The 49,062-nt window shown below is 47.1% G+C and carries 39 protein-coding genes and 1 tRNA gene; 23 read left to right on the forward strand and 17 right to left on the reverse strand.

Annotated elements, in window-relative coordinates:
- Window positions 1–80: 80 nt before the first annotated feature.
- Window positions 81–3,155, reverse strand: coding sequence for a peptidase domain-containing ABC transporter (locus PJF56_RS04620; protein ID WP_283761472.1), 3,075 nt, complete (start codon window positions 3,153–3,155; stop codon window positions 81–83).
- Between the two features lie 43 nt (window positions 3,156–3,198).
- Window positions 3,199–3,951 (reverse strand): peptidylprolyl isomerase, encoded by a 753-nt coding sequence (locus tag PJF56_RS04625; protein WP_283761473.1) that lies wholly within the window; start codon window positions 3,949–3,951, stop codon window positions 3,199–3,201.
- Window positions 3,952–4,194: 243 nt separating this feature from the next.
- Here PJF56_RS04625 and PJF56_RS04630 point away from each other — a divergent pair, with 243 nt between their 5' ends.
- Window positions 4,195–5,505, forward strand: coding sequence for an ABC transporter substrate-binding protein (locus PJF56_RS04630; RefSeq protein ID WP_430540871.1), 1,311 nt, complete (start codon window positions 4,195–4,197; stop codon window positions 5,503–5,505).
- A gap of 239 nt (window positions 5,506–5,744) precedes the next feature.
- Here PJF56_RS04630 and PJF56_RS04635 read toward each other — a convergent pair whose 3' ends face one another.
- Window positions 5,745–6,188 carry a retroviral-like aspartic protease family protein gene (locus PJF56_RS04635; RefSeq protein ID WP_283761475.1) on the reverse strand — a complete coding sequence of 148 codons (444 nt, stop codon included), beginning with the start codon at window positions 6,186–6,188 and terminating at the stop codon, window positions 5,745–5,747.
- A gap of 133 nt (window positions 6,189–6,321) precedes the next feature.
- Here PJF56_RS04635 and PJF56_RS04640 point away from each other — a divergent pair, with 133 nt between their 5' ends.
- Both PJF56_RS04640 and PJF56_RS04645 read left to right on the forward strand, forming a co-directional pair.
- Window positions 6,322–7,227, forward strand: a complete 906-nt coding sequence (locus PJF56_RS04640) for a carbohydrate ABC transporter permease (RefSeq protein ID WP_430540872.1) — start codon at window positions 6,322–6,324, stop codon at window positions 7,225–7,227.
- 3 nt (window positions 7,228–7,230) lie between these two features.
- A complete protein-coding gene (locus PJF56_RS04645) occupies window positions 7,231–8,082 on the forward strand; it encodes a carbohydrate ABC transporter permease (RefSeq protein WP_283761477.1) in 852 nt (283 codons plus the stop codon).
- Between the two features lie 96 nt (window positions 8,083–8,178).
- Here the strand turns inward: PJF56_RS04645 and PJF56_RS04650 are convergent, their stop codons facing one another.
- A complete protein-coding gene (locus tag PJF56_RS04650; RefSeq protein ID WP_283761478.1) occupies window positions 8,179–8,556 on the reverse strand; it encodes a type II toxin-antitoxin system VapC family toxin in 378 nt (125 codons plus the stop codon).
- The gene (vapB, locus tag PJF56_RS04655) at window positions 8,556–8,774 is read right to left on the reverse strand and encodes a type II toxin-antitoxin system VapB family antitoxin (protein WP_283761479.1); all 219 of its coding nucleotides are present in this window, start codon (window positions 8,772–8,774) and stop codon (window positions 8,556–8,558) included. The genes PJF56_RS04650 and vapB overlap by 1 nt, the downstream gene beginning before the upstream one ends.
- 157 nt (window positions 8,775–8,931) lie before the next feature.
- Between vapB and PJF56_RS04660 the strand changes: the two genes are divergently transcribed.
- The 3 genes from PJF56_RS04660 (at window position 8,932) to cobJ (ending at window position 13,025) form a co-directional block, all read left to right on the forward strand.
- Complete coding sequence (locus PJF56_RS04660; RefSeq protein WP_283761480.1) at window positions 8,932–9,996, forward strand: ABC transporter ATP-binding protein; 1,065 nt, start codon at window positions 8,932–8,934, stop codon at window positions 9,994–9,996.
- A 124-nt stretch (window positions 9,997–10,120) separates the two neighbouring features.
- Window positions 10,121–11,032 (forward strand): hypothetical protein, encoded by a 912-nt coding sequence (locus tag PJF56_RS04665; protein ID WP_283761481.1) that lies wholly within the window; start codon window positions 10,121–10,123, stop codon window positions 11,030–11,032.
- A 139-nt stretch (window positions 11,033–11,171) separates the two neighbouring features.
- The gene (cobJ, locus tag PJF56_RS04670; protein WP_283761482.1) at window positions 11,172–13,025 is read left to right on the forward strand and encodes a precorrin-3B C(17)-methyltransferase; all 1,854 of its coding nucleotides are present in this window, start codon (window positions 11,172–11,174) and stop codon (window positions 13,023–13,025) included.
- 28 nt (window positions 13,026–13,053) lie between these two features.
- Here cobJ and PJF56_RS04675 read toward each other — a convergent pair whose 3' ends face one another.
- Window positions 13,054–13,803, reverse strand: a complete 750-nt coding sequence (locus PJF56_RS04675) for a regulator of G-protein signaling domain-containing protein (RefSeq protein WP_283761483.1) — start codon at window positions 13,801–13,803, stop codon at window positions 13,054–13,056.
- Window positions 13,804–14,058: 255 nt separating this feature from the next.
- Entirely contained in the window at window positions 14,059–15,222 is a 1,164-nt protein-coding gene (locus PJF56_RS04680; protein WP_283761484.1) for a type III secretion system chaperone family protein, read from the reverse strand.
- A gap of 265 nt (window positions 15,223–15,487) precedes the next feature.
- Between PJF56_RS04680 and PJF56_RS04685 the strand changes: the two genes are divergently transcribed.
- Window positions 15,488–16,030 carry an REP-associated tyrosine transposase gene (locus PJF56_RS04685; RefSeq protein ID WP_283761485.1) on the forward strand — a complete coding sequence of 181 codons (543 nt, stop codon included), beginning with the start codon at window positions 15,488–15,490 and terminating at the stop codon, window positions 16,028–16,030.
- 102 nt (window positions 16,031–16,132) lie between these two features.
- Here PJF56_RS04685 and PJF56_RS04690 read toward each other — a convergent pair whose 3' ends face one another.
- Window positions 16,133–18,274 carry an eCIS core domain-containing protein gene (locus tag PJF56_RS04690; protein ID WP_283761486.1) on the reverse strand — a complete coding sequence of 714 codons (2,142 nt, stop codon included), beginning with the start codon at window positions 18,272–18,274 and terminating at the stop codon, window positions 16,133–16,135.
- A 121-nt stretch (window positions 18,275–18,395) separates the two neighbouring features.
- Window positions 18,396–20,681, reverse strand: coding sequence for a hypothetical protein (locus tag PJF56_RS04695; RefSeq protein ID WP_283761487.1), 2,286 nt, complete (start codon window positions 20,679–20,681; stop codon window positions 18,396–18,398).
- 68 nt (window positions 20,682–20,749) lie between these two features.
- Here PJF56_RS04695 and PJF56_RS04700 point away from each other — a divergent pair, with 68 nt between their 5' ends.
- The 3 genes from PJF56_RS04700 to PJF56_RS04710 all read left to right on the forward strand — a co-directional run bounded on the left by PJF56_RS04700 (window position 20,750) and on the right by PJF56_RS04710 (window position 24,274).
- Entirely contained in the window at window positions 20,750–22,765 is a 2,016-nt protein-coding gene (locus tag PJF56_RS04700; protein WP_283761488.1) for an ATP-binding protein, read from the forward strand.
- 85 nt (window positions 22,766–22,850) lie between these two features.
- Window positions 22,851–23,939 carry an AAA family ATPase gene (locus tag PJF56_RS04705; RefSeq protein WP_283761489.1) on the forward strand — a complete coding sequence of 363 codons (1,089 nt, stop codon included), beginning with the start codon at window positions 22,851–22,853 and terminating at the stop codon, window positions 23,937–23,939.
- Window positions 23,939–24,274, forward strand: coding sequence for a DUF3226 domain-containing protein (locus tag PJF56_RS04710; RefSeq protein ID WP_283761490.1), 336 nt, complete (start codon window positions 23,939–23,941; stop codon window positions 24,272–24,274). The genes PJF56_RS04705 and PJF56_RS04710 overlap by 1 nt, the downstream gene beginning before the upstream one ends.
- 54 nt (window positions 24,275–24,328) lie before the next feature.
- On the opposite strand, the gene PJF56_RS04715 is transcribed toward PJF56_RS04710, so the two are convergent.
- Window positions 24,329–25,156: a SirB1 family protein gene (locus tag PJF56_RS04715; protein ID WP_283761491.1), complete on the reverse strand. Its 828-nt coding sequence runs from the start codon at window positions 25,154–25,156 to the stop codon at window positions 24,329–24,331.
- Window positions 25,157–25,354: 198 nt separating this feature from the next.
- Between PJF56_RS04715 and thrC the strand changes: the two genes are divergently transcribed.
- From thrC to moeB, 6 genes are all read left to right on the forward strand, one after another.
- Window positions 25,355–26,659, forward strand: a complete 1,305-nt coding sequence (gene thrC / locus PJF56_RS04720) for a threonine synthase (protein ID WP_283761492.1) — start codon at window positions 25,355–25,357, stop codon at window positions 26,657–26,659.
- A gap of 31 nt (window positions 26,660–26,690) precedes the next feature.
- Entirely contained in the window at window positions 26,691–27,017 is a 327-nt protein-coding gene (locus PJF56_RS04725; RefSeq protein WP_347179439.1) for a MoaD/ThiS family protein, read from the forward strand.
- 104 nt (window positions 27,018–27,121) lie between these two features.
- Window positions 27,122–28,285: a DNA double-strand break repair nuclease NurA gene (locus PJF56_RS04730; RefSeq protein ID WP_283761494.1), complete on the forward strand. Its 1,164-nt coding sequence runs from the start codon at window positions 27,122–27,124 to the stop codon at window positions 28,283–28,285.
- 138 nt (window positions 28,286–28,423) lie between these two features.
- Window positions 28,424–30,619 carry a calcium-binding protein gene (locus tag PJF56_RS04735; RefSeq protein WP_283761495.1) on the forward strand — a complete coding sequence of 732 codons (2,196 nt, stop codon included), beginning with the start codon at window positions 28,424–28,426 and terminating at the stop codon, window positions 30,617–30,619.
- A 62-nt stretch (window positions 30,620–30,681) separates the two neighbouring features.
- Entirely contained in the window at window positions 30,682–31,158 is a 477-nt protein-coding gene (locus tag PJF56_RS04740; protein ID WP_347179440.1) for a M67 family metallopeptidase, read from the forward strand.
- A 63-nt stretch (window positions 31,159–31,221) separates the two neighbouring features.
- On the forward strand, window positions 31,222–32,394 hold the full coding sequence (moeB, locus tag PJF56_RS04745) for a molybdopterin-synthase adenylyltransferase MoeB (protein ID WP_283761497.1): 1,173 nt from the start codon (window positions 31,222–31,224) through the stop codon (window positions 32,392–32,394).
- Between the two features lie 114 nt (window positions 32,395–32,508).
- Here moeB and PJF56_RS04750 read toward each other — a convergent pair whose 3' ends face one another.
- The 5 genes from PJF56_RS04750 to PJF56_RS04770 form a co-directional block, all read right to left on the reverse strand.
- Complete coding sequence (locus PJF56_RS04750) at window positions 32,509–34,977, reverse strand: ATP-dependent Clp protease ATP-binding subunit (RefSeq protein ID WP_283761498.1); 2,469 nt, start codon at window positions 34,975–34,977, stop codon at window positions 32,509–32,511.
- A 208-nt stretch (window positions 34,978–35,185) separates the two neighbouring features.
- Window positions 35,186–36,004, reverse strand: coding sequence for a Uma2 family endonuclease (locus PJF56_RS04755; protein WP_283761499.1), 819 nt, complete (start codon window positions 36,002–36,004; stop codon window positions 35,186–35,188).
- 279 nt (window positions 36,005–36,283) lie between these two features.
- Window positions 36,284–37,423 (reverse strand): 7,8-didemethyl-8-hydroxy-5-deazariboflavin synthase subunit CofH, encoded by a 1,140-nt coding sequence (gene cofH, locus PJF56_RS04760; protein ID WP_283761500.1) that lies wholly within the window; start codon window positions 37,421–37,423, stop codon window positions 36,284–36,286.
- A 26-nt stretch (window positions 37,424–37,449) separates the two neighbouring features.
- Window positions 37,450–38,859: an AtzE family amidohydrolase gene (locus PJF56_RS04765; RefSeq protein ID WP_283761501.1), complete on the reverse strand. Its 1,410-nt coding sequence runs from the start codon at window positions 38,857–38,859 to the stop codon at window positions 37,450–37,452.
- Window positions 38,856–39,044, reverse strand: a complete 189-nt coding sequence (locus PJF56_RS04770) for a DUF4089 domain-containing protein (RefSeq protein WP_283761502.1) — start codon at window positions 39,042–39,044, stop codon at window positions 38,856–38,858. The genes PJF56_RS04765 and PJF56_RS04770 overlap by 4 nt, the downstream gene beginning before the upstream one ends.
- A gap of 225 nt (window positions 39,045–39,269) precedes the next feature.
- Here PJF56_RS04770 and PJF56_RS04775 point away from each other — a divergent pair, with 225 nt between their 5' ends.
- Window positions 39,270–40,877 carry a ShlB/FhaC/HecB family hemolysin secretion/activation protein gene (locus PJF56_RS04775; protein ID WP_283761503.1) on the forward strand — a complete coding sequence of 536 codons (1,608 nt, stop codon included), beginning with the start codon at window positions 39,270–39,272 and terminating at the stop codon, window positions 40,875–40,877.
- Window positions 40,878–41,012: 135 nt separating this feature from the next.
- On the opposite strand, the gene PJF56_RS04780 is transcribed toward PJF56_RS04775, so the two are convergent.
- Window positions 41,013–41,207 carry a hypothetical protein gene (locus PJF56_RS04780; protein WP_283761504.1) on the reverse strand — a complete coding sequence of 65 codons (195 nt, stop codon included), beginning with the start codon at window positions 41,205–41,207 and terminating at the stop codon, window positions 41,013–41,015.
- Window positions 41,208–41,877: 670 nt separating this feature from the next.
- On the opposite strand from PJF56_RS04780, the gene PJF56_RS04785 reads away from it, so the two are divergent.
- The 5 genes from PJF56_RS04785 (at window position 41,878) to prmC (ending at window position 46,860) form a co-directional block, all read left to right on the forward strand.
- Window positions 41,878–42,015, forward strand: coding sequence for a hypothetical protein (locus tag PJF56_RS04785; protein WP_283761505.1), 138 nt, complete (start codon window positions 41,878–41,880; stop codon window positions 42,013–42,015).
- A gap of 30 nt (window positions 42,016–42,045) precedes the next feature.
- Window positions 42,046–43,884 (forward strand): hypothetical protein, encoded by a 1,839-nt coding sequence (locus PJF56_RS04790; RefSeq protein ID WP_283761506.1) that lies wholly within the window; start codon window positions 42,046–42,048, stop codon window positions 43,882–43,884.
- Between the two features lie 227 nt (window positions 43,885–44,111).
- The gene (gene hetR, locus PJF56_RS04795) at window positions 44,112–45,029 is read left to right on the forward strand and encodes a heterocyst differentiation master regulator HetR (protein ID WP_283761507.1); all 918 of its coding nucleotides are present in this window, start codon (window positions 44,112–44,114) and stop codon (window positions 45,027–45,029) included.
- 190 nt (window positions 45,030–45,219) lie between these two features.
- Window positions 45,220–45,969, forward strand: coding sequence for a Tic22 family protein (locus tag PJF56_RS04800; RefSeq protein ID WP_283761508.1), 750 nt, complete (start codon window positions 45,220–45,222; stop codon window positions 45,967–45,969).
- 15 nt (window positions 45,970–45,984) lie between these two features.
- Window positions 45,985–46,860, forward strand: a complete 876-nt coding sequence (prmC, locus tag PJF56_RS04805; protein WP_283761509.1) for a peptide chain release factor N(5)-glutamine methyltransferase — start codon at window positions 45,985–45,987, stop codon at window positions 46,858–46,860.
- Window positions 46,861–46,954: 94 nt separating this feature from the next.
- Here the strand turns inward: prmC and PJF56_RS04810 are convergent.
- Window positions 46,955–47,035 (reverse strand) — tRNA-Leu (locus PJF56_RS04810).
- 152 nt (window positions 47,036–47,187) lie between these two features.
- Between PJF56_RS04810 and accC the strand changes: the two genes are divergently transcribed.
- A complete protein-coding gene (gene accC / locus PJF56_RS04815; RefSeq protein ID WP_283761510.1) occupies window positions 47,188–48,531 on the forward strand; it encodes an acetyl-CoA carboxylase biotin carboxylase subunit in 1,344 nt (447 codons plus the stop codon).
- The last annotated feature ends 531 nt before the right edge of the window (window positions 48,532–49,062 follow it).

Raw genomic sequence — 49,062 nt, forward strand, 5'->3', positions numbered from 1 at the left:
TGGGGTACTGAGCGAAGTTTTAAGGGTTTCGGCTTCTCGCCGACCTCAAAATTGTTAATTGTTAATTGTTCATTGTTGTTCTACAATTGAGAGTCCTGTTGCTCAAACAGACAGTAATACCGTCCTTGGAGCGCCATCAGTTCAGCATGGGTTCCCTGTTCCACAACGGAACCTTGATCCATCATAATAATTACATCCGCATTCCGCACCGTGGTTAACCGGTGGGTAATAAAGAAAACGGTTTCGCCTTTGAACGTTTGGGCTAGATTTTGGCACACTTGCCGTTCACTATCATAGTCTAGAGCAGAAGTGGCTTCATCAAGGATCAGTAAGCGAGGTCTCTGGAGGACAGTACGGGCGATCGCGATCCGTTGCCGTTGTCCCCCTGATAAATTCGCCCCCCGTTCGCCCACAACCGTGTTATAGCCCTGGGGCAGAGACATAATAAACTCGTGAGCAACCGCCACCTTAGCCGCTTCGATAATTTCCTGCTCCGTAGCATCGGGGTTCGCCAGAGCAATATTCTCTTGTACCGAACCATTAAATAACAGCGTATCTTGCAAAACCACCCCAATTTGCCGACGCAGGGAGTACAGTTCCACTTTACCAATTTCTAACTGGTCTACCAGGATACGCCCAGAACCGGGTTCATACAATCGTTGCAGGAGCTTCATCAACGTGGACTTACCGGAACCACTTTGGCCCACAATCCCCACAAATGTACCTTGGGGAAACTCTAGATTCACATTCAAGAGTTGCCAGGTATTGGCTGTGGCAAACCGGAAAGAAACATCCTCATATTTCACATGGCCATGAATCGGAGGCATGGAAATATTGGAGCGGTTGGCTTCATCGGCTTCTGGTGAGGCATCCAAGACATCGGAGAGTCGTTCAATGGATAGCCCAGTTTCCTGGAAGCTCTGCCACAGTTGAATCAGGCGCAACAGGGGCGAGGTGGTATAACCGGCAATAATCCGAAAGGCGATTAACTGCCCCAGGGTAAAGGGGTTATCGGTGGAGGCCGTGGTGAGTACCATTTGCGCTCCAAACCAGAGAATTAACAGCCCGGAGAGCTTGTTTAAAAAGCCACTAATGGAACCGGCGGTGCTAAAGGTGAGAACGGAGCGAAACCCAGATTTAATGTATTTGGCGTAGCGCTCTTGCCATTGCCAACGGGATTTTAGCTCAATATTTTGGGCTTTTACGGTTTGAATCCCCGATAGCACTTCCACCAGGTAGGATTGCACGTCGGCGTAGCGTTCGGCTTTATGGCGCAGTTGGCGGCGGACAATGGGGGAAGCGACAATGGTTACCAGGGCAAACAGGGGAACCGTAGCTAGGGCAACCAGGGAGAGCTGCCAGCTATAGATGAACATCACGGCGATGTAGACGACGGAGAAGACGGCATCTAGGACAACGGTGAGGGCTGTTCCGGTGAGAAATTGGCGGATGTTTTCCAATTCGTTGATCCGGCCGGCTAGTTCCCCAACCCGGCGGCGATCGAAGTATTCTAGGGGTAGCCTGAGCAGGTGGGCAATGACTTCTGAGCCGAGTCCCAGGTCAATACGGTTGGTGGTATCGACAAACAGATAGGTTCTGAGCAGGGTGAGGATGGCTTCAAAGATGGCCACTCCGAGCAGGAACAGCCCTAAGATATCTAGGGTATCGATGCTCCGTTGCACCAGCACTTTATCGATAATTACCTGGGTGATCAGGGGGTTGGCTAGACCAAAGAGTTGCACGAAGAAGGAGGCGATGAAGACTTGGATCAGGATGCCGCGATATTTGATCAGGGCAGGGACGAACCAACTGAGACCAAATTTTTCCCGTTGTCTCTCTGGGGGGGACTGGAGCAGCAGCACCGATCCTTGAACAACTCCCCATTCTTCGGCAAAGTCGGCCACTCGCCTGCGGGTAATGCCTTTTTCGGGCACTGCCATTACCACTTCTCGTTCGCTGATGCGATAGAGGATGGCAAAGCTTTGCCCCCAGGGAATCATGGCGGGGCCTTTGATGCGGTTAATGGAGGCGGCGGGCAGTTGTACGAGTTGGGCTTGGAGTCCCATCATTTCGGCGATCGCCCCACAAACCGTTAAGGAGATTTGACCGGTACTTCGCAGTTGATTTTCCAGAACTTTACGAATCACATCCCGACGGAAGGAGACTCTCATGAACTGGCTCAACATCTTAAAACAGGCCATGGGGGCATCAATTTCTCCTTTGCCGCGCACAAAAGGATAGGTGATGCGAGAGTCACTGGCTTCTTCCAGCTCTGGGATATTTTCCGGGGCGCGGCTGATATCAAGTTCACTCTCTTCCTTCTCTAGGCGATCTCTTCGACTCCGTTCGGGGAGCGCTCTGGGGGATGGGGAGATGGGGAGTTTGGGCGGAGTCGATGCGGGTTCTAGGGCCTCTTGAGTTTCTTGAGTCTCCTGAAACGCGGAAACGCCCAATAACCTGGCTCCCCATCTGCCTTTAATGGGCAGTCTTTGATTGGGGGTTTCCGCCAGGCTATCTAAGGGAATTTTTGATGCGGGGGTAAAGTCGCCTACAGTTCCACTACTGACGAGCCACAGCCGGGAGGGGTTAAGGGTATTAATCAAATCCCTTACTTGTAGGTTGCCAGAGGGGAGGTTTACGGCGGTGGCATTGGCGATCGCCTTAAACGTCAGTTCTTTTAAGTCTGCTGTGCCATCGGCTCGCCGCCCCAGTTCTACACTCAGCAGTTCAAATACCTCGCTGATGGAGACCTGTTGAGCCAGGCTCTCTCTAAATTTCGGTTCGCGATCGATTAAGCGCAGAAATTCTTCCGCCCCTAATGTAATACAAATTACTTCCGTAGAAGCCAGGGCCGTTTCACATCCGCTTTGGCGCAGCAAACTGGCCCATCCCATCACCTCTCCGGGTTCGGCTCGTTTTAAGCTCACGGTGGTTTGTCGCCGTTGGTCGTAGCCTAAAATCCGCACTTGACCTTGATAGAGGATGGAAATTTGAGCCGGAACTTTTTCCCGAATCAGGATCGGTTGCCCGATCGCATAACGCAGCAGTTTACACCCAGAGGTCAACTGCTCTAGGGTGTTGGGATTAAGCTGATCGAAGGGCGGTATTTTCGCTAAAAACCCTTGGATTTGAGAAGGCGAGACAGCTTGAGTCATATCAATTAAAAATTAAAAATTAGAAATTAAAAATTGGGTTGCATCAGGTTTCTTGTTTGTCGGATGACCAAAGCGAGCGGATTGGCCCTAGTTTTTGGACTTCTTCTCGCATCCAGAGTTCAAATAATTCATCAATTAACTGTCGTCTCATGGCATCATCAAATTTGGCAGGAATGAATTTTTCCAATCGGACAATAACATACCATTCTCCTAAATTCCGAGGCGGCCAGAGTTGGCCCGGTTGGGAAATCGAGAGCAGTTTGGCCAGGATGGGGTGGGGCGTGGAAACGGAAACCGGCCCTAACACTCCTCCCGTATGGGATTCCGGCCCTTGGGAGTATTCGCGGGAGAGATCGGCAAAGCTGGCTTCTTCTTCTTGGATGCGAAAGTAGATTTCTTGGGCTAATCCGAGATCTTTGGTGCGAATCAGGGAATAGACTACTTGATCGAGGTGGGTTTTGCGACTGAGAAAGTAGGATTCTACTTTATTGCCCCATTTGGCCTGTTTAAATTTTTCGATCAGTAGGGGACGGATAGACACTTCTTGGAATTGTTCGGCGCTCATGCCTTGGTTTTCTAGCCAAGCGGCTTTGTCCTCTGGGGTGGTAAACTTGAGTTGACTGTGGACGGATTTGAGGGCCGCTTCGATTTCTTCGGGTGTGCAAGAGTAATCGGCGATCGCCCGATCGATTACTAATCCGCGCACCACATGGGGCATTAATTGATAACGGGTGAGCAGTTCTAAAATTTCATCTGTTTGAATGACTCGGTTGCCGACTTGTAGAATTTCTACCATTGGTTCTCATCGATAAGCGATCGCAGTTACTTGAATTTGAACGGTTTCCTTACACTCCCCTCCTGTCACTAGGGACAGTTTCCGCAAGCGGACATGAACAGGTTAATGGAAGGGCATACCCTTTAGTTTTTTTTAATGATACAGACTTCCAAAATAGGATAGCATCCCGATCGCGATTCAGTGCGAATTGGCGATGGGAATGGGATGGGGGAATGGGGAGGAGACATTCGATCGGGGTTGATTATGGTTTACATGAGTCACATTAGATTTAGAATCGAGGGTTGGTTGAGCCATTCCAGATTATGGACATATGGGGTGGCGATCGCCTTTCTCTGCGGTATTCTGATTTTCCTGGGTTTTCCTGTCTTTCCTCAACCTCCCGTAACCGTTCGTGTTCTCATTCAAGCCATTGATGCAACCCACTGGCAACCCCTGGTTACCCAGTTCAATCAAACCCACTCAGATATTCAGTTAGAGGTGGTTAAGGGGCCCAATAATACCAATTTAGTCGAAGATTTGTATACTTCGGCCTTTTTATTGGGGGATTCTCCCTACGATCTGGTCTATATGGATATTGTCTGGGTGCAAAAGTTTGCGGCTGCTCGGTGGTTGACGGATTTATCCGATCGAGTGACTCCAGAACAGTTAAATGTTTATCTCAAAGGGGATATTGAGGGAGGACGCTATCAAGGAAAGCTCTACCGCATCCCGTTTCAAACGGATGGGGGAATGCTCTACTATCGTCAGGATTTATTGGCCCAAATTGGCGCAACTCCTCCAGAGACGTTTGCGCAGTTAATGGCACTCTCCAAAATTCTACAAGAGCAAAATTTAGTGGCATGGGGCTATGTTTGGCAGGGGAAACAGTATGAAGGGTTGTCGGCCATGTTTACGGAAATTTTAGCCGGCCATGGGGGATTTTGGATCGATCCAGATACCCAAGCGGTAGGATTAGACCAACCCCAGGCGATCGCCGCCGTGGAATTTCTGCGCGATACTCTAGCAGAAGGGATTTCGCCCCCAGGGGTAACTACCTATTCTGAGGAAGAAACCCGTCGCTTATTTCAGAACGGCAAAGCTGCTTTTTTACGCAATTGGCCTTATGTCTATTCCCTGGCTTCGGATTCCGAATTGGTGGGGAAATTTGCTATTAAACCGATGATGCATACCCCAGGCAATAAGGGTGGTGCTTGTCTGGGGGGTTGGGGTTTGGGCATTTCTAAATCCTCTCCCCATCCGGATGCAGCTTGGCAGGTGATTGAGTATTTTAATCAGCCAGAGGTGCAGCGCCAATATTTTCAGCAAACTGGATATGTTCCTGCGCGGCGATCGCTCTTTTATGATAGTCAATTAATTACCCAATCCAATCATCTCCCCCGCTTGCTCCCGGTTCTCGATAGCTCGGTGCTACGTCCTCCCATTCCCCAATATGCCCAAGCCTCAGACATTCTGCAACGCTATCTGAGCGCCGCTCTAACTGGTCGAGAAACCCCCCAGAGAGCCATGGAATTAGCCGCAAAAGAAACTCGCGCCCTCTTGCTCCGGGGTGGATAGGGAGATGGGGAGATGGAGAGATGGGGAATGGGGAATGCGAGCGTCTCGCTCGCTGGATTTCTGTAGCGAGCAACTGGGTTTTGGTAGCGAGCAACTGGGTTTTGGTAGCGAGCAAGATGCTCGCACTACATCTCTCGCACTACATCTCTCGCACTACATCTCTCGCACTACATCTATTGCACTACATCTATTGCACTACATCTATTGCCTGATTTTAGAGGTGTCACGGCACTACAGCCTTACAAAATTGTTAAATAAGTATCCATGGAATCGTCGGGCAACAACTTCAATTGCTGATTCCTTAAATCTAACTCTATCCCCAACGTCTCCAAAGGAACCACCCCAATTAACGGCTCCCTTCCTCCTGGCAACTCCAGACATTCAAACGTTCCCTCACGTCCCATAATACAAATAGACGCATCACGAAAGATTCGCGCTTTACTCAATCCTGTGGCTGTGGCTACATTCACTTCCTTGAGCAATTCCAATCCTAAAGTGGCAATCACATCTGAAGGTAAACACAATAACGTAGCTCCCGTATCCACGAGAACCTCCGTCAGTGTCATCGATCGCACTTCTTCTGGAGTAATGTACCCTCGCGTTGCCGCAGACTCATCGGCGCGATTGGCTACTTTTAAGGTCGTTTCAATTTTTCCCATGGGGGTTTGAGTGGATGGATTCATAACGTTTTCCCTCTTACACTACCTGAATTATGACTACTGGATAAGGTGGGCAGGAAAACCAGTAATATTAATTCAACTTTAACAAAAATAGCCTGCCCACCCTACGATAAAATCGATGACAGTAACCAGAGAAATGATGACTCCAACGCCTAGACGAGACCAAAAGACCGGTTTAATCTTAATTGCGCCTGCCCTAATCATCCTGGGGTTAGTATTTATTTATCCCATTGTTCGCGCCTTTTGGTTAAGTCTGTATACCGAAAATTTAGGCACTCAGCTCGAAGCGGTTTTTTCCGGTTTCGCTAACTATCAGAGGCTTTGGGGGGATGGTCGGTTTTGGCAGAGTCTGGGCAATACGACGATTTTTACCACTGTATCCATTATACTCGAAGTTGCTTTGGGAATGGCGATCGCCTTAATCCTCAATCAAGCCTTTTTTGGTCGGGGATTTGTGCGTACCCTCACCCTCATTCCCTGGTCTCTTCCCACCGCAGTCATGGGGTTAGCTTGGGCATGGATTTTTAACGATCAATATGGCGTTGTTAATGATTTACTCACCCGTTTAGGCCTAATCGAAACCTCCATTACTTGGCTTGGCGATCCTACCCGCGCTATGATCGCCATGATTATCGCCGATGTTTGGAAAACCACCCCCTTTATCGCCATTATTTTATTGGCAGGCTTGCAATCGATTTCCGCCGATTTATATGAAGCCCATGCCATGGATGGGGCAACCCCTTGGCAGAGTTTTTGGCAAATTACCCTTCCCCTGATTACCCCCCAACTGATTATCGCTCTGCTCTTTCGATTTGCCCAAGCTTTTGGTATCTTTGATTTAGTGCAAGTCATGACCGGAGGAGGGCCAGCCGGAGCCACAGAAACTGTCTCCATTTACATCTATGCCACCGTGCGCCGCTATCTGGATTTTGGCTATGGTGCGGCCTTAGTTGTGGTCACCTTTTTACTCTTGATTTTAGCCGTGGCAGTTGCCGCTTTGTTACTCTCTAAGTTTCGCACTCCAGTTAGCGGAGAAAAGTAATCTATGACTTCTGAAATACAGCCTAAATTTAACCGGCTTAAATTACTTCTATGGTTAAGTGTTTTTGCCACAGTTCTGTTTTTTCTTACTCCCATTTTATGGCAAATCCTGACCTCCGTCAAGACCAATGAAGCCATTTCTGCCATACCCAACATTTATCTGCCCAGCCCCGATCAACTTACCTTAAAACACTATCAAAGTTTAGGCTTAGGCTTCCTCCGCTATGGCTTCAATAGTGGCCTAGTTTCCATCCTCTCCACCCTGCTCTGCTTAGGGATAGGAGCGCCGGCCGCCTATAGTCTCACTCGCTTAAACATACCGGGAGAAAAAATCATCCTAGGGTTGATTTTAGTCATTAGCCTATTTCCCTATGTGTTGCTGTTTCTGGGACTGCTGGAAATGGTGAAAGCCTTGGGATTAGGCAATAATTATTTGGCGTTAATTGTTCCCTATACGGCAATTAATTTACCCCTAACTATTCTCGTCCTCAGAAGCTTCTTTCAGCAATTGCCCAAAGACTTGGAAGATTCAGCTAAAATTGATGGGTACAGCACCTTGGGCATGTTGCTGAATATCATTCTACCCATGACCGTACCCGCTTTAGTCACCACGGGAATTTTAACGTTTATTTTTGCTTGGAATGAGTTCATTTTTGCCCTGACCTTTATCACCAATGAAAGGCTATATACTATCCCGGTTGCGGTTGCCCAATTGGGGGGAACTTCTGTGTTTGAAGTGCCCTATGGCCCCATGGCTGCGGCAACCATTGCGGGAACGATTCCCCTAGTGATTTTGGTGCTAATTTTCCAGCGCCGCATTGTGCAAGGCATTACCGCAGGTGCAGTGAAAGGGTAATATCAAATCCTTAAATGTTTGCATCAATTGATCCTAGAGAGGCAAGTTGCTCTTAGCCCCTTGTGAGCGTGCGTGTTCATAAGGAAATGATATTACTCATGCCCACATCCTCTGAATTGGATAGGCATCAAAAGCAGTGTCAGCACTGACAATCGGTAAAGAATTGTTCATTGCTTGAGCAATTAAAATGCGATCGAATGGATCGCGATGATGAAGGGGTAGAGTTCTATAATACTCAAGATCGGCAAAGGAAATATCTAAAGTTTCAATTCCAGTCTGTGCAAGAAAATCAGCTAATTCCATAAACTCAAAACCTAATTTCAACTTTTTAATTGAAATTTTGATAGCAATTTCCCAGACCGTCGCCATACTGACCCTAACCCGATCGGCATTTTCTATGCTACTTTTGACCCTTGATGGCAACTTAGGGTCATCAGCTAGAAACCACAACAACGTATGAGTATCGAGTAGCATTACATATAATCCTTCATCTCTTCCAGAGGGGCATCAAAATCTGCTGCCATCCAAATTTTTCCCTTTAACAATCCAGCTTGTCGTTTTTTTTGCTGCACTTCTGGTTCGATGCTTTTCTCTATATACCGTTCTGCTAAGAATTCAATATAGTGCAATACCTCGATTTGTAGAGACTCTGGTAATGTCTCTAATTTCTCTAAAATTACCGGTTGAATCATTATTATTGCTCCAAAATTACGCTAAAACCATTTTAATCATCGATCGTGTATATACGGAAATGATATAACATCAGTGTGAACAGGTATTAGGGTTAAATTTTAGGTTAAAATAGTTCTAGTATTATAGCTTGTCATTCTTCAATGGTCAATCTCTAAAATGGCTAAACTAATCTTAAAAAATTTACGCAAGCAATTTACGAGTAAGAGTATTCCGGTTAAAGATGTGAGTGTGAAGGTTGAAGAGGGGGAATTTTTGACCCTGTTGGGGCCTTCGGGTTGCGGAAAATCGACCCTTTTACGGATGATTGCGGGACTGGATCAACCGACGGAAGGGCGGGTTATTTTAGGGGGAGAAGATATTACTGGATTACCTCCGGGTGAACGGAATATGGCGATGGTGTTTCAGAGTTATGCGCTCTATCCCCATATGACGGTTTTTGAGAATATTTCTACGGCTTTGCGGTTGCGAAAAGTGGATCAAAAGGAGATTAAAACTAGGGTGCAAAGTGTATCGAAGCGTTTAGGATTGGAGTATCTGCTCGATCGCAAACCGGGGCAACTTTCTGGAGGGCAGCGTCAACGGGTGGCGTTGGCGCGATCGCTGGTACGGAACCCTGATGTATTCTTGTTGGATGAACCGTTGAGTAATTTAGATGCGCTGTTGCGGGAGCAGGTACGGGCAGATTTGAAGCAGCTCTTTGCAGCGCAACAGAAACCGGTGGTTTATGTCACTCATGACCAAACGGAGGCGATGACGCTTTCGAGTAAAATTGCTGTACTCTATGATGGGTATCTGCAACAGTTGGGGACTCCGGAGCAAATTTATCGTCAACCGGCGAATCAGTTTGTGGCGGGGTTTGTGGGCAGTCCGCAAATGAATTTATTAACGTTGACTTGCGAGCAAAATCAAGCTATTTTGGGGAATTTTGCTCTGCCGTTGCCTTCTTTGTCTAGAGTTCCTAGGGCGATCGCTTTCGGTATTCGTCCGGAAGATATTCGGATCGCTCCAGAGGATAGCAAGGAAGCGGTAGAAGGAACGGTTTATTTGGTGGAAGATTTGGGTAAGGAGAGGTTGCTGAGTGTGCGGATTGCGGGATCGGAGAAAACACTGCGATCGCTCATTCCAGCCGATCAACCCTTTTCTATGGAGCGGGTTAGGCTCAGATTACCCCAAAAGGCCATGCACTGGTTTGATGTGGATGCGGGCGATCGTGTATCATAAAGTGATTTAAGCCATTAAAAATGCAGGAAAGACTGACAATCAATTCTTGATGAATGGGAAGGGTTAACCGCTAAGTCACGAAGAAATACAAAGCCAAAAAATTCGTTAGGTAACGTAAATATTTATGAATACCAAGCCCTTGTTATCTATTATTACACCAACGCTGGGAAAGTTTTCGCCCTATTGGTTGGAACAGCTTTTAAGGATTGAAGGTGATATTGAATTTATCCTGATTTATCCACCAGGAGTTATACCCAGTGAGGTTAATGATCCTAGGGTGAGAACGTTGATCAGTCCCTATAAAGGAGAAATGATGCAGCGTTTTGTGGGTTTGCTTAATGCTCGTGGGACTTATTTATTGGCTCTAGATTATGATGATTATGCTCATCCCCAGATCATCAATATGGTTTCTACTTACTTCTCTAGATTCCCAGAAAGTGTTATTTTACGGTTGAAAAAAGCAGTTATTGATTCCCAAGAAACAGAACGGATAAAATCAGATTGGGAACCGATTCCCGATCTCGAACATATGCCAGTTTGTCAAAGCTATGATAAAGGAAAGTTTGAAGGATTATTAGAAGTCCCGATCGCACCTCTGACCGCTTCATTTAAGCTTTCTTATTTGATCTTCCCGTTTCAAAAAACAGGAATTCATTTTGAAAACTTTAATAATATTATTTGGAAAACTGAGGCGATCCAGAATGGGATGCCTGAACTCTCAAAAGCTACAGAGTTATTAGGTATTGTGACATGGATACCGAGATCGGGATTTGATCGTTTATCAGGTTTATTTGTCCAGGCGACTCTATTTGCACCGGATAAAATCATTGGACATTGGCTTTCTGGCCACGAGCAAATTCGTTTTATTTCTTCAGACCCTGCACTTAAAGCGGCCCGTTTTCATGTTGTCTCGGATTTTTTGCTGATCAAGTATTTTCCTCAATATCCTTATTTCTGGAGTCTATTTCTGAGTAAGGCTTATGCTTTGCCCAGAACAATTGCTAAGTATCTGAAGATGAAATTGTCCCCTAAATAAGATTACCCCAAAAGGCCATGCATTGGTTTGATGTGGATGCTGGCGATCGCTTACATCAATAGCAATAGCTGCCTAGATTACGGGTATGATTATTTTACAGTCCCTACAGGGTGCGGGGAAAAGGAGAGAAGAGAAAACTATGGTTCAATCCGGAAATTTGCAGGTAGGGTTAGTGGCGATCGCCACGACAGTGCGATCGGCCTATCGTCTGTTTCCCCTCACGGAGTCCCTGGGAGCAAAGCTGCTCGTTTCTCCCTCTTGCGCTCAAGCCTTATCGGGGGATAACTCCCTCGTCTATGAAGTCTATCCAGACAGCTTATCGGAAACCTTACCCACCTTGTGGTCGAACCATCAAGGGTTCATCTTTGGGTTAGCCCTGGGTGCGGTGGTGCGCTTAATTGCTCCCCTATTGAACCATAAAAGCACCGATCCGGCGGTGGTGGTGGTGGATGAAAACGGAAATCATGCCATCAGTGTCTGTGGAGGACATCAGGGAGGAGCCGATCGCCTGACGCGGTTAGTGGCGACTCAATTGGGCGCAGTGCCAATCGTTACCGGTGCTTGTGATAGTCTCAACTTACCGGCGATCGATACCTTGGGGTTGCCCTTCGGATGGAAACGGGGAAGCGGAAACTGGACGGGAGTGAGCGCGGCGATCGCCCAACAGCATTCCGTACAAGTGATTCAAGATGCCGGATCGACTCTGTGGCAACAGCATCTCCCCCCAGATCATCCCTTTGAATTTGAACTCGACTCTAGCACGGCACAAGCCAGGGTTTGGATCAGCGCCACCCAACGCCAGTTTACCGCCAAGGGAACCTTTCCCAAGGTGCAATGGCATCCCAGAGTGTTGTGGGTGGGGATGGGGTGCGAACGGGGAACCGATGAGCAGGTAATTTCCCAAGCGTTGGAGCAGGTTCTGGCGGCTGCACATCTGGCAGAAGGGGCGATCGCCGGTATTGCTACCCTGGATCGCAAAGCCGATGAGCCGGGCTTGTTGGCTCTGTGCCAAGCCAAAGGCTGGCCCCTAATCCCCTTCCCATCCCAGGCGTTAAAGGGGGTTTCTGTGCCCAATCCCTCGGTGGTGGTTGCCGAAACCGTGGGCACTCCCAGCGTCGCCGAAGCCGCCGCCCTAACAGCGGCCGGGGTATTGGAATTGCTGGTGACAAAACAAATCTATCGCTCTCCAGACTTAGCCGGAGCGGTTACTGTGGCGATCGCCCAATCTCCCCAAGAATACACCGCCAGAACCGGTCAACTCTCGTTAGTAGGCATGGGGCCCGGAGAGCTACAACAGATGACCCCAGCCGCTCAAACTGCTGTCACTCAAGCGGATGCAGTGCTGGGGTACGGGCTATATTTAGATCTGATCGCTCCCCTGCGTCGTCCCGGTCAAATCATTGAGAGTTTCCCCATCACCCAAGAGCGGCAACGGGCCGAACGGGCCATAGAATTAGCCCAATGGGGGTTAACCGTAGCCATGGTCTCTTCCGGAGATTGTGGCATTTATGGCATGGCGGGATTAGTCTTAGAAGAGTTGCAAAACCAGGGTTGGGATGGCCAAATTCCCGGCGTACAAGTGTTTCCCGGAATTACCGCCCTACAAGCGGCGGCTGCACGGGTGGGAGCGCCCTTAATGCATGACTTTTGCGCCATTAGTTTAAGCGACCTGTTAACCCCTTGGCCGGTGATTGAAAAGCGCTTGGTGGCTGCTGCTCAGGGAGATTTTGTCACCGCTATCTATAACCCAAAATCCCAGAAGCGAACCGAGGGAATTCGGCGATCGCAAGAAATTTTCCTTCAATATCGTCATCCCCAAACCCCCGTCGCCCTCGTGCGCTGTGCCTATCGACAAAACGAGGAGATTACCCTAACCACTCTAGAAGACTTTGCCCAACTCGAAATTGATATGTTAACCACCGTCCTCATCGGTAATCCCACCACCCGAACCCAAGGTCAATGGATGATTACCCCTAGGGGTTATTTTCCCTAATTTATCCCAACCTACAAGAGCGATCGCCCTAACCCACCTTAGTATCTTCTTGTTGCCTGTTATAACGGGGGACAACATCATGCACTAACAGACGAGTGACTTCTGTCTCAGCAGCGTCGAATATAGTCACATCGGGCACGCCTGAATTCACACTGTCTTGCTGACGAGTTGCTAAATCTTGACGTATGGGCATATCAGGAATATTGATGCAACCGTAACTCACTACATATTTGTTGTATATTTGGGTCTGAGCCGCAACATTAGCACCGCGCCCTAATCCCCGCCAAACTCGGCACGCTCGCAGAAATCCAATATTCTCTGGACTAAATTCTACAGTTCTGCAAAAGGCTTCGAGTCCGCCCAGGGTTTTATCTGGGCCAAGGGTGGCCTCAACATGGTCTAATGTCCGTTGCACGATCGCATCTCCCCCACTCGACTCTCCCCCACTCGATCCGGTGGAAGATGGGGTAAGTGATTCTACACCATCCATAGTTTTACCAGAGTCAAGGCTGGACTCCACTTCTTCTAACGTCCGTTGGACGATCGCCTGACCCCCATTTGGCTCTGGTTTGGCTTGTAAAGTCCCTGAGTGCGTCAGTCGCTCTAGAGGACTAGATTGGCGACTACTCTCTGGTTTCCACTCTGGCAGATCGCTTTCCGTCTTTCTCTGTAGCTTCGGTTGCACCACTGGGGGAGCAGCAAAGTGGGGGGCTTTTTTTTCTAACAGAGACTTGCGAGCAGAAATTCGGGTTTTGGTTTGACGGCGACGAGGAGACATGATTGAGATGAGGATAGAGGGTCTACCCTTTAGTATAAGGGGTGGTTTAGGCATTCTCCAAGATGTAGCACTTACCCATTGTGTGTCGATCCATGAAATAAATTCAACAGATATGATGGTCACCAGAGAAAACGGCAATCTGGACTATGAAAATTGAGCCAATGAGCGATCGCCACCCAACCGTTACAGACGCTCAAAACCTGGAAATTCCTGGCATGAAACCCCCAGAGATCGCCTACAGGTGTAGCGATCGCACTACAATAACGTCAGTGCTTCTTCTAGAGACAACTTTTTCTCAAGCATCGTCATAATAATTGGTAAGTAGCGATCCATCGTCATCACATTCGTATAAACCATGTTCTTGATTAACCCGCTATAATTATTACAACCCTCCACATCAATTGAAGTCTTAAACCGAAGGATCTGCTCCTCAAAATTCAGATCGAAACTGCCAACATTTAAATGATAATTGATCTTCATCAAAAACTTACAGAGCTTCGATTCTTGTGCTTTCGGAACCTTGAGGGCAATAATTGAATAAAAAATCAGTTGTTCTAAATCTTCTTTCGCTTCCGCTAGACACACCCATTTACCATATTCACCCTGAAATAGCATTTTTAAGATCGGTTGCTCTGGAAGTTTTTGTACCATCCAATCTTCCGCCTCAAAGAAAGCTAACGTCTGTTCTAAAATAGAAAGCTTCTTGAATTCTTCTCCCTCATCTGATGCCGAAAAACCAGCCAAAATTGCTTCTTTTAATTCTGATTGGAGATTATCCCGTAATAGATTAGCAAACGCTTCGGCAATAGGCTCGCTTGCCCTTGGATCTTCTGCCATCAGCGCAGGAGTTTGTTCTACCAGAGTAGCAATTAACTGATGGGAACTTGCATCAGAAAAGGGCGAGGGGATACTATCTTGGAGAAAACGAGTCACCGTTTCCAGAGCTAAATCTTCTAGAACCTCCTCATTTTCCACGTCCAATTGAGACCAATCTAAATAATCCCATAACGTTCGATAGCCCACCACCCCACTTTCCTGTTGCTGTTGCACCGATAAAGTTATCCAACTTTCCGTTTGCACCAGTCGGGCATTTTTCTGACGTTCTCCCAATTCCTGGAGGTAAGCAAGAGCAGTTTGAGCATTAGCTGCTTCTTGCAAGCGGGGAAGATATTCTGGGTTGAGAGTAACAGTGATTTCAATGGGAAGATGGGGCTGAAAATTGCAGTTTTCTTGGGTGTTCGTCAGTTCTGGTAAAATTTGAAAAAGGTTATGTTTTTCTAGAATTTGATAAGTTTCCAAGCTGACAGCAAACGTGAGATCGCATTTTTCTAACAACAGATGCGGTTGCCACCACTCCAAGTTGACAGCTTGTAGGGAGATGGGTGATGCCTGTGTATTGTAGAAACTTAAGGGAATCATTAGTTGTACAATCTATAGCCCCGATATAGATAGCCTTGGATTTCAACTGGTGTTTAAGATTGTCACCCATGTTTCATAATACCATAGCGAAGACTACTTAGCTTACAGCTATAGTAGGTTGGGTTGAACGAAGTGAAACCCAACAGACTCCCCAATATTGAATCAAGTTGGGTTTCGGTTCCTCAACCCAACCTACGAAAGTGGCGATCGCCCTGACCAGAACTGCTATAATTGAGCTTAACCTCATGGCGATCGCCAATATTTTATGCAATATCGGAGAGCTAAAACACCAGGAGCCACTTATTTCTTTACCTTAGTTACCCATCATCGCCATCCAATTTTCTGGAAATCTGAAAATATTGATGTACTCAGAGAAGCTTTTCGATATGTAATCAAACGCCATCCCTTCAAGATTGATGGGATTGTGATTTTACCCGATCATCTCCATACGCTTTGGACGTTACCCGAAAATGATGCTAACTTTTCCACTCGTTGGCGCTTAATTAAAAGTTATTTTAGCCGTAACTGTCCTCTGTCCAATCCAGATAAAATCACTGCATCTAGGAAACAGAAGGGAGAGAGAGCCATATGGCAACGTCGCTTTTGGGAGCATCAAGTACGTGATAATGAAGATTTTGTCAATCACCTGGAATATATTCATTATAATCCAGTACATCATCAATTAGTAAGTGCCCCAAAGGATTGGCAATATTCCAGTTTTCACCGGTATGTTGAAGCAGAAGTTTACGATCGGATGTGGGGCGCTTCGGACGAGTTAGTATTTGGCGATCGTATTGGCAATGAATAACCCAAATGAACCACCCGTAGGTTGGGTTGAACGAAGTGAAACCCAACAGACTCCCCAATATTGTAATTAAGTTGGGTTTCGTTCCTCAACCCAACCTACAACTTAGCTTACAGACTTGAACTTCTCAGACAATTTTTTTTGGTAGTCTAGTGGACTAAGAGGGCCACTAAAACTAGGAATTTTACTATTTATTTTTATTTGGTAATTAAATAGTTTAGAAACAAAAATATGCATTTGTTCTTTAGAAGTTGGCTCAGTTATATCCTTTTTCTCAACAATATCATACATCTTATCTGTTTTACTATTAATACTTGGTTTAATTTCTATCATTAAGTCAAGAGCTTCCGGATCTCCTGCGTAAGCAGCAAGCATTAGATTTCTAGCACTTTCATGTCGATGTTTTCCTCTGGTTCCCATAAACCATTTATACAAACCTTTCGCTTTTCTTATTACAATCCCGATAAAAGAAAGAACGGTCTTACCCAGCGCTATCGCACCTCCTACAATAGGGAGACCTGTTGCTGTCAAGATTAAAGCTAATACACTAACGGCCGATCCAACAACATCAGCTAATGCTGACCAGACTCGACGCTCGTTTTTGTCATAACCATACTTTAATACATCTAACAATTCTGGGTTATCATTTTTTTCGAGTTTTGCTTGATATGCTTTCCAAAACTCACCATACTGAAGTCCTGCACTTACAAACTTAGCAATATTCTTTATTAATGAAAGCAGACTGAAAAGAGAGTCTCCAAAATTTTCTTTTACAAATTCACAAACTGTTTTAGCGATGGAAACCATTTTATTCAGCCATGACATACCTTCGCTCTGTCCAGCATTATTGGAATCATTAGTTTGACTTTCTTTTTGAGCTTCTTCTGGTTTTTTCGCTTCGTTAAAAAAGCCTTTCATTTGTTCTGATAGTGATTTATTTTTTGCTTCCTCACCGAAAACCCCTTCTGCCGCTACCTTATCCCCTGACCAAGCTATTTTTATAAAGTTCGTTCCCAATTCTTTGGCAATTTCACTTTTGGTTTGTCCTTTACAGTTATACATATCTACTTGTAATTGATAACCATGAGTCATAAGCTCTGTTTTAAAAGACTCAAGCTCTGATTCAGATGCATTATATATATGTGCTATATTCATTCCCCTTTGTTCCATAGTAGGTTCTTGAGAAGTTTTAGGAACGTTATTTTGTTTGTCTTTTAGAGCAGTTATTTTTTGCAGGTCTTTTTCATCTAATTGTAAATCTTCTATATCGTCCTGAGAATCCTGGAAGTCATCATGGATACTCAAGAAAGATAATCCTTTATCATTAAACTGTTTTTGTAGCCATTGTTCTGCAATCGTCCAAATTGTAACTAACAAAATGATCCGTTCTTGAATTTTATTTTTATCCCCAGAGCGTGCCAGATCTTCATTACTTTGTGTTTTAATATCTTGATTGTATTTCTTAACGGCTTCGTTAATAGCTTCTGTTTTTGTTGTGGTAATATTCCACTGAACTTTTATCACATCAGGAATCGGATCGCGTTGCAAATATGTACCTTCACTACTCTGCTGCACGACGTGGGTTAACTCGTGGGCAATCAACTCCTGTCCGCCTCTGTTTTGGGGCTGATATTCCCCTTGTTTGAAAAAGATATTTTGTCCGGTGGTAAAGGCTTTGGCTTGGATGGACTCGCTTAACTGATTCGCTTGAGCATCGGTGTGTATTTTCACTCCCGAAAAATCGACTCCCATGGCTGTTCCCATTGACCGCTGTAAACTCGGATCTAAAGATTTGCCGCTACTTTTGGCATGGTTAATGGAGGATTCTAATTGAGTTGGAGCTTTTCCTCCTCCTAGGCTGGCTTGCCGTCCTGTGGGTTTTAAGCGCAAGGGGAGGTTGGATTCTTGGGTTTGCCGTTGTACTGTGGGATGTTGCTGGGCATCATTGGAGACAGGGCTATTGATCTGTTTGACGACATTATGAGCGACGGTGTTGGCTTGTTGCTCGTAGGGATCGTTGGGTTGTCCAATTTCTAATTTGGCTTGTAGGGCGGCTGAGGGTTGTAGTCGTTGTAGAGGGCTTGACTTGCTATTACCTCCGGGTTTCCACTCCGGTAGCTCCCGTTCGATTTTTCTCTGTATTTTGGGTTGAATTACGGGGGGTGCGGCAAACTGAGGAGAGGCGTTTTCCGAGGTTTCCTGCCGACGGGAAATGCGGGTTTTGGTTTGGCGGCGGCGAGGAGACATGGGTAGAGAGGAGGAGAATTAGGTTTATTTTCTTAGTATACATGGCTTTGCGCCCTCTGTCGGGGAATGGGGGAGTGAACAACAGACTCAATCTAGCTTTGAGCAAGCGGACATGAATGAGCTATTCAGTTTCTGGTTTATGCCCAATAGTGTTTGATCGATCCCTATTTTCACCAAATAGCTTGTCTTTTAACTCTGGAGTCGTTTTACCCACTAACTCCGCCGCCGTAATTTGACCTTCATATATATTTTGTTCAGCCTCCTTAAGTTGCTGCAACCAATTGGGATCTTTAACGGTAAGGCCTTTACCATCCTCAGTTAGCTGAGTGTAGTCAATTACTCGACCTCCAAATTCGCCACCAATTCTTCCTCCTTTGCTCGTACCTGTGGAAGAAAACTCCGCAGGAGCGCCCCTACTATCGTGATACATTCCAAACACATCGGTTTTCGCCATTCTTGAAGTTTCTGTCCCAATGAGGACACTCCCAGGAAGTTGAATTGTTGGAGGACGATAGTATATATACATATGCCCATGTCTGCCATCTGGTAAAATAACGTCACCTGACAGATCTTCATTACCTAGTCCTCCCAGGGGTATATCCATGCCATAATGCTTGAGGGTACTGGACATATGGAACTTACCTTTCACATCTGCTGTATTTCCTTTTTCTTCTGTCAATGAGTTTTCCGTGACTTTAACATTGTGGCTAGAAAACATTCTCGTGTCTACCTGAGCTTTATAATGATCGCTTTTACTCTCTTCTGACCCCTCTGTGATATCCTGGTAAGCTCTAGGTTTATGAGTGTTGCCCGAAGCACCTAAAAGCCAATGAATAAATTCATTGACTCTTTCCGGGTTATCCGTCTCCACAGGGGGTAAGTTGATCATCACTCGACCTCCATGGGAAAGAGCGACGGCAACGTTTTCTTCCCATTGTTTGAAATCAGTTACATCTTGATTTTCTCTATACTTTAATCCGTGATGAAGGAGGAGAAAAACTCGTTGCAGGATTTTAATGGCTGATTCATTTTGTTGTTGGTATTTTTGCCTTACAGATTCAGATGCATTTTCTGTATTATTACTTAAAGTGTTCTCCCACATCTGAGTATCTTTGTTGTAAATATCATTTTTGAATTTTTCATATACTTCTCGTTTGGCTTTCGTCTCTGGTTTTTCTTCTTGTGGATCATCTTTCAGTGCTTGTTCATACTCTGATTTAGCTTGCTTCATGGCATTTGCTTCATAGCGCAAATATCCTGGAGTTTGCAGAAACTGTTCATCGTTATCGTTAACTACTTTATCGCGTTGATAGGTGGCAATTTGCAGGCGATGAACTGGACTTAAGACTGCTTCTCCCCTGACAACAGGAATAGGAATAGGGCTAATACTATTAACAACCTTCAAGTAGTCATGTTCTTGGACTCTTTCCCAATCTCCAACGACTCTTTTTTCTGTTGCGACTTGTTCAACTTCTTGTTGGGTGAGGAGGCCATTTTGAGATAAGTAAGTTTTCCCTTCTGGAATATTACTCAGTTCTTGTATGGCGTTCACCATATCATTTGGCAAAAAACCTTTGCCTAAATCAATTTGTTTGGCTAAACTCATCTGTTCATGCTGTTCTTTCCCCTTCTTGTCTTTGTAAGAGCGTTTAGCCACTGCAATCAGTGCTTGGATTTTGGCAATATTTTCTTGCTGCGATTGTAAGGCTTTATTATTTTCTCTGACTCGCTGACTATTAGAAACATACGTTCCATATAACTGTAATCGAGTGGCTCGAATGTATCGAGGATGGTTGTCAGGGCTACCTTTAATGCGATACCATCTATTGTTACCCGCAGGATCGGTTATATGGTGTTCTGGATTATCGCTAATTTCTACGACTTCACCTGGTTGATAATCTGTCTTCTGTGTCAAACTGTGGATGTTTTCAAAGTTCCTATTTTTGACATGAGCTTGCTCCTTAACGGTGTAAGGTTTCATTTGCAGTACGGGTGTACCCAATACATTGGGCAATCCTTGAATAACCTGTCTTTTGGGTTTTAAGCGCAAGGGGAGGTTGGATTCTTTAGTTTGCCGTTGTACTGTGGGATGTTGCTGGGCATCATTGGAGACAGGGCTGTTGATCTGTTTGACGACATTATGAGCGACGGTGTTGGCTTGTTGCTCGTAGGGATCGTTGGGTTGTCCAATTTCTAATTTGGCTTGTAGGGCGGCTGAGGGCTGTAGTCGTTGTAGAGGGCTTGACTTGCTATTACTTCTGGGTTTCCACTCCGGTAGCTCCCATTCGATTTTTCTCTGTATCTTGGGTTGAATTACGGGGGGTGCGGCAAACTGAGGAGAGGCGTTTTCCGAGGTTTCCCGCCGACGGGAAATGCGGGTTTTGGTTTGGCGGCGGCGAGGAGACATGGGTAGGGAGGAGGAGAATTAGGTTTATTTTCTTAGTATACTATATTAAGATCTGGAGGCTAAAAAGGATGAAAATAGAACAGAGACGCGATCGCCCGACTCTGCAAGATCTCCCACTCATTCCAGCCGATCGCCAAGCTGCCATAGATGAGCTAATTGAGGCAATTAGCATCATTGGCTCCTTCCTGGATCTCCACATTGCTCGCAACACAGAGGAAGATGTCACTGATATATCCGATCGCGTCCAGGATATTGTCTTCATTCGTCGGACTCTGGAAAAACCAGTCACCCTCAAAACTTTAAGTCAAACCTTTGGTCTATCCCCATTTGAAATCAGCATTTTACTCTGTTGCGTAGGACAAGCCATTAATCCAGAATTTCCCGATCTATTGGCGATCGCCCATAATAAACCTGACTGCAATTATCCCACCTTTCAACTCTGCCTAGACTGTTTTCCCCAACCCCATTGGGATGCCTTCACCGAAACCCGTCCCTTGCGAAAATGGCAACTGATACATGCTGCTGCTAGTCCAGAAATTACCCGCGCTTGTTTGCAAATTGATGAAGCCATTTTGCACTATTTAATGGGAGAAGTTTACCACGATCCGGTCATTGGAACAGTCCTTACCCCTGTGCAAACCTTTACCCCACCCGTTTTGCAACCCTCCTATCAGATGATTATTGATCAAGTTGTGTCTGTCTTTCAGGGAGCTTCCAGGACTCAACCTATGATTCAACTGTGCGGCCCACTGAGGGAATCTCAGGCAGAAATTGCTACTCAAATTAGTCAGTTTTTACGCTTACCCCTCTATCGTCTGCCCAGTGATGCCATCCCCAAAGATCGACCCGATCTGCAACGGTTGGTGATGCGTTGGCAGCGTTGGTATGCCTTGGCTCCAAGCTTGTTATTGGTCGAAGTGAATCAATCGGAAACCGCAGAAAACCAAGCCTCTTTACTCTCTCCCTTTTTACACTCTCTTCACGTCCCGGTCATAGTTGCTACCGATGAACGGTTGCCCCTCTCCCCTGGGCTTTCCTTTGATGTAGAAGCGCTGCAATATGGGGAACAATTGCAACTGTGGCAAAAAGCATGGCAGGATTACCCGGAAGATGTGGATCGATATCTGTCATCCTTAGCGGCTCAATTTCACTTATCCGCAGCCACCATTGAGACTGCGAGTGCAGCCGTGCGATCGCAACTTGATTTAACCCCTAAAGTAATTGGGGAGAGACTTTGGCAGTTTTGCCGCTTGCAAGCCAGACCGGAATTAGAAAGGTTAGCGCAACGCATTGAAGTGAAAACCACCTGGGATAATTTTGTCCTTCCAGAGCGAGAAAAAGGGATTTTACAGCAAATTCTCATTCATGTCCGCCAACAGGCAACCGTCTATCAAAATTGGGGGTTTGCGGCGAAAAATCAGCGCGGGTTGGGGTTAACTGCTTTATTTGCGGGAACCAGTGGCACGGGGAAAACCACGGCGGCGGAAGTGTTAGCCCATGAGCTAAAATTAGATTTATTTCGCATCGATTTAAGTGCAGTCATGAGCAAGTATATCGGCGAAACGGAGAAGAATTTACGCCGTATTTTTGATGCTGCGGAAAAAGGGGGCGGAATTTTATTGTTTGATGAAGCGGATGCTCTGTTTGGTTCGCGCACAGAAGTGAAAGATAGCCACGATCGCCACGCTAATATTGAAGTGAGTTATTTGTTACAGAGAATGGAAGCCTATCAAGGATTAGCGATTTTAACCACCAACTTCAGGGATAATTTAGATCGGGCCTTTTTGCGTCGTCTGCGGTTTATCGTCAATTTCCCCTATCCCAGAGCGCCAGAACGCAGTCAAATTTGGCAGCGTATTTTTCCGAAACAAACTCCGACAGAGGGGTTGGACTTTAAGCGGTTGGGGCAACTCGATGTTACCGGGGGTAATATTAAATCTATTGCCCTGAATGCAGCATTTTTGGCCGCTGATGCCCAGGAACCGGTGAAAATGAAGCATATTCTGGAAGCGACGAAAATGGAGTATATGAAATCGGGGCGATCGCTCACGCGCACAGAAACCCAAGGCTGGGATCTCTCTTAGTTACAGGGCTTTGGGCTATGTATATCACTGTGGTGCGATCGCTCCGATATAATCAAACCAGAACGGTTTAATCCAGTAGATTTCTATGTTTAAGGACATTACAGTTAGTAACTTTCGATGCTTTAAGGATCTCACCATTCCTAACCTAGAGCGAGTGAATTTAATTGGGGGGGTTAATAATGTGGGCAAAACCACCCTGCTAGAAGCGATCGCCCTATCAACGAGCTTAAATTCCCTAGAAACCCCCCTAAGATTGAATTTTGACCGGGGGATTGTCCGTCACCCCAACTTTAATATAGAAGAGATTTGTGAGTGGTTATTTTATGACAAGAGATCGGATCGTAGCATTAAAATTAAGATAGCCGATCATCAAAATGTAGAGTTTCAAGTTAAGCTGTATTTAGAAAAGGCATCAGCACCCAGGATACTCCCTTTCAGCTTAAGATCCAACACTCGCAAGTTTTTCAAAGACTTAAAGCTAGAGTTCCAGAAAAACGAGCAGCACCTAAGTTTCACGATTTTTCTCACAGTAGATAGAGAGGATATTGACGAAATAAAACTCGGAATTGAACAGGAGAGTATACCCGAAGAAACCCAAATTAATTTTTTTGATTTTAGTTATTTTATCAGCAGCCACTCCAATCGATCTCCCAGTGAGGATGCACGAAAATTTAGTGATTTAGAAGCCATCAATAGGCAGCATGAAATCGTCGATATTTTGAAAATTTTAGAACCAAGGTTAGAGCGTTTAGCTGTCCTAGTCCATGGAGAAACACCCATGATCTATGGAGATTTGGGCATGGAGTCTTTAATTCCTATTCCCGTCATGGGTGAGGGGATGGGACGACTACTTTCAATTATTCTGTCGATCATGAGTGTTAGTGATGGTATCTTATTGATTGATGAAATTGATAATGGTCTTCATTATTCCGTCTTAGAAAAAGTTTGGCGATCGATTTCTTTAGCCACTAAAAAGTATAATACCCAAATTTTTGCCACTACTCATAGTCGTGAATGTATTCTCGCTGCCCACCAAGCTTTTTCTCATTCTGAATCCTATGATTTTCGTTATATCAGGTTAGAGCGGGAAAAAAATTCTCCGTTGATTAAATCTTTAGTTTATGACCAAGAAAATCTAGACACTTCTGTAGATCTAAATCTGGAGATGCGCTAATGAGTCAGGCAAACTCAACCGTAACCTTTCACAAGCCAAGAGTTATCCTTGGTGAAGGAATGGATGAAAAGTTGTTTTTCTCTGGGTTGATTAAGTTTTTAGAGATTCAGGATATTCAGATCGAGGTTTATGGAGGCAAAGATAATTTAAAGCGGTTCTTAAAAACGGCTCCTTTAATGCCTGGATTTTCTGGTGTTGTGGCTTTAGGGATAACAGGGGATGCGGATGATTCATTTACCTCCAAATCTCAAAGTATCAAAGGAAAAATCGCTGAATTTCGAGGTTATGTGAATGTCAGCAGTGATTTAAGAATTAACTTTTGCAGAATTGATTGAATTTGTGCAAAATCTTTGAAATAGCTCTAAAGCTCTGTAATCTATTTCACTCAATCATCCCCGATCGCTTTCCATGTTGGCTAAAATTTTCCGAATCATTGATCCATCTTGGGCTTGGGGCAAATAGCGCAAGTAGTCCTCTAAATCTTGGGTGGCTAAACTCCAGTTGCCGAGTTCATAGGAGATCAAACCGCGATCGCGCAATTCCATCGGCGCTTGGGGAAACAAGAGTAAAATGCGCTCAATGGCGGCTAAGGCTTGCTCAATTTGATGATTGTAGAGATAAATCATTTTCAGGTTTGTCAGCATTCGCGCTAAAAATTGGCGAGGACTAACCGGAGCTAGAAATTCCGGCTGCAAATCAACCGGTTGCCCGTAAATCTGCGATAACCGTTTAGCACAGTCTTCCGGAAATAGCACTTCTCCTTGATGAAAGGCATCGACGAAAATCCCCGCATCTTCAAAATCAGGACGAATCAAAAAATGACCGGGCATTCCGATCCCCACCATGGGAAACTCCAGCCGTTGGGCAAGTTCTAAATAGACGAGGGCAAGGGTGATGGGGATGCCGGTGCGTCGGTTGAGGACTTCGTTTAAGAAGCTATTGCGCGGATCGTAATAGTCTTCTGTATTGCCCCGAAAGCCGAGCTGCTCGTAGAGATAGGTATTGATGGTTTGGATGACGCGCAGGGGATAGCGCTCCTTCGGTAGCTGGGTTTGGATCTCCTCTGTTATGCGATCGAGTTGTTGCAAGTATTCAACCGGATCGAGTTCAGGATAGGCTTCAGCCGCAATGTAAAGCGCTGCTTTCGCTAGGGAGAGGGAGGCTTCGGGTTGCTGTATTTCTTGATAAAACTGTTGTCTGGCTCTGGGAAAGTCCATAATCAAAAATTTATTTTTTCTATGTCCTTCTAGTTTGGCATACTTGCATCCGTCTGTTGCCTGAAAGACTTGTCAAGTCTAGCTTTTTTCTAATCCCGACTAAAAAAGTCGGGATTGTTTGACGACCCTTGACCCCCGTGATACGATGCAAATCGAGGATCAGAAATCGCACGTTAAACAAAGAGGAAGACAAAAGTTATGACCCTGGCCACCGAAACCCTAAACCGAAGTTCCCAGGCTGCTTGTGAAAAGTTAGTCTGTAAAGAGTGCGGCACAACCTACGAACTCGAAGCCAAGCATGTGTGTGATGAGTGCTTTGGCCCCTTAGAAGTCAGTTATAACTATGACCGTTTGCGCCAGCAAGTAAGCCGTGAAACCATTGAAGCCGGCCCCAACTCCATTTGGCGTTATCGTCAGTTTCTTCCTCTACTGAGCGATAACGTGATCGATGTGGGTACGGGGATGACTCCTCTCCTGAAAGCGAATCGGTTGGCGCGGCAGTTGGGTCTAAAAAATCTTTATATTAAAAATGATGCGGTAAATATGCCCACCCTGAGCTTTAAAGACCGGGTGGTATCTGTTGCCCTATCGAGAGCCAGAGAATTAGGATTTTCTACAGTATCTTGTGCGAGTACCGGTAACTTAGCCAATTCTACTGCGGCGATCGCCGCCCATGCCGGTTTAGACTGTTGCGTATTCATCCCCGCAGACCTCGAAGCCGGTAAAGTATTGGGAACCCTAATCTACAATCCCACCCTCATGGCCGTCAAAGGCAACTACGATCAAGTCAATCGCCTCTGTAGCGAAGTTGCCAACACCTACGGCTGGGGATTCGTCAACATTAACCTGCGTCCCTACTACTCCGAAGGCTCCAAAACCCTAGGCTATGAAGTCGCCGAACAACTCGGTTGGCAACTGCCCGATCACGTAGTTGCTCCTCTAGCCTCCGGTTCACTCTATACCAAAATTTACAAAGGATTCCAAGAATTCATCAAAGTCGGCTTAGTCGAAGATAAAGCCGTGCGCTTCAGTGGCGCTCAAGCCGAAGGTTGCTCCCCCATCGCCTCCGCCTTCCGGGAAGGACGAGACTTTATCGCCCCCGTCAAACCCAACACCATCGCCAAATCCATCGCCATTGGTAACCCCGCCGATGGAGTCTATGCCCTCGATTTAGCCCGCAAAACCAACGGTAACATCGAATCCGTCACCGATGCTGAAGTGATTGAAGGCATTAAACTGCTGGCAGAAACCGAAGGCATCTTCACCGAAACCGCAGGGGGAACCACGATCGCCGTCCTCAAAAAACTGGTGGAAGCCGGTAAAATTGACCCAGATGAAACCACCGTCACCTACATCACCGGCAACGGCTTGAAAACTCAAGAAGCCGTCCAAGAATATGTGGGTGAACCCCTCACCATTGACGCAAACCTAGATAGCTTTGAGCGAGCAATGGAGCGGGCACGCACCCTCGATCGCCTAGAATGGCAACAAGTCTTGGTCTAAGATTTTAGCCCAATTATTCCAGAAACCCGGAATGGGGAACCCTTTCCCCATCTTCCCCCATCTAAAAGAGAGAAACACTGCAATCATGGTTAAAGTTTTAATTCCTACCCCCCTACAAAAATACACCGGCGATCGGGCAACAGTAGAAGTAGAAGCCGCCACTGTTGCCGAACTGATTGACGCTTTAGAAACAAGCTGCCCAGGGATTAAAAACCGCATCTGCGATGACTCTGGCAAAGTTCGCCGCTTCTTGAATATTTATGTGAAAGAAGAAGATATCCGCTTCTTAAACAATACCGAAACCCCACTCAGCGATGGGGATGAAGTGAGTATTGTCCCCGCAGTCGCTGGCGGTTAGTCTTCTTCTTATCATCATTTGCATGAACTCAACTCCATTTTGCCACAGCCTTAAAAGCTGTGGTTTTTTATCGCTTATCCCCAGCGCAAAGCGCTATAAGATCTATGCCTCTCAATCCGTCCTTAATTTGGTCTTTGCTACAAGTAAAACGCTCGGAATTTAAGGGATTAGAGTACCAAGTTTCCGAGAAACTTCGCCCCTATCGTCAAGCACTGTTACATCGTTATCGGGACGTAGCAGAGCGATTAAAAACCATTGAATTAAGGGATGAAAACGACTCGATTTATGCAGAACCGCTTGAAAGCAGCGATCGCGGTTGGATCGTAAAATCCAATCTGGTTTGGCAAAATCGAGAACAGAGTTTACAATGGGTGCGCGATCGCCTCACCGGAATTCCCACCTTTGCCGTTGATGGCTCCCAAATCTATCCCACCAAAGACTTTTCCCTTCCCATTGCCCTGATTCAAATTGGCTGGTTTGAAAACTTCCATCGCCCAGATGGGGACTATGAAAAAGACATCGCCGTAGATTTAATTACCCCCAATCAATTCGCCGCTTTAGGAAAAGGAGAATCCCTCGATCGCCTCGTCAACCGTCGCCGCTTAGAACTCGAAGTGCGCCGCATCATCGATTACATGCAAACCCACAGCCATCAATCCTCCCGCCTCGTGTTTTATGATGGTTCCCTGATTGCCAGTTTTGCCGAAACCTTCGATCGCCCAACCTATCAGTCTTATCTCAACACCTTGCGTCAACTGTTGAGCGCCAGTCAACAGCATCAAATTCCCCTCGTTGCCTATATTGACACCAGTGCATCCGAAGATCTAACGCAAATGCTGCAACGGGTATTAGGATTACCCCCCATTTCCGGAGTCAGCGATCCGCAACTGCTCAACCCCCTCATGGAATGGGGCGATCGCACCCTTCTGTGCCGCTCTCATCGTCCCGGTATCCTCAGCGACTACCAGGAACAAGCCAATCAAGTCACCTTTACTTACCTCAAAACCCATGCCGGATACCCCGTGCGCCTAGAATTGCCCCTTTGGATCTTTGAAGCCGGGTTACTCGAGCAAGTCATTGACTGGATACGCGCAGAAACCATTATCGGACACGGCTATCCCTATGCGATCGAAACCGCCGATCAAGTCACCGTCCTTCGCAGCGAAGACCGTAAACTATTTTACCGCCTTCTCCAAGATTGGGCAGAGCAAGAAGAAATCCCCTTTCGACTCTCCCGGAAAATGGTCAGCAAAGCCCATCGACGTTAATCATTAACTTATATCAGTAAATTAAAACAACCCGGTCTCAAACCCAGAATGGGTGAAGTACAGACTTGAGAGCATAAATTGGCTGCTTGGCAAGATTCAGCTAAAATAAGCTAGTGTTTAGGGTGAGGACATGAACCCATGGCAGTCATCAACGGTATGCCCGGCAATAACTTCATTGTCGGAACCCCAGCAAGCGACCAAATCTTTCTACTCGCTGGCAATGATACGGTATTTTCCCAACAAGGCGGCGACCTGATTTTCGGGAATTTCGGTAATGACCTGTTATCCGGAAATGAAAACAATGACAGTATTTTCGGAGAACAGGGAAACGATATCCTGATTGGCAACCAGGATGAGGATTTGATGAATGGGAATCAGGGGAACGATACCCTCTATGGCGGTCAAGGCAACGACATCCTCTATGGCGGTCAAGATAGTGACCTCGTATTCGGCGACAGAGGCAATGATGTCCTCCATGGCGATTTAGGCGCGGATGGGCTAATTGGTGGTGACGGTCAAGATATTTTTGTCATGGGTCGGCGCAACGTCTTTGGACAACCTCCCACCACAGGCGGCCCCTTAATCTCCGATGCCGATATTGCCGATGATTTTGTAGATGGCCAAGATTTACTCGGTTTAGAACCCGGTTTAGCCTTTGAACACCTATCCATTACCGCCGGAACCGGGCCATATACCGGCACAACCGTGATTCAAGACCTGGTAACCAGTAACTACTTAATGATCTTACCAGGGGTGAATCCCAATCAGATTACCGAAGCTGACTTTACCACCAACTTAAATCCCATCCCTGTACCGACTCCGCCACCAACCCCAACCCCAACCCCAACTCCAACCCCTATCCCCCCTCCCCAACCTTCAACGGTTTCCGTCGAAGCGACCACCAATATTGCCGTAGAAGGAGACCCAGCCACCAATGGAATTTTTACCCTCACCCGTACAGGAGGGTCTACAGAAGCAGCACTGACGGTTAACTATACGGTTCAGGGAACGGCAGAAAATGGGACGCGCTACCAACTACTCAACAACAGTGTAACCATTCCCGCCGGAGCAGCGACAGTGGAATTACCGGTTGTGCCGATTAATAACGATATTCCGGATGGGGTTCAAGATGTGAGCATTACCCTCTCCAATAGTGGGTTTTATATTGTGGGTACTCCCAATACCGCCCAGGTGAAGATTCTGGAAGATGATTGGGTGTATGTAGATGATAATTGGGCAACTCTGGCCGATGGTACAGCCGTTGACCCCGATGGAGATGGGCCGCTGACCGAGGGAGATGGAATTATTGGCATTAATGCCTTTGCTCAGATTCAGGGCGGAATTAATCGCGTCTCTGTTACACCGACAGGGAGCTTGGTGCAAGTGCTACCGGGTATGTATATTCCCGGCCAGGTGATTAATATTAACAAACCGGTACAACTGTTGGGGCCGAATGCCAATCAGGGTTTGGGGGCTGCTCGTAACCCAGAAGCCACCATTGGCGGTGCAGGAGGGTTTGTGGAATTTGACCGCGCGGGTTCTCCTGCTGGGCCGATTATTATTAATGGATTCGAGTTTACCAGTGATGGAGTTGCTGAAACTCCGGTGATGAATTTGAGAGACCCCGGTAGTGAGGTGATTATCCGCAGTAATACGTTTACGAATCTGATCGAAGATGGTATTTTCCGCACCTTGAATTCGCCGAATCCCCAAGGGTTTGGTACATTGACGGTTCAAGATAATCAGTTTGATGGTATTACGGGCAATGGAAAGCGGGCCATGTTTATCTATGAAGTGGATACGGTGAATATTGTCAATAATGCGGTGAATAATATTGGTAATCCTGGGGAAGATGCTCCAGGAATCTTGTTAGATACGATTGGTTCGGCCAATATCAGTGGAAATCGTCTGAATACGGTGCGCCAGCAGGGAATTCAAGTGGCTGGTGTCAGAGCGGGTGGGGGTACGGTGACGATTGAGAATAACCAGTTGGAAAATATTAATACGAATAATGGGGCAACTGATGGGGCGATTCGTCTGCGAGAGTCTCCGTTTGGGGCAACGCTGAGTAATGCCGGTAGTATTGTGGTTCAAAATAACCAGGTGACGGGTAGTAATAATGGTTTGGCGATTCGTCCAGGTGCGAATTTGGGAACGGGAGGCTTTTTGACGGTGACGAATAATGGGTTTGCGGTGAATGGGGGTACGTTCTCGATTCTCCATAATGGTACGGGGACATTGAATGCTGGGGGTAATTTCAGTGACACGATTGGCGGGACGGCTCTGACAGCAGCAAATGTGGGTGGAACAAGCGCGGGTAGTGTGGTGCTTTAGGGTTGCCCTCTCCCTATATCCCTCTCCCACTCTGAGAGGGACACGGTTTAATCGGACTTGATATGCAGGTGAAATCTGAACATCTAGAGATGATTCGCGCTCATGCCCAGGAGTGCTATCCCCAGGAGTGCTGCGGGGTGCTGTTGGGTAGGGTTGAGGGGGATGAGGTGTTTTTGGTGGAGGTGGTGCGGACGGAGAATGGTTGGAATGAGGAGATGGTAGAGCGGTTGGAGGAGATGGGGATGGGGGGGAAGACGAAGATGGAGCGGTACGCGATCGCCCCCCAAACTCTATTAAAGTTACAAAAAGAGGCCCGTTCTCGTAATCTCCAGATGGTGGGATTCTATCATTCCCATCCCGATCATCCGGCTATCCCGTCTGAGTGCGATCGCCTGCTCGCTTGGCCAGATTACAACTATATTATCGTCTCCGCGATCCAAGGACGCGCCACCGTTATCAACAACTGGGTTTTAGACACAGATCGGCAATTTCAACCTGGACAACTCGAAAACATTCTTAACACAGACCCTCACGGGTGAAAGACAGCGCTACAATAAAAGACTCCATAAGGGAAATTCTTGCAACTTGTCCCCTAAACTTCTATGCTCAATCCTAATCTGGACGATATTCAACTCATCCCAGAAGAGTACGAACGCTACTCTCGCCATCTAATTTTGCCAGAAATTGGACTGGAAGGGCAAAAACGCCTCAAAGCGGCCAGTGTTCTCTGTATCGGTACAGGGGGACTCGGTTCACCCCTACTGCTCTACCTCGCAGCCGCCGGGGTCGGACGCATTGGTATCGTTGACTTTGATATCGTCGATCATTCCAACCTTCAACGTCAAGTTATTCACGGCACATCCTGGGTGGGGAAACCCAAAATTGAATCCGCCAAAAATCGGATTCATGAAATCAACCCCTATTGCCAAGTCGATCTCTACGAAACGCGCCTGAGTTCGGAAAATGCTCTAGGGATCGTGGAACCCTATGACCTGGTAGTGGATGGAACTGACAACTTCCCTACCCGCTATCTGGTCAATGATGCCTGTGTATTACTCAATAAACCCAACGTTTACGGGTCGATTTTCCGCTTTGAAGGACAAGCCACTGTTTTCAACTACGAAGGGGGGCCCAACTATCGCGATCTTTATCCCGAACCCCCACCGCCGGGAATGGTTCCTTCCTGTGCAGAAGGGGGCGTTTTAGGTATTTTACCGGGAATTATTGGGGTCATTCAAGCCACGGAAGCGGTGAAAATTATCCTCGGCTCCCAAACCACATTAAGCGGTCGTTTGCTGCTCTATAATGCCCTGGATATGAAATTCCGGGAACTGAAATTAAGACCGAATCCAGAGCGCCCAGTCATTGAAAAACTGATCGATTATGAGCAATTTTGTGGCATTCCTCAAGCTAGGGAACTCGAAGCCCAACAGCAATCAGCAATTCCAGAAATGACGGTTACCGAATTGAAAGCCCTGCTCGATAGTGGTGCTGAGGATGTGCTGTTAATTGATGTCAGAAATCCCCATGAATACGACATTGCCCAAATCCGGGGTGCAGTGTTGATTCCCTTACCGGATATTGAACAAGGGAAAGGGGTTGAGAAAGTGAAGGAATTGTACAATGGCCATAAATTATTGGCCCTGTGTAAGGTGGGAGTGCGATCGGCTAAAGCCTTAAGTATTCTCAAGGAATCGGGAATTGAAGGGATTAATATCAAAGGTGGCATTACGGCCTGGAGTGAAGAAGTCGATCCGAGTGTACCGAAATATTAATCTCCCTCTGGATTAATTTCCCGATCGCCAAAAGAAAGACGGTTGAGTAACTCAACCGTCTCAAAATTAATTGTGCAGCAAAGTGCTGTAACTTTTATCCAAGCTTCATGTAGCTTAATCTGTTGCCTTGGTTAACACGGGAGTCTGTTGATCCTGGGAAGTAATACTCACTTGTCCGGACTCATCCACATCAACAGTAGCGGTAGACCCTTGACCCACTCGACCAGAGAGCAGTTCCTCGGCTAAGGTGTCTTCCAATAGGCGCATAATGGCTCGACGCAGGGGACGCGCACCGTAGGCGGGATTATACCCTTCTTCAATTAACCGGTCTTTGAATTTATCGGTCACTTGCAGGGTAATCTCTTTCTCCGTTAAGCGCTTGAAGACATCCTTGAGCAAGATTTCGGCAATTTCTTTGACTTCTTCCTTGTTCAACTGACGGAAGACGATGATTTCATCTAACCGGTTGAGGAACTCTGGGCGGAAGTAGGCTTTGAGTTCTTCGTTGACTAAGGAACGGATGCGGTTATATTGGGCATCTTCGGCGTTGTCGTCGAACTCGAACCCAAGTCCACCGCCACCTTTTTCGATCACTTTAGACCCGATATTACTGGTCATGATCAAGAGGGTGTTTTTGAAGTCTACCGTGCGTCCTTTGGCATCGGTTAAGCGACCATCTTCCAGGATTTGCAGAAGCATGTTGAAGATGTCGGGGTGGGCTTTTTCGATCTCATCGAAGAGAACGACGGTATAGGGACGACGGCGGACGGCTTCCGTGAGTTGCCCCCCTTCGTTGTATCCTACATATCCGGGAGGAGACCCGATCAGTTTGCTGACGGTGTGCCGTTCCATGTATTCGGACATATCCAGGCGGATCATGGCTTCTTCGGAACCGAAGAAGTAGGAAGCCAGAGCTTTGGTTAACTCGGTTTTTCCCACCCCGGTGGGCCCGGAGAAGATGAAGCTGGCGATGGGTCGGTTGGGGTTTTTCAGACCAACACGGGCCCGTCGGATGGCGCGGGAGACAGCTTTGACAGCATCTTCTTGACCGATAATCCGAGTATGGAGGGTGTCTTCCATGTGTAGGAGTTTTTCGGATTCGGTTTCGGTGAGTTTGTTGACGGGAACTCCTGTCCAGGAGGCGACGATATGGGCGATATCTTCCTCGGTTACAACGGGATCGTCGTTGACGGAGCCTTCGTCTTTGCCTTTGTTGGCAATGGTGCGAATTTGGGATTTGAGTTCCATTTCCCGATCGCGCAATTCTCCAGCTCGGTCAAAGTCTTGGGAGCGTACCGCATCGTCTTTTTGCTTGAGAACGCCGCGCAATTCGCGATCGAGTTCTTTGGCTGCGGGGGGCAGTTGGGAGTTGATTAAGCGTACCCGCGAACCCGCTTCGTCAATCAAGTCAATGGCTTTATCGGGCAGGTAGCGGTCTGAAATATAGCGATCGCTTAATTTAGCGGCTGCATTCAAAGATTCATCAGAAATTTTCAACTTGTGATGTTGTTCGTACCGCTCGCGCAATCCATGTAAGATCTCGATCGTTTCTTCCACGGAAGGCTCACCTACCATCACGGGTTGAAAACGGCGCTCTAGGGCAGCATCCCGCTCAATATGTTTGCGATATTCATCTAAGGTGGTGGCTCCAATACACTGAAGCTCACCACGAGCGAGGGCAGGTTTGAGGATATTGGCAGCATCGATCGCCCCTTCAGCCGCTCCTGCACCGATCAGAGTATGAACCTCATCAATCACCAGGATCACATTCGCTGCTGAACGAATTTCATCCATGATTTTCTTCAGCCGCTCTTCAAACTCTCCTCGGTACTTAGTTCCGGCAACCAGAAGACCAATATCGAGGGTAACAACGCGCTTCTCTTCCAGGATATCCGGCACATCCCCATGGGAAATGCGTTGAGCCAACCCTTCGGCGATCGCCGTTTTACCCACACCCGGTTCACCGATCAGTACCGGGTTATTTTTTGTCCGCCGACCCAAAATTTGGATCACCCGTTCAATTTCCATTTGCCGACCGACCACGGGATCGAGTTTTCCTTCACCGGCCAACTGGGTTAAATTCGACCCAAATTCATCTAAAGTCGGGGTCTTATTCGACGAGCGTCCACCGACGGCCGAAACCTCAGCCGTTTCACCGAGCATCCGGATCACCTGAGTGCGAACCTTAGACAGATCCACGCCCAAATTCTCTAACACGCGGGCGGCAACTCCTTCTCCTTCGCGGATCAAACCCAAAAGGAGATGCTCCGTACCAATATAGTTGTGTCCCAATTGGCGAGCCTCTTCTAGGGATAACTCTAGAACCCGTTTGGCTCTCGGTGTAAACGGAATCTCTACGGCGACAAATCCCGAACCCCGACCGATGATCTTTTCGACCTCAATCCGAGCATCTTTAAGATTAACCCCCATTGATTTCAGAACTTTCGCGGCTACTCCCGTCCCCTCCCCAATCAGACCGAGAAGGATCTGTTCTGTACCCACGAAGTTGTGACCCAGGCGGCGGGCTTCCTCCTGAGCTAACATGATCACCTTAATGGCTTTTTCTGTGAAGCGTTCAAACATGGCGTTTTCCCATCACCTGCTGCTTTCTGGTAAGCTGATTCTAGCATAGGAAAATCGTTAGGTTATTGTGCGGTCGGTAACAGAATTTAGGCCGGTTTTCCGCCCTTCTCTGGAAAATGGGGGAGTGGGGGAATGGGGGAATGGGGAGATTACTGATTACCTAATGAGTAATCAGTAAGGCATTTTTCTCTATTTTGAGAGTCAATCCTCAATCACTGGGGTTAACTGTATTCGGGTCGATCCCCATGGCTTGCAAGCGATCCTGTAGTTCGCGTAACCTAGCCTCAGCAGCATTAGCGCGATCGCGTTCCTGTTCGGCTCGTTCCCGCTCCTGTTCAGCTCGTTCCCGCTCCTGTTCGGCTCGTTCCCGCTCTTGTTTAGCTAACTCTTGAGAGAGCAGAATCAAGTTACCCTGGGCATCAAAAAATCGTAACCAAGGCGCATTTTCCTTCGTCAAGGTTCCATCCCAAACGCCTAACCATAACTCCAAACTCTGACACCATAACCATCCCCGTTCATCGGGCACAATTTCCTGATAGCGGCCATTACTGTCTAAATGCCATCCTTGCAAAGACTGGCGATCGAAGGGATTATAAACAAAATAATCTCGTGTTCTAAAGGTTTGCTCATAGATGTCTTTTTTCGGGCCGATATCCTCATGAGCGGTTGAGGGAGACATCAGTTCAACAATGACATCTGGATAACGTCCTTCCTCTTCCCAAACCACCCAACCTTGTCGCTCTTTGATGCCATCTACATTCAAGGCTACAAAAAAATCTGGCCCTCTAAAATCCTGATTTCGGGCTTGCCGACTACTGTAGTAGACAAACATATTCCCACTCGTATAATAGTCATCGCGTCCTTCATAAGCTTGGTGGATGGCTTCAATCAGGACATTCATGGCGATGCGATGGCGATTGCTTTCCAATGTCTCTCCGTCATCAAAAATTAAGTCAGTCGGGGGTAAGGGAGGAGTCCATTCCTGCTCAGTTTGTGTTTCCAAAGTTGGGGTCAGTTCAACAGACATGGCTAACCTCTGCGATCGGGGACGATTGCATTCCATTATACTCGTATCCTTTGGACACGCTTCAATCCATGGATGCGGACAAAACTTTCGGAAAATTCGGAAAATACAGTATTGTTCTCTTAGCCCATTACCGCGTGAAGCGCTATATAGCTAGTCTAAATGAGTTGTGCAACGGGAAATGCCCTCTCCCTCAATCCCTCTCCCACTCCGAGAGGGACTTTTTCCCCCTTCTCCCATGGGAGAAGGGGGTAGGGGGATGAGGGGAAGCCATTACACAACTCATTTAGGTTTGCTATATAGGGTATCCCGTTGTTGTGGATCGCGTCCTAGGGAGCGAATTGCGCCTTGGAGGGTTTCTACTTCCATGCAAGTGCCGCCTTGGGCCCCGGCCATGGTAGTAATGTGTTCTTCCATGAGGGTTCCACCGATGTCATTGCATCCCCAATTGAGGGCTTGGGTTGCTCCGGCTAATCCTAATTTTACCCAACTGGGTTGATGATTAATAATCCAATTGCCCAGAAAAATACGGGCGACGGCAGTGAGTAATAAGGCATCGGATAATATGGGTTGATCGCGTCCGACTCGATGACGAATAACGGGGGGTGCGTCCTGGCCGACGAAGGGAAGTAAGATAAATTCGGTAATGGCTGATGGATAGGATTCTAAGGAGGTTTGCTGTAAGGTTCGTAGGTGATTTAAGTGGCTGATTTGCTGTTGAGGGGTTTCAATATGCCCGGATAAGAGGGTGCTGGTGGTGGGCATTCCTAGACGGTGGGCGGTACTGATAATTTCTAGCCAGGTTTGGGTGTTAATTTTTTCGGGACAAATGATGGCTCTGATGCGATCGTCGAGAACTTCGGCGGCGGTTCCTGGCATCGATCCAACACCGGCTTCTTGTAAGCTAGAGATGACGGTTTCATAACTGATTCGATCTTGTCTGGCAATAAATTGGATTTCTTGGGGCGAGAAGGCATGGAGATGGATCTGAGGATAATTGCTTTTGATTTCTTGTACGAGTTTGATGTAGTAGTTTAAGGTTTTGCCGTCTATTTTGGCTTCTGGATTTAATCCCCCTTGCATACAGATTTCGGTGGCTCCTTGCTGGAGGGCTTCACGGGTTTTTTGAAGAATGGTTTGAGTGTCTAACCAGTAAGATTGGGGCGTATTGGCATCTCGACGAAAGGCACAAAAACTGCAATGTTGTTCGCAGATATTGGTAAAGTTAATGTTACGATTAATGACATAGGTTACGGTGTCTCCGACTTGTTGTTGTCGCAGGCGATCGCTGGTTTCTCGAATGGCTGCAATTGCTCCTCGATCGGTTTGTTGCAACAATAACACGGCTTCATCGGTGGAGAGGTCTTGACCGGATGAAGCCCGGTCTAACATCCTGTCTATTGGCTCGATCTGTATATACATAATATTGGCTCCAGAATCAGTTTTTTCTATGTTTTCTCTTGGCTAGAGGCAACCGAGATATCGATCGCACCTTGAGCTTCTAGAAAAGTGGCGACCCGCAAAATGAGGGCTTCATTATAGGGAGCGGCCATAATCTGCACCCCGATGGGCAGTTGATGGGGACGATGAACCGGAACGGAGACTACGGGTAATCCAATGAAGGAGAGGGGTTGAGTATAGCGACCCAAGTTGGGGCGCAGCAAGACTTCTTCTCCTTGGATATTCAGGGTGGTTTGACCTATGGGGGTCGCCACACAGGGAGTTGTGGGAGCGAGAATTACGTCTACTTGCCGAAACACTTCCCGAATCCGATCGCGATACCAACGGCGAAACCGTTGGGCATTTAAGTACCATTGTGCTGGAATCATGGCTCCAGCGAAAAAGCGATCGCGGGTGGCTGGATCGAAGTCTTGGGGGGAGCGTTTCAAATCTGATAAATGCAGATTTGCTCCTTCACTGGCTGTAATCAGATAAGCAGCTTCCCTGGCTCGCGCGGCTTCGGGTAAGCTCACTCTCTGGGTTGCGCCTAGGGCTTGAGCCACCTTTTCCACCGCCTCGAATACCTCTGGCTCTCCCCCTTGAGTAAAATAATCATCGGCGATCGCAATTCGTAAGGATTGGGTCTGTTGATGCAGTTGGGGTAAACAGGGTTCGGGTGGCACGGTACAACAGACCGGATCGAGGGGGTCTTCTCCTTGCAAAATATCAAATAATGTGGCCAAATCGCGCACGGAGCGACAAAAAGGGCCAATATGGTCGAGACTACTCGAAAACAACTTTACTCCGGCACGGGAGAGACGACCATAGGTTGGTTTCAAGCCATAAACACCACACAAGGCGGCTGGCACGCGGATGGAACCATTGGTATCTGAGCCTAAACTAAATGGCACTAACCCCCCAGCTACTGCGGCGGCTGACCCTCCGGAGGAGCCTCCGGCAATTCGGGTGAGGTCATGGGGGTTATGGGTGGGGCCATAATGGGCGTTTTCTGTGACAAACCCATAGGCATATTCATCCATATTCAGGGCCCCCACCAGAATTGCTCCCGCTCTTTTCAAACGGGCGATCGCCGTGGCATCCTGCCTCGCTGGTGGATGGGAGCGGTGGATCTTAGAACCGGCTACCGTGGTCACGCCAGCAATATCAAACAAATTCTTTACCGCAAAGGGAACCCCAGCCAGTGTTCCCGGTCGTTCTCCCCGCTCCATCCCTCGATCTAATGCTTTGGCTCTCTCTAAGGCTTCCTCGGCCAAGAGGGTGGTAAAACAATTCAGGGCCCGATTATGGCGATCGATACGGTTTAAGGTGGCCTCCATAATCTCTTGGGCACGGTATTGTTGGTTGCGTACCCCACGAGCGATCGCAACGGCATCGAGATAATCAAGATCGAAGGTCATGGTTTAAAGATGGGAGCAACTTCAAGATCTTCAGGTAACGGAAATTGGTCTAGGGATTGGGCGATCGCCATCAACTGGGTCATATTGTCGATCACGCCTGGCTGATTGGCCCATTCGGGCGGTAAATCGAGGAGCGATGCCATTTGTACTACAAAGGTTTCTGGATCGGGGTCTTGAGTATTCATGAGATCGTTTAACCAAAGCCTCCCATACTTGTAGCAATCTATCACATCGATTGAACTCAATCGTTGACAGGTGACGGTCGATCGTCGATAGTTAACAGATAATTTTCCTCATTCTTCCCTATCTTTCCACCCTTTCCCCTTTTGCCTTTTGCTTCTTGTATGGTTTGGCGACAATGGTTTGATCTTACTGCATCGATATTGGGCTTGATATCTGGGGGGTTATTATTGATAAGTATAAATGATGGGGCGATCGGGTCACCGATTCCTGGTGCGATCGCCCTAGAACCCGATTCACCTTTAGAGCAACCTCCTGAACCGGAAAGACTTCCCCTACCCCAAACAGAGTCAGGTGAGTTGCCAACCCAAATTACGGTTAAGCGCTTTGAGGTCATTGGGTCTACGGTGTTCAGTGCCACCGAATTAGCAGCCCTAACTGCTCCTTTTATCAATCGTCCTCTTTCCCTAGGGGAATTATTTCAAGTTAGCGCAGAGATTACCCAAGCTTATCAGGATCGCGGTTATATCAATTCTGGGGCGTTTATTCCTCCCCAAGAACTTGTGGGGGATGTGGCGATCGTTGAAGTCGTGGAAGGGGAAATTGAATCTATTGAGGTGACGGGAAATCGACTGTTACGCTCTGCCTATATTCGCGATCGCCTGGCGATCGCTGCCCAAAAGCCGTTTAATGTGAATCGTTTATTACAGGGTTTGCAACTGCTGCAACGGAATCCCTTAATTGATAGCCTATCGAGTGAGTTGTCTAGTAGTGCCCAACCGGGGTTAAGTCGGTTGAGGGTTGAAATTACGGAGTCGGATTCCTTGCAAGGTCGTATAATTGCGGATAATAGCCGATCGCCGAGTGTGGGCAGTTTCCGTCGAGGTCTGGGATTTACAGAGGGAAATCTGTTGGGATGGGGCGATCGCTTCAGTTTTGATTATTACCAGAGTGACGGCAGTCACAGTGTTGAGGTGAGCTATTCCTTTCCCGTTAATCCCCGCAATGGAACCCTGGAATTTGCCTATGGCAGGACGAGCAGCGAGATTATCGAAGATCCCTTGAATGCCCTTGATTTAGAAACTACGTCTCGATATTATGAGGTAGGTTTCCGGCAACCGATTTTACAAACGCCTAGAGAAGAATTGGCGATCGGAGTGACCCTAGAGCGCCAAGAAAGCGAGACTTTTTTCGGCGATCGCGCATTTCCCTTTTTTGTTGGTTCAGGCGATCGAGAACATACACGAGTCACAACTTTACGTCTCTTTCAAGAATGGATTAAACGCCATCCAAAAGAAGTCTTATTTTTACGTTCTCAATTTAGTTTTGGATTAGATCTATTGGGTGTCACTCAAAACCCCGATCCAATTCCCGATAACCATTTTTTTGCCTGGCGCTTACAAGGTCAATGGTCTAAGCTCTGGGGAGAAGAAAATCTGCTGTTATGGCGCACTGATTTACAACTGGCAACCAATCCCTTACTGCCCCTAGAAGCCTTTCGCCTAGGGGGATTCGACAGTGTGCGGGGCTATCGTCAAGATGGAGTATTAACCGATAGTGGTTGGTTTTCTTCTCTAGAATTGCGCTTTCCTCTCGTTGACATTCCCCAAAGCGATGCCCAACTTCAATTCACTCCTTTTTGGGATTATGGTATCGGTTGGAATTTCTCTGGTCAGGATAGTCAAGTGTTATCATCCCTGGGAATTGGATTACGCTGGGAACAAGAGGATTTTACGGCCGGACTTCAATGGGCAATGGCGTTAACGGAGCGCCCAATCGATCGAGGGACTTGGCAGGATAATGGCTTTTCTTTCTTTATTTTCTATCAACCATTTTGAGCATTTTAGGTTAGATTAAACCGGTGGAGAGTTCAAGGGTATAAGAAATGACCGACGAATGCCGGTCATTGCCAAACTATCTGACCCAAAACAAAAATATTGGTGTCTAACAATAAAACTACTTAAATAACTCTACTAATTCACATTACAAGTCTCAAATTTCTGGTTGTGCCAGACGGGTATGACTTTTCCCCATTCCCAATCGCTATCAGCACCAGAGTCTTGCAGGATTAGCTTTTCAGTCCACTTAGGAGTCTCGGATTTATATTCTCCATCCCAGGTTTCAGAGGTGGAATGAGGGGAGGTACGGGTTTTAAAGATATTGTTCATGATTGGCTGCTTCAGTAACTCAAGTAGATGCCAGCCTTTTCGGGGTTGATGATTGAATTGATCGTTTTCATCTTCCAGAAAAAGCATGAGCTGAGGATTTCGCTTATTAGCATAAGATCTTTGTTTCCTGGCTGACAAGGGTAAATGGGCAATCTTGGCCGAATCTTTGTAATTTCATTGATTTTACGGATCAGTTTCATCGCGGCTGCGAAATTTACATAATTCTTGATTAAGCTTTAATAATTGTGAGGGCATATGCTCTGAATTTTTCGGGAAGGACGAGATCTGGGACTTCAGTATTTTTCATGATATACAATTAAGTATTTTCTTTGATGCTATTAAGGCACGAGTATGGTTTTAACAACAGGCAGAGAGGAACTGCCCGACCCAAGATCAATAGCAGGACTAAAAAACTTGTATAGATTAAGACAATTTAGATTCGAGTTGCTTGTGTATAACCACTTGGAGCTTTGATTAGAGTTTTGAGGACAAAATTATACGAGAATCCAAGTTAATTAAAAGCACAGGATATGCTCTCTTAAATGAAGCTGCGTTACAAAGTGTGCGATCTTACAGCGTTTTTTGATGTTATGAGGTACAGTAATCGAAATGTTCCTTGAGAGTGTTGTCCCATGAAAAGCCTGAAGAATGGGCATGCATAGCGTAAAAAATGGTTTTCCCATTACCCATTACCCATTACCCATTACCGCGCGAAGCGCTGTATGCTTTTGAGCCAACGGAAATTTATCAGTTATATTTAATTGAAGTCATTTTTGAACCCCTAGACTCCTGTAGTGCATCAACATAACTAAAGCATTTTATGAATTAGCTAGAGTGCATGAAATTCCTTAAACTCTCTACCCTCACTCTCCTCCTCCTCGGTTTGCTAACCGGGACTCATCCCACCCCCTCCATTGAAAACCAATCCCCCGTTTCAGAAGAAGCCTCTAACTTTTCAGCCAGAAGTTTAGCTCTGCGGAAACAGATTGCCGCTCAAGACTTAGAAGATCTAGAAATCTGGTGGCAAAAGCGGGGTATAGGCGACCCCCATAAATACCTGCTGCCGGTCATCCTGGCCCGTCTGTCGCTTCCTAATGAATATAATGCCGAAACGACCTGGCAAGCCCTACAACGGCTGAATGAAGCTAAAACCGACCTCTATCACTTCCGCAGCATTTTTGACATTCGTATTTTGTTTCAGTTTCGGGAAAATTTGCCTCCAGCCTTAGAAGCGGACTATCGCAGCCAACTTGACAGCAAGCGGGTAGAACAGTGGAGTGAGGGAGGAACCGAGAATCATATGTTTATGCAGCGCGTTTCCGGGTTAGCCTTGATGGATGGTAGCGGTTGGCCGGTGGCTTATCCGGCAACTGAGGCGACGAACGAGGCTTGGTTGCGATCGGAAATTAACAAGTTTCTCACCATTGGCCAAGGGGAATTTCACTCCTCTACCTATTATGGCTATGCGATCGCCGGATTGCTGAATCTCTACGATTTTGCCCAAACCCCAGAGCGTAAAGCCTTAGCCAAAGCTGCCCTAGACTGGTTCGCCACCAATATGGCTCTGAGGTTAAGCTGGGGAACCGCAGGCGGGGCAGAAAGTCGCGGATTTGACCGAGGAACCTGGGATCGGAGCGAATTAGCAGCCGTGGCTTGGGTGTGGTGGGGAGACCAGCCAGAAACGGCGGAACGAATTCGATCCGGTGCAGCAAGAGTCGGACTTCCAGCCGCCTTGAGTACCTATCGCCCTCCCGAACATTTAAGGACGATTGCCCAGAAAAAGATTACCCTACCGTTTACACTGCAAGCCAGCCATCCCGCCTACTATTCCTATCACCAGGATAATCAGTTTTGGGAAACCTTTTATATCACTCCAGATTACAGTTTAGGCACACTCATTAATCCTCGCCGTTCCTATCAAGTCAAAGGAACCATTAATGCCCAGTATGCCACCTATAAATTAGTGGTGCGAGACCCCCAAGGCAAGAACAATGCTGTCATCTCCTTGGCCGGAACCTACCACACTCCCATGGCCACCGGTAGCTCTCCGGGGGATCAATATTTGCAACATCAAGGAACTGTCCTCTACCAACTGAGACTCTCTGGTGAAGATTTGGCTGCTGGAGTTCCCCCCTTATCCCATCTGGTTTTACCCTCACGCTATGGCGAACCTGAACGATATCAGGACTGGTATATTTGGCAAGTTGAAAATACTTGGCTGTTAGCTCGTCCCTGGGGAGATCAGATCGAATGGCGCTCATCGGTCTCGGAAAGACGCAAACAGGCAGACTATCAAGTGCTGGCAGCTCATGGCCAGAATACAGCTTGGATTACGGAAAGTGTTTCCACTAAAGATTATTCGAGCTTCCGGGAACTAACGCAAGCTCTGAGCCAAACCCAACCCCAGTTGAGTCAGACAGGTTTAAGCTATCGCAGTTTACCTAAACCCAGTGAAAATGCATCGGAGTCTACCGAATTATCCTTAACCTATATTCCCAAAAGTGGTAAAGGACTGGGGAGAATTAACGGTGAGGTGAGAAGCTTAGATGATTGGCCGGTTCTAGAGTCTCCCCTGATCGACCAACCCCTAAACAAGGGGATTTTAGAGTATGGAGATGGCGATCGCCCCTGGCAATTACAAAGCACACCCACCGGCCCCCAATGGCGATCGCGGTGACGCGGTGACACGGGGACGCGGGGACACAGGGACACGGAGACACGGAGACACGGAGACACGGAGAAATGACCCATTGCCTCTTGCCTTTTGCCCATTCCCCATTCCCTATTCCTGACAATCATGGGTTAAGATAAAAATACTCAAGCTTATCCTAACGTTGGTAAGCGCCCTGTTTTTGCTCCTCAATTCCTTCCCTATTGTTAACCTTGCCGGATTGTATAAGTGATATGACTAATGAAAATGATCTGATCAAACGTCTTAGTCCCAGTGCGATGGATCAGATTCTGTTATATCTAGCCTTTATCGCCATGAGGAATAGTGGCCATCGCCACGGGGCGTTCTTAGATGCGGCCGCCACGGCTGCTAAATGCGCCATCTATACTACCTACATGGAGCAGGGGCAAAACCTGCGGATGACGGGACATCTGCACCATATCGAACCGAAACGAGTAAAAGTCATTGTTGAAGAAGTTCGGCAAGCGCTGACTGAAGGAAAACTGCTGAAAATGTTGGGGTCTACTGAACCCCGCTATCTGATTCAATTCCCTTATGTCTGGATGGAAAAATATCCTTGGCAACCGGGAAAATCTCGCGTTTTCGGTAATAATTTAGTCTCGGAAGAAAAACAAGATATTGAAGCGAAACTGCCCCCCCATATTCCAGATGCCCAAGTGATTCCTTCATTCCAGTTTATGGATCTGATTGAATATTTGCATACGCGATCGCAACAAGACTCGAATCTCCCGGCTGACCGCCAAATGCCTCTCAGTGAAGCTCTAGCCGAACATATTAAACGCCGTCTGATGTATTCCGGGACAGTCACCCGCATTGATGTTCCCTGGGGAATGCCCTACTACGCGCTCACCCGCTCCACCTATACCCCCATTGACCAAGAAGAGCGCAAGTATGTGTTAGTCGAAGATACGGCCCGCTATTTTCAAATGATGCAAGAGTGGGCGGAAAGTCCGGCAGAAGAAAAACCCCGCGTTATGCGTATTTTGGAAGAAATGGATATTCCCCCAGAGCGGTACGAACAAGCGATGGAAGAACTCGATGAGGTGATTCGCGCTTGGGCAGACCGCTATCATGTAGAAGGGGGTAGACCGATGGTACTTCAGATGGTTTTTGGCCCCCAGGAACCGTAGAGGTTGTGATACTAACTGGGTTTTGGAACTCCATGGGAGTGCTTCGAGTCATAAGCATAGAGTCTATAAACTGGCACAGAATCAGGATTCCACCTAAGATTTAGGGTGGAATTCCTATGTAAATCGATAAGCGTTGAGGTAAAGAAGATTGATTAGATCATTGGTTGAGTGGGGAACTCGCGTAAGTTTAATGGGCACTCTGCTACTGAGTCCTGTGGTGGGAGTGAGCTTGATGCCCTCAGCCGCTATCGCGATTCCTGAAGCGCAAATAGAGAGAAAATTAGCGGGTGTTCCGGTGTATGCCATTAGTGATGAGCAAGGCGTTTTACTGACGGTTTCAGTACCCCGCAATCAGGAAAATCCTGATGAGGGGAGAATCTCCCTAACTCGTGTGTTTATTAGCCAAACGGATGCCCAAAGCTTTTTGGCTCAGGTGCGCGAAAGCAATCCTGATATTCCTCAAGGTATGAGTGCGCGGGCAATTCCGTTAAGTGAGGTTTATAAGTTACATCAGGAATATAAGGATGCCCAAGAGCCGTTGATTTTTCAGTTTCAGCCCAAGGATGAACAGGTGAATCAGGCTCGCAGTGTGTTGCAACAACAGGGAGATGCTGAGTTGGCTAATCAGTTTCGGGGTGTGCCTCTGTTTATGGCTAAAGCGGGGGAAGATCAGGGCTATTTGACGATTCAAAATGGCGATCGCCAAGCGGTGTTGGCCTTTTTTGACCATGGAGACCTGGAGCAAGCGCTGGCTGAGTATAAAAAACAAAACAGTGATGCTAGTTCCCAAATTGAGATCCAAGTGACGACTTTAGAGCGGTTGATGGATTTGTTGATTACGGAGGATGACCCCTTTCTGCAAAAAGTCGAGTTAATTCCGACACCTGAATCTCGGCAATTTCTGCAACAGGAAATAGAACGCCGACAGTCGGGAAATTAAGGAAACTTCTTAGGGATGGTTTCGGGACTAGAGTTGGCAGCCTGGCGAAAACAGGCACAACAGGAGGCGATCGCCGCGAATATCCCCCCAACTGAGGTGGATGGGTTGCTGCGATCGCTCTCTAGTCTCGATCGCCTCAGTTTACGCTTAGAGTCGTTTAAGTCGGCTGCCGATATCCCTTTGTTTCGTCCTTGGTTAGAGATTCAGCAGCTTTGGCAACAGCGCATTGAAGCTAGGGTTCCCCTCCAGTATTTGATTGGGGAATTAACCTGGCGAAATTTTAAGCTACAGGTGGCTCCTGGAGTGTTAATTCCCCGTCCGGAAACGGAACTTTTGATTGATTTGGCCTTGGCTTCGGATGTGGCTCAAATGGACGGACATTGGGCAGATTTAGGCACGGGAAGCGGGGCGATCGCCATCGGTTTAGCCCAAGCTTTACCCCAAATTACGGTTCATGGGGTGGATCGGAGTTTAGACGCATTGGCGATCGCCCGAAATAATGCCGCCCAATATTCTTTTAACTCTCAAATTCAGTTTTATCAGGGCGACTGGTTCACTCCCCTAGAACATCTCCAAGGCAAACTCATCGCCATGGTTGCCAACCCTCCCTACATTCCCCAGCGCTTAATTAACCAGTTGCAACCCGAAGTCGCCCACCATGAACCCCATCTTGCCCTTGATGGTGGCTCAGACGGCTTAGACTGTATTCGTACCCTCGTTAGTACCGCTCCTAACTATTTGCAACCCGGAGGGTTATGGCTAGTAGAAATGATGGCCGGCCAAGCCGAACCCGTGCAACAATTACTCCTTGAGAATGGCAATTATCGCCAGATTGAAATCCACAAAGACTTAGCAGGAATTGAACGCTTCGCCCTCGCTTATGTCAATTAAAAATTAAAAATTAAAAATTAAAAATGGGGAGTAATGATACATAATTTTAAGGGCGACAAACTTTTCGCCCCTATAAGATTGGTCATTTTATTAATGCGGATGGCGAGACTCGAACTCGCAAGGACAAGCCACACGCCCCTCAAACGTGCGCGTATACCAATTCCGCCACATCCGCTTGCAACTGGTGAGGATTACTCACAGTTTACTATATTAGCATAAGCAAGAGCATAAGTAAACAGCGATCGCACCCATTACCAAAAAAGATCTTCCAGAAAGGCCCCCAAACCTCCTATTCTAACGGAATATATCCAGCTCAAAAACGCAAAGATGACCTTTTCAAAAATCCTGATTGCCAACCGAGGAGAGATTGCCCTTCGCATCCTCCGCACCTGTGAAGAACTGGGCATCGCCACCGTTGCCGTTCACTCCACCATCGACCGCCATGCCCTCCATGTACAATTAGCCGATGAAGCCGTTTGTATTGGAGAAGCCAACAGCAACAAAAGCTATCTCAACATTCCCAACATTATCGCCGCCGCCCTCACCCGCCATGCCACCGCCATTCATCCCGGTTATGGTTTCTTAGCCGAAAACGCCAAATTTGCCGAAATTTGTGCCGACCACCAAATCACCTTCATCGGCCCCACCCCAGAAGCCATGATCGCCATGGGAGATAAATCCACCGCCAAAGCCACCATGCAAAAGGCCAAAGTCCCCACCGTCCCTGGTAGTGACGGACTCTTAACTGATGAAAGACAAGCCATCTCCGTCGCTCGTGACATTGGCTATCCCGTCATGCTCAAAGCCACGGCTGGCGGAGGAGGACGGGGAATGCGCCTCGTTCGGGAGGAGAGCCAACTGATTAAACTTTTCCGAGCCGCCCAAGGAGAAGCCGAAGCCGCCTTTGGCAATGCCGGGGTTTACCTAGAAAAATTCATTGAAAATCCTCGCCATATCGAATTTCAAATTTTAGCCGACTCCTACGGTAACGTCATTCACCTAGGGGAGCGAGAATGCTCGATTCAAAGACGACATCAAAAACTATTAGAAGAATCTCCCAGTCCTGCTCTAACGCCCAAACTAAGGCAAAAAATGGGAGATGCCGCCATTAAAGCAGCGCGTTCGATTAACTACACGGGAGCGGGAACCATTGAGTTTTTACTCGATCAATCCGGCAATTTCTACTTCATGGAAATGAACACCCGGATTCAAGTCGAACATCCGGTTACGGAGATGGTGACCGGACTAGATTTAATTGCCGAACAAATTCGGATTGCCCAAGGGGAAAAATTATCGTTAAATCAAAAAGAGGTTCAACTCAGAGGTCATGCGATCGAATGTCGGGTAAACGCCGAAGATCCCGATCATAATTTCCGCCCCCATCCCGGTCGCATCAGTGGCTATCTCGTTCCTGGAGGCCCCGGTGTACGGTTTGATTCCCATGTCTACACCGATTACGAAATTCCCCCCTATTATGATTCCCTCATTGGTAAACTGATCGTGTGGGGAGCAGACCGAGACAGTGCCATCCGTCGCATGAGACGCGCTCTGCAAGAATGCGCGATTACCGGTGTCCCCACCACCATTAGCTTTCACCAGAAAATTCTGGAAACCCCGGCATTCTTAGAAGGAAATGTATACACCAACTTTATTGAACAGCACTTTGGTTAAACAACAGGGTAGATGGTATTGATTCCTGCATTCATCACCCGTAGGGGCGGGTTTTACCCATATCTGGGATACCTAGCGATAACTTCTCTAAACCCGCCCTTACCCCACCCATCAACCCAAATTAATCACGAAAAAAAGATACTTTAGTACGCGGAGGAAGTTCGACTCAGGCGGTTTTAACCGCCGTGAAGCAGAAAAGGTGGGAGGGAAAAACCCTCCCTAATCTTCTACCGCCTTGGCCTTATTAGCTACGGTGATGTATTGCGTTCATCTTTCGTCCAGGCAATTATGGACTCGTGCTTTGGGACTGTACGCATAGAAGTAAAACTCCTATTTCTAGGGTGATGCTCGCCTAGCCAATGTTGCATCCCGGCACGTCCAAATAGCACCGCTTTACCCCTCGTAAACTTTTAACTATTTGGTTTCAGAAGCTCAGAACTGGCGAGGCATTCCAAGGTGAGAGCTTTGGCTCTTAAATGCAACGTAGCCCTTTAGGGGCTTAGGCGGGTCAGCTACCTAAATTAACGAGGC

Source organism: Roseofilum halophilum BLCC-M91 (assembly GCF_030068445.1).
Taxonomy (GTDB): Bacteria; Cyanobacteriota; Cyanobacteriia; order Cyanobacteriales; family Desertifilaceae; genus Roseofilum; species Roseofilum halophilum.

What these genes read in the sequence shown, in the direction of transcription:
- PJF56_RS04685 (WP_283761485.1), top strand. Translation starts at nt 15,488, where the DNA reads ATGCAATATCGGAGAGCTAAAACACCAGGAGCCACTTATTTCTTTACC.
- moeB (WP_283761497.1), top strand. Translation starts at nt 31,222, where the DNA reads ATGCTCAATCCTAATCTGGACGATATTCAACTCATCCCAGAAGAGTAC.
- PJF56_RS04680 (WP_283761484.1), bottom strand. Translation starts at nt 15,222, where the DNA reads ATGATTCCCTTAAGTTTCTACAATACACAGGCATCACCCATCTCCCTA.
- prmC (WP_283761509.1), top strand. Translation starts at nt 45,985, where the DNA reads ATGGTTTCGGGACTAGAGTTGGCAGCCTGGCGAAAACAGGCACAACAG.
- PJF56_RS04740 (WP_347179440.1), top strand. Translation starts at nt 30,682, where the DNA reads ATGCAGGTGAAATCTGAACATCTAGAGATGATTCGCGCTCATGCCCAG.
- PJF56_RS04645 (WP_283761477.1), top strand. Translation starts at nt 7,231, where the DNA reads ATGACTTCTGAAATACAGCCTAAATTTAACCGGCTTAAATTACTTCTA.
- PJF56_RS04785 (WP_283761505.1), top strand. Translation starts at nt 41,878, where the DNA reads ATGGTTTTCCCATTACCCATTACCCATTACCCATTACCGCGCGAAGCG.
- PJF56_RS04620 (WP_283761472.1), bottom strand. Translation starts at nt 3,155, where the DNA reads ATGACTCAAGCTGTCTCGCCTTCTCAAATCCAAGGGTTTTTAGCGAAA.
- PJF56_RS04755 (WP_283761499.1), bottom strand. Translation starts at nt 36,004, where the DNA reads ATGTCTGTTGAACTGACCCCAACTTTGGAAACACAAACTGAGCAGGAA.
- cofH (WP_283761500.1), bottom strand. Translation starts at nt 37,423, where the DNA reads ATGTATATACAGATCGAGCCAATAGACAGGATGTTAGACCGGGCTTCA.
- vapB (WP_283761479.1), bottom strand. Translation starts at nt 8,774, where the DNA reads ATGATTCAACCGGTAATTTTAGAGAAATTAGAGACATTACCAGAGTCT.
- cobJ (WP_283761482.1), top strand. Translation starts at nt 11,172, where the DNA reads ATGGTTCAATCCGGAAATTTGCAGGTAGGGTTAGTGGCGATCGCCACG.
- PJF56_RS04800 (WP_283761508.1), top strand. Translation starts at nt 45,220, where the DNA reads ATGGGCACTCTGCTACTGAGTCCTGTGGTGGGAGTGAGCTTGATGCCC.
- PJF56_RS04695 (WP_283761487.1), bottom strand. Translation starts at nt 20,681, where the DNA reads ATGTCTCCTCGCCGCCGCCAAACCAAAACCCGCATTTCCCGTCGGCGG.
- PJF56_RS04675 (WP_283761483.1), bottom strand. Translation starts at nt 13,803, where the DNA reads ATGTCTCCTCGTCGCCGTCAAACCAAAACCCGAATTTCTGCTCGCAAG.
- PJF56_RS04715 (WP_283761491.1), bottom strand. Translation starts at nt 25,156, where the DNA reads ATGGACTTTCCCAGAGCCAGACAACAGTTTTATCAAGAAATACAGCAA.
- PJF56_RS04780 (WP_283761504.1), bottom strand. Translation starts at nt 41,207, where the DNA reads ATGAACAATATCTTTAAAACCCGTACCTCCCCTCATTCCACCTCTGAA.
- PJF56_RS04625 (WP_283761473.1), bottom strand. Translation starts at nt 3,951, where the DNA reads ATGGTAGAAATTCTACAAGTCGGCAACCGAGTCATTCAAACAGATGAA.
- PJF56_RS04650 (WP_283761478.1), bottom strand. Translation starts at nt 8,556, where the DNA reads ATGCTACTCGATACTCATACGTTGTTGTGGTTTCTAGCTGATGACCCT.
- PJF56_RS04635 (WP_283761475.1), bottom strand. Translation starts at nt 6,188, where the DNA reads ATGAATCCATCCACTCAAACCCCCATGGGAAAAATTGAAACGACCTTA.
- PJF56_RS04750 (WP_283761498.1), bottom strand. Translation starts at nt 34,977, where the DNA reads ATGTTTGAACGCTTCACAGAAAAAGCCATTAAGGTGATCATGTTAGCT.
- PJF56_RS04735 (WP_283761495.1), top strand. Translation starts at nt 28,424, where the DNA reads ATGGCAGTCATCAACGGTATGCCCGGCAATAACTTCATTGTCGGAACC.
- PJF56_RS04660 (WP_283761480.1), top strand. Translation starts at nt 8,932, where the DNA reads ATGGCTAAACTAATCTTAAAAAATTTACGCAAGCAATTTACGAGTAAG.
- PJF56_RS04730 (WP_283761494.1), top strand. Translation starts at nt 27,122, where the DNA reads ATGCCTCTCAATCCGTCCTTAATTTGGTCTTTGCTACAAGTAAAACGC.
- thrC (WP_283761492.1), top strand. Translation starts at nt 25,355, where the DNA reads ATGACCCTGGCCACCGAAACCCTAAACCGAAGTTCCCAGGCTGCTTGT.
- PJF56_RS04665 (WP_283761481.1), top strand. Translation starts at nt 10,121, where the DNA reads ATGAATACCAAGCCCTTGTTATCTATTATTACACCAACGCTGGGAAAG.
- PJF56_RS04725 (WP_347179439.1), top strand. Translation starts at nt 26,691, where the DNA reads ATGGGGAACCCTTTCCCCATCTTCCCCCATCTAAAAGAGAGAAACACT.
- PJF56_RS04765 (WP_283761501.1), bottom strand. Translation starts at nt 38,859, where the DNA reads ATGACCTTCGATCTTGATTATCTCGATGCCGTTGCGATCGCTCGTGGG.
- PJF56_RS04690 (WP_283761486.1), bottom strand. Translation starts at nt 18,274, where the DNA reads ATGTCTCCTCGCCGCCGCCAAACCAAAACCCGCATTTCCCGTCGGCAG.
- PJF56_RS04770 (WP_283761502.1), bottom strand. Translation starts at nt 39,044, where the DNA reads ATGAATACTCAAGACCCCGATCCAGAAACCTTTGTAGTACAAATGGCA.
- PJF56_RS04630 (WP_430540871.1), top strand. Translation starts at nt 4,195, where the DNA reads ATGGTTTACATGAGTCACATTAGATTTAGAATCGAGGGTTGGTTGAGC.
- PJF56_RS04640 (WP_430540872.1), top strand. Translation starts at nt 6,322, where the DNA reads ATGATGACTCCAACGCCTAGACGAGACCAAAAGACCGGTTTAATCTTA.
- hetR (WP_283761507.1), top strand. Translation starts at nt 44,112, where the DNA reads ATGACTAATGAAAATGATCTGATCAAACGTCTTAGTCCCAGTGCGATG.
- accC (WP_283761510.1), top strand. Translation starts at nt 47,188, where the DNA reads ATGACCTTTTCAAAAATCCTGATTGCCAACCGAGGAGAGATTGCCCTT.
- PJF56_RS04710 (WP_283761490.1), top strand. Translation starts at nt 23,939, where the DNA reads ATGAGTCAGGCAAACTCAACCGTAACCTTTCACAAGCCAAGAGTTATC.
- PJF56_RS04790 (WP_283761506.1), top strand. Translation starts at nt 42,046, where the DNA reads ATGAAATTCCTTAAACTCTCTACCCTCACTCTCCTCCTCCTCGGTTTG.
- PJF56_RS04705 (WP_283761489.1), top strand. Translation starts at nt 22,851, where the DNA reads ATGTTTAAGGACATTACAGTTAGTAACTTTCGATGCTTTAAGGATCTC.
- PJF56_RS04700 (WP_283761488.1), top strand. Translation starts at nt 20,750, where the DNA reads ATGAAAATAGAACAGAGACGCGATCGCCCGACTCTGCAAGATCTCCCA.